Annotated in this window: 52 protein-coding genes (2 of these 52 cut by a window edge); 22 read left to right on the forward strand and 30 right to left on the reverse strand. The window is 45.0% G+C overall.

Annotated features, from left to right (window positions below; translation table 11 throughout):
• Nucleotides 1-475: the 5' portion of a phosphoribulokinase gene (locus ACYX4N_RS02275; RefSeq protein WP_474803640.1), read on the reverse strand. It extends 431 nt beyond the left edge of the window; the window shows 475 of its 906 coding nt (coding positions 1-475); it begins with the start codon at nt 473-475; the stop codon falls past the left edge of the window.
• A gap of 122 nt (nt 476-597) precedes the next feature.
• Nucleotides 598-1,545, reverse strand: coding sequence for an ion transporter (locus ACYX4N_RS02280; RefSeq protein ID WP_476055473.1), 948 nt, complete (start codon nt 1,543-1,545; stop codon nt 598-600).
• A 163-nt stretch (nt 1,546-1,708) separates the two neighbouring features.
• On the opposite strand from ACYX4N_RS02280, the gene ACYX4N_RS02285 reads away from it, so the two are divergent.
• Entirely contained in the window at nt 1,709-2,491 is a 783-nt protein-coding gene (locus ACYX4N_RS02285) for a sugar-binding protein (protein WP_476055474.1), read from the forward strand.
• Between the two features lie 36 nt (nt 2,492-2,527).
• On the opposite strand, the gene iolB is transcribed toward ACYX4N_RS02285, so the two are convergent.
• Both iolB and ACYX4N_RS02295 read right to left on the reverse strand, forming a co-directional pair.
• Complete coding sequence (gene iolB, locus ACYX4N_RS02290) at nt 2,528-3,328, reverse strand: 5-deoxy-glucuronate isomerase (protein WP_476055475.1); 801 nt, start codon at nt 3,326-3,328, stop codon at nt 2,528-2,530.
• A gap of 13 nt (nt 3,329-3,341) precedes the next feature.
• Nucleotides 3,342-4,157, reverse strand: a complete 816-nt coding sequence (locus ACYX4N_RS02295) for a MurR/RpiR family transcriptional regulator (protein ID WP_474803648.1) — start codon at nt 4,155-4,157, stop codon at nt 3,342-3,344.
• A 142-nt stretch (nt 4,158-4,299) separates the two neighbouring features.
• Here ACYX4N_RS02295 and ACYX4N_RS02300 point away from each other — a divergent pair, with 142 nt between their 5' ends.
• The 3 genes from ACYX4N_RS02300 to ACYX4N_RS02310 are packed head-to-tail and all read left to right on the forward strand — an operon-like array spanning nt 4,300 to nt 9,598.
• Nucleotides 4,300-6,222, forward strand: coding sequence for a bifunctional 5-dehydro-2-deoxygluconokinase/5-dehydro-2-deoxyphosphogluconate aldolase (locus tag ACYX4N_RS02300; RefSeq protein ID WP_476055476.1), 1,923 nt, complete (start codon nt 4,300-4,302; stop codon nt 6,220-6,222).
• Nucleotide 6,223: 1 nt separating this feature from the next.
• Nucleotides 6,224-8,065, forward strand: a complete 1,842-nt coding sequence (iolD, locus tag ACYX4N_RS02305) for a 3D-(3,5/4)-trihydroxycyclohexane-1,2-dione acylhydrolase (decyclizing) (protein ID WP_476055477.1) — start codon at nt 6,224-6,226, stop codon at nt 8,063-8,065.
• A 30-nt stretch (nt 8,066-8,095) separates the two neighbouring features.
• Complete coding sequence (locus ACYX4N_RS02310; RefSeq protein WP_474803656.1) at nt 8,096-9,598, forward strand: CoA-acylating methylmalonate-semialdehyde dehydrogenase; 1,503 nt, start codon at nt 8,096-8,098, stop codon at nt 9,596-9,598.
• A gap of 156 nt (nt 9,599-9,754) precedes the next feature.
• On the opposite strand, the gene ACYX4N_RS02315 is transcribed toward ACYX4N_RS02310, so the two are convergent.
• The 3 genes from ACYX4N_RS02315 to ACYX4N_RS02325 all read right to left on the reverse strand — a co-directional run bounded on the left by ACYX4N_RS02315 (nt 9,755) and on the right by ACYX4N_RS02325 (nt 13,547).
• On the reverse strand, nt 9,755-10,393 hold the full coding sequence (locus ACYX4N_RS02315; RefSeq protein WP_476055478.1) for an HAD-IA family hydrolase: 639 nt from the start codon (nt 10,391-10,393) through the stop codon (nt 9,755-9,757).
• Nucleotides 10,394-10,395: 2 nt separating this feature from the next.
• Nucleotides 10,396-12,738 carry a GH92 family glycosyl hydrolase gene (locus ACYX4N_RS02320; protein ID WP_476055479.1) on the reverse strand — a complete coding sequence of 781 codons (2,343 nt, stop codon included), beginning with the start codon at nt 12,736-12,738 and terminating at the stop codon, nt 10,396-10,398.
• An 80-nt stretch (nt 12,739-12,818) separates the two neighbouring features.
• Nucleotides 12,819-13,547, reverse strand: a complete 729-nt coding sequence (locus ACYX4N_RS02325) for a FadR/GntR family transcriptional regulator (RefSeq protein ID WP_474803665.1) — start codon at nt 13,545-13,547, stop codon at nt 12,819-12,821.
• Between the two features lie 122 nt (nt 13,548-13,669).
• Between ACYX4N_RS02325 and manD the strand changes: the two genes are divergently transcribed.
• The 4 genes from manD (at nt 13,670) to ACYX4N_RS02345 (ending at nt 18,334) form a co-directional block, all read left to right on the forward strand.
• On the forward strand, nt 13,670-14,878 hold the full coding sequence (gene manD, locus ACYX4N_RS02330) for a D-mannonate dehydratase ManD (protein WP_476055480.1): 1,209 nt from the start codon (nt 13,670-13,672) through the stop codon (nt 14,876-14,878).
• A gap of 10 nt (nt 14,879-14,888) precedes the next feature.
• Complete coding sequence (locus tag ACYX4N_RS02335) at nt 14,889-15,818, forward strand: sugar kinase (RefSeq protein WP_476055481.1); 930 nt, start codon at nt 14,889-14,891, stop codon at nt 15,816-15,818.
• Between the two features lie 79 nt (nt 15,819-15,897).
• A complete protein-coding gene (locus ACYX4N_RS02340; protein ID WP_476055482.1) occupies nt 15,898-17,085 on the forward strand; it encodes an AGE family epimerase/isomerase in 1,188 nt (395 codons plus the stop codon).
• A gap of 13 nt (nt 17,086-17,098) precedes the next feature.
• Complete coding sequence (locus ACYX4N_RS02345) at nt 17,099-18,334, forward strand: sugar MFS transporter (protein WP_476055483.1); 1,236 nt, start codon at nt 17,099-17,101, stop codon at nt 18,332-18,334.
• A gap of 103 nt (nt 18,335-18,437) precedes the next feature.
• Here ACYX4N_RS02345 and ACYX4N_RS02350 read toward each other — a convergent pair whose 3' ends face one another.
• Nucleotides 18,438-19,466, reverse strand: coding sequence for a LacI family DNA-binding transcriptional regulator (locus ACYX4N_RS02350; RefSeq protein WP_474803680.1), 1,029 nt, complete (start codon nt 19,464-19,466; stop codon nt 18,438-18,440).
• A gap of 315 nt (nt 19,467-19,781) precedes the next feature.
• On the opposite strand from ACYX4N_RS02350, the gene uxaC reads away from it, so the two are divergent.
• Genes uxaC through ACYX4N_RS02365 form a run of 3 tightly spaced genes read left to right on the forward strand, consistent with a single transcriptional unit; the run spans nt 19,782 to nt 23,515 of the window.
• The gene (gene uxaC / locus ACYX4N_RS02355; protein WP_476055484.1) at nt 19,782-21,197 is read left to right on the forward strand and encodes a glucuronate isomerase; all 1,416 of its coding nucleotides are present in this window, start codon (nt 19,782-19,784) and stop codon (nt 21,195-21,197) included.
• A 9-nt stretch (nt 21,198-21,206) separates the two neighbouring features.
• The gene (locus ACYX4N_RS02360) at nt 21,207-22,721 is read left to right on the forward strand and encodes a mannitol dehydrogenase family protein (protein ID WP_476055485.1); all 1,515 of its coding nucleotides are present in this window, start codon (nt 21,207-21,209) and stop codon (nt 22,719-22,721) included.
• A complete protein-coding gene (locus tag ACYX4N_RS02365; RefSeq protein ID WP_476055486.1) occupies nt 22,718-23,515 on the forward strand; it encodes a ThuA domain-containing protein in 798 nt (265 codons plus the stop codon). Before ACYX4N_RS02360 ends, ACYX4N_RS02365 begins: the two co-directional genes overlap by 4 nt.
• A 105-nt stretch (nt 23,516-23,620) precedes the next feature.
• Here the strand turns inward: ACYX4N_RS02365 and ACYX4N_RS02370 are convergent, their stop codons facing one another.
• Nucleotides 23,621-24,610, reverse strand: coding sequence for a Gfo/Idh/MocA family protein (locus ACYX4N_RS02370; protein WP_474803692.1), 990 nt, complete (start codon nt 24,608-24,610; stop codon nt 23,621-23,623).
• 194 nt (nt 24,611-24,804) lie between these two features.
• Here ACYX4N_RS02370 and ACYX4N_RS02375 point away from each other — a divergent pair, with 194 nt between their 5' ends.
• Nucleotides 24,805-26,334 carry an MFS transporter gene (locus ACYX4N_RS02375; RefSeq protein ID WP_476055487.1) on the forward strand — a complete coding sequence of 510 codons (1,530 nt, stop codon included), beginning with the start codon at nt 24,805-24,807 and terminating at the stop codon, nt 26,332-26,334.
• 53 nt (nt 26,335-26,387) lie between these two features.
• Here ACYX4N_RS02375 and ACYX4N_RS02380 read toward each other — a convergent pair whose 3' ends face one another.
• On the reverse strand, nt 26,388-27,452 hold the full coding sequence (locus tag ACYX4N_RS02380; protein WP_476055488.1) for an ion transporter: 1,065 nt from the start codon (nt 27,450-27,452) through the stop codon (nt 26,388-26,390).
• Between the two features lie 163 nt (nt 27,453-27,615).
• On the opposite strand from ACYX4N_RS02380, the gene ACYX4N_RS02385 reads away from it, so the two are divergent.
• Nucleotides 27,616-28,377 carry a sugar-binding protein gene (locus tag ACYX4N_RS02385; RefSeq protein WP_476055489.1) on the forward strand — a complete coding sequence of 254 codons (762 nt, stop codon included), beginning with the start codon at nt 27,616-27,618 and terminating at the stop codon, nt 28,375-28,377.
• A 149-nt stretch (nt 28,378-28,526) separates the two neighbouring features.
• Here ACYX4N_RS02385 and ACYX4N_RS02390 read toward each other — a convergent pair whose 3' ends face one another.
• The 8 genes from ACYX4N_RS02390 to prmA all read right to left on the reverse strand — a co-directional run bounded on the left by ACYX4N_RS02390 (nt 28,527) and on the right by prmA (nt 37,083).
• Nucleotides 28,527-28,943 carry a hypothetical protein gene (locus ACYX4N_RS02390; RefSeq protein ID WP_476055491.1) on the reverse strand — a complete coding sequence of 139 codons (417 nt, stop codon included), beginning with the start codon at nt 28,941-28,943 and terminating at the stop codon, nt 28,527-28,529.
• The gene (locus ACYX4N_RS02395) at nt 28,943-30,139 is read right to left on the reverse strand and encodes a hypothetical protein (RefSeq protein ID WP_476055492.1); all 1,197 of its coding nucleotides are present in this window, start codon (nt 30,137-30,139) and stop codon (nt 28,943-28,945) included. The genes ACYX4N_RS02390 and ACYX4N_RS02395 overlap by 1 nt, the downstream gene beginning before the upstream one ends.
• A 200-nt stretch (nt 30,140-30,339) precedes the next feature.
• Nucleotides 30,340-31,629, reverse strand: a complete 1,290-nt coding sequence (gene purD, locus ACYX4N_RS02400; RefSeq protein WP_476055494.1) for a phosphoribosylamine--glycine ligase — start codon at nt 31,627-31,629, stop codon at nt 30,340-30,342.
• Between the two features lie 27 nt (nt 31,630-31,656).
• Nucleotides 31,657-32,472, reverse strand: coding sequence for a class I SAM-dependent methyltransferase (locus tag ACYX4N_RS02405; RefSeq protein WP_476055495.1), 816 nt, complete (start codon nt 32,470-32,472; stop codon nt 31,657-31,659).
• 358 nt (nt 32,473-32,830) lie between these two features.
• Complete coding sequence (purH, locus tag ACYX4N_RS02410) at nt 32,831-34,429, reverse strand: bifunctional phosphoribosylaminoimidazolecarboxamide formyltransferase/IMP cyclohydrolase (protein ID WP_476055496.1); 1,599 nt, start codon at nt 34,427-34,429, stop codon at nt 32,831-32,833.
• Nucleotides 34,430-34,511: 82 nt separating this feature from the next.
• Nucleotides 34,512-34,805 carry a DNA-binding transcriptional regulator Fis gene (fis, locus tag ACYX4N_RS02415; protein ID WP_012520109.1) on the reverse strand — a complete coding sequence of 98 codons (294 nt, stop codon included), beginning with the start codon at nt 34,803-34,805 and terminating at the stop codon, nt 34,512-34,514.
• 30 nt (nt 34,806-34,835) lie between these two features.
• Nucleotides 34,836-35,834: a tRNA dihydrouridine synthase DusB gene (gene dusB / locus ACYX4N_RS02420; protein WP_474803715.1), complete on the reverse strand. Its 999-nt coding sequence runs from the start codon at nt 35,832-35,834 to the stop codon at nt 34,836-34,838.
• Between the two features lie 370 nt (nt 35,835-36,204).
• On the reverse strand, nt 36,205-37,083 hold the full coding sequence (prmA, locus tag ACYX4N_RS02425; protein WP_476055497.1) for a 50S ribosomal protein L11 methyltransferase: 879 nt from the start codon (nt 37,081-37,083) through the stop codon (nt 36,205-36,207).
• 207 nt (nt 37,084-37,290) lie between these two features.
• Here prmA and ACYX4N_RS02430 point away from each other — a divergent pair, with 207 nt between their 5' ends.
• Nucleotides 37,291-38,052, forward strand: a complete 762-nt coding sequence (locus tag ACYX4N_RS02430) for a substrate-binding periplasmic protein (RefSeq protein ID WP_476055498.1) — start codon at nt 37,291-37,293, stop codon at nt 38,050-38,052.
• Between the two features lie 168 nt (nt 38,053-38,220).
• The gene (locus tag ACYX4N_RS02435) at nt 38,221-39,843 is read left to right on the forward strand and encodes an amidase (protein WP_476055500.1); all 1,623 of its coding nucleotides are present in this window, start codon (nt 38,221-38,223) and stop codon (nt 39,841-39,843) included.
• 107 nt (nt 39,844-39,950) lie between these two features.
• Here ACYX4N_RS02435 and ACYX4N_RS02440 read toward each other — a convergent pair whose 3' ends face one another.
• The 3 genes from ACYX4N_RS02440 to ACYX4N_RS02450 all read right to left on the reverse strand — a co-directional run bounded on the left by ACYX4N_RS02440 (nt 39,951) and on the right by ACYX4N_RS02450 (nt 41,280).
• Entirely contained in the window at nt 39,951-40,244 is a 294-nt protein-coding gene (locus ACYX4N_RS02440; protein WP_118491294.1) for a high-potential iron-sulfur protein, read from the reverse strand.
• A 222-nt stretch (nt 40,245-40,466) separates the two neighbouring features.
• Nucleotides 40,467-41,096 (reverse strand): flavin reductase family protein, encoded by a 630-nt coding sequence (locus ACYX4N_RS02445; RefSeq protein ID WP_476055501.1) that lies wholly within the window; start codon nt 41,094-41,096, stop codon nt 40,467-40,469.
• Nucleotides 41,089-41,280, reverse strand: coding sequence for a zinc ribbon domain-containing protein (locus ACYX4N_RS02450; protein ID WP_105932532.1), 192 nt, complete (start codon nt 41,278-41,280; stop codon nt 41,089-41,091). Before ACYX4N_RS02450 ends, ACYX4N_RS02445 begins: the two co-directional genes overlap by 8 nt.
• Before the next feature lie 190 nt (nt 41,281-41,470).
• Here ACYX4N_RS02450 and ACYX4N_RS02455 point away from each other — a divergent pair, with 190 nt between their 5' ends.
• The 3 genes from ACYX4N_RS02455 (at nt 41,471) to ACYX4N_RS02465 (ending at nt 44,384) form a co-directional block, all read left to right on the forward strand.
• Nucleotides 41,471-41,758, forward strand: a complete 288-nt coding sequence (locus ACYX4N_RS02455; RefSeq protein ID WP_476055502.1) for a hypothetical protein — start codon at nt 41,471-41,473, stop codon at nt 41,756-41,758.
• 118 nt (nt 41,759-41,876) lie between these two features.
• Complete coding sequence (locus ACYX4N_RS02460) at nt 41,877-44,021, forward strand: exonuclease domain-containing protein (protein WP_476055504.1); 2,145 nt, start codon at nt 41,877-41,879, stop codon at nt 44,019-44,021.
• A gap of 99 nt (nt 44,022-44,120) precedes the next feature.
• Nucleotides 44,121-44,384, forward strand: a complete 264-nt coding sequence (locus ACYX4N_RS02465) for a TIGR03643 family protein (protein WP_476055505.1) — start codon at nt 44,121-44,123, stop codon at nt 44,382-44,384.
• 54 nt (nt 44,385-44,438) lie between these two features.
• Here the strand turns inward: ACYX4N_RS02465 and ACYX4N_RS02470 are convergent, their stop codons facing one another.
• From ACYX4N_RS02470 to cutA, 7 genes are all read right to left on the reverse strand, one after another.
• Nucleotides 44,439-44,879, reverse strand: a complete 441-nt coding sequence (locus ACYX4N_RS02470) for a hypothetical protein (protein ID WP_474803736.1) — start codon at nt 44,877-44,879, stop codon at nt 44,439-44,441.
• A 299-nt stretch (nt 44,880-45,178) separates the two neighbouring features.
• Complete coding sequence (locus tag ACYX4N_RS02475; RefSeq protein ID WP_476055507.1) at nt 45,179-46,123, reverse strand: hypothetical protein; 945 nt, start codon at nt 46,121-46,123, stop codon at nt 45,179-45,181.
• 424 nt (nt 46,124-46,547) lie between these two features.
• Nucleotides 46,548-47,891 (reverse strand): acetyl-CoA carboxylase biotin carboxylase subunit, encoded by a 1,344-nt coding sequence (accC, locus tag ACYX4N_RS02480; RefSeq protein WP_118491308.1) that lies wholly within the window; start codon nt 47,889-47,891, stop codon nt 46,548-46,550.
• A gap of 14 nt (nt 47,892-47,905) precedes the next feature.
• Nucleotides 47,906-48,373, reverse strand: a complete 468-nt coding sequence (gene accB, locus ACYX4N_RS02485; protein WP_015068439.1) for an acetyl-CoA carboxylase biotin carboxyl carrier protein — start codon at nt 48,371-48,373, stop codon at nt 47,906-47,908.
• 14 nt (nt 48,374-48,387) lie between these two features.
• Nucleotides 48,388-48,828: a type II 3-dehydroquinate dehydratase gene (gene aroQ / locus ACYX4N_RS02490; protein WP_474803741.1), complete on the reverse strand. Its 441-nt coding sequence runs from the start codon at nt 48,826-48,828 to the stop codon at nt 48,388-48,390.
• 408 nt (nt 48,829-49,236) lie between these two features.
• Nucleotides 49,237-51,120, reverse strand: coding sequence for a protein-disulfide reductase DsbD (locus ACYX4N_RS02495; protein WP_476055508.1), 1,884 nt, complete (start codon nt 51,118-51,120; stop codon nt 49,237-49,239).
• A gap of 63 nt (nt 51,121-51,183) precedes the next feature.
• On the reverse strand, nt 51,184-51,498 hold the full coding sequence (cutA, locus tag ACYX4N_RS02500) for a divalent-cation tolerance protein CutA (protein ID WP_476055509.1): 315 nt from the start codon (nt 51,496-51,498) through the stop codon (nt 51,184-51,186).
• Between the two features lie 213 nt (nt 51,499-51,711).
• On the opposite strand from cutA, the gene ACYX4N_RS02505 reads away from it, so the two are divergent.
• From ACYX4N_RS02505 to groL, 3 genes are all read left to right on the forward strand, one after another.
• Nucleotides 51,712-52,236 (forward strand): FxsA family protein, encoded by a 525-nt coding sequence (locus tag ACYX4N_RS02505; RefSeq protein WP_476055510.1) that lies wholly within the window; start codon nt 51,712-51,714, stop codon nt 52,234-52,236.
• 276 nt (nt 52,237-52,512) lie between these two features.
• Entirely contained in the window at nt 52,513-52,803 is a 291-nt protein-coding gene (locus ACYX4N_RS02510) for a co-chaperone GroES (protein WP_012520088.1), read from the forward strand.
• A gap of 40 nt (nt 52,804-52,843) precedes the next feature.
• Entirely contained in the window at nt 52,844-54,484 is a 1,641-nt protein-coding gene (groL, locus tag ACYX4N_RS02515; protein WP_476055511.1) for a chaperonin GroEL, read from the forward strand.
• A 215-nt stretch (nt 54,485-54,699) separates the two neighbouring features.
• Here the strand turns inward: groL and ACYX4N_RS02520 are convergent, their stop codons facing one another.
• On the reverse strand, nt 54,700-55,218 hold the full coding sequence (locus tag ACYX4N_RS02520; RefSeq protein ID WP_101566352.1) for a YgjV family protein: 519 nt from the start codon (nt 55,216-55,218) through the stop codon (nt 54,700-54,702).
• 64 nt (nt 55,219-55,282) lie between these two features.
• Complete coding sequence (locus ACYX4N_RS02525; protein ID WP_476055512.1) at nt 55,283-57,475, reverse strand: sulfatase; 2,193 nt, start codon at nt 57,473-57,475, stop codon at nt 55,283-55,285.
• Nucleotides 57,476-57,568: 93 nt separating this feature from the next.
• Between ACYX4N_RS02525 and ppiC the strand changes: the two genes are divergently transcribed.
• Nucleotides 57,569-57,671: the start of a peptidylprolyl isomerase PpiC gene (gene ppiC, locus ACYX4N_RS02530; protein WP_476055513.1), read on the forward strand. 179 nt of this gene lie beyond the right edge of the window; only the first 103 of its 282 coding nucleotides appear in the window; its start codon is at nt 57,569-57,571; the stop codon falls past the right edge of the window.

The raw sequence follows: 57,671 nt of genomic DNA on the forward strand, positions 1-57,671 counted from the left end.
AGTTTACAATCGGCACCATGCCGACCAGCAAGTCTACGTGCTTTGCGACGTCATTTTCTTCAGTTTTAACGCCGCCATGTAAACCTTCATAAAACAGCAAATCAGTGTTTTGAGGTAAATCTTGCCACGGTGTAAAGGTCCCCGGCATCTGGTTAAAAGGAACGGCTTCATCAAAGGTGTGAAGGTATTGCCTAAACTGTCCCGTCCCCGAACTGCCATATTCTCTAAAAAGCGTCTCCAGCAGTTCAAAGTCGTTGGCTTTAGGGCCAAAATAGCTGATATGCCTGCCTTGTTCTTGGGCTTTACGAATTTCTACTTCCATTTCTGGGCGAGTGAAACGATGGAAACTATCACCGCCAACTACTGCAGCATTAACATTTAAGTTCCTGAAAATATGGCGAATAGCATTGGTCGTGGTAGTAGTACCCGCGCCGGAAGAACCTGTTATAGCAATAATAGGGTGTTTGACAGACATAGGAATTCTTTTTGGAAATGACGGGTACTAGTTATAAGCTGATGCGCGACAAGAATCAAGGGGACGACTACCTGCATATTATCGAATTTCGGGCGTGAATTTGCGTGTGAGCCTACATGTAATCACCTTTTACGTCCTTCGTGATGATGCTGCAACAAACGGACAATTAATTTTGCTTCTTCTTCATCTAAATCAAGTAACGCTCGTACGTGTTCTAAATGATGGATGTCATGCTCACTCAACTTTCCATCGTCTAATGCACTTTGTACCGTATCTTTAAACCGATCACGTTTTAACTGCATTTGGGTGGTATAGCTTGACGATAAAATGCCCGCTGGTAAGGCGTAAAAGCATATGCCCATGATAGTGATAAGCCCACCAAATACTTTGCCTAATGCTGTAACGGGAACGGCATCGCCATAACCCACGGTCGTTAGCGTGACCAGAGCCCACCATAAAGACGCTGGAATACTGCTGAAAACGTTGGGCTGCGCAGTGTGTTCAATATAGTAAATGCACGTGGCGGCGATAACAGTGAAAAGCAGAAGTACGCTAATAGCGGCGATGAGGCTATGCGACTCGTTGCGCAATACGGTGATAAGGGTTTGCATTGAACGGGAATAGCGACCAATTTTCAAAATTCGAAGTACTCTGAAAACCCGTAATATACGTAAATCAAACGCCACGAAAACGCTTAAGTAAAAAGGTAGGATCGCCATTAAATCCACCAGTGCCATAGGACTTTTTATATAAGCCCAACGTTTTTGCCATGCCGTCGTTTTTTCTTGGGAAGTGCCGTTAGCTTTGAAAGTACGGGGAGGCGCCGATGCACTGCTGTAAACGCGAAGTATGTATTCAACAGTGAAAATAAGTACCGAAACGACCTCAATGATATGCAGCTCTCGCTGCCAAAGGGCGGGAATACCCGGTACGGTTTCTAGCATCATGGCCGCTACATTTACGATAATCAGCGCAATAAGCAATATATCAAACAACTTGCTACGTTTTTTGTATTCGTGAGCTTCGCTAGCGGGAGCAAGAATGTGATAGCACGCGTTTCGAAATGACATAGCTAAATTTATGATTTAAGAATTAACCTTGTTATATCAATAACGGCGATGAATTGGTAATCCTTCTGACAAAGAGAGGCGTTACTGTGCAGCTTTTCAAACGCAGTAGGGTTTAAAACATGTTAGTTTAAACGTCAGGAAGGCAAACTAAGAGCGTATTCAATTGAAAAGTACTAAACCCCTAGTATCAGCATTCACCTCTACATTACTTGTCGCCATGCTTGCCCCGGCAGCACAGGCGAAGCCGGACAGTGTTATGTTTACCGCGAATGCCCCCGTTATAGATGGCGTAGCAAATGATGCTGCATGGAAAGAAGGTGATTGGCACGACATGACCTCGCTGATGTGGGGCACCAAACCCGAGCCCAGTGACTTTTCTGGTAGATATAAACTACGATGGGATAAAAAGGCGCTGTACCTTTTAGCAGAAATAGAAGACGACCACCTCTCAGATACCTATGCCAACCCGCTTGAGCGATATTGGGATGATGATTGCCTAGAAATCTTTATTGATGCGGATGCCTCTGGTGGCGATCACTTTAATAACTACAACGCGTTCGCTTATCACTTAGCGCTAGACAACCAAGTTGTTGATATTGGTCCGAATGAAGCGGGTGAAGCCGTGCCGCAGCTGTATAACAATCACGTTGAAAACAAATGGCAGCGAGATATATCGGCGCCTCATAAGATTTATTGGGAAGCGGCTGTGCGTGTATTTGACGATAGTTATCAGCATGGAAAAGACAACTCACCATTAACCTTAAAAGAAGATATGGCGCTGGGCTTTATGTTGGCCTACTGTGACGCCGATGGCGGTGACAGAGAACACTTTTTAGGCTCTCATGACATTACTCCGGTAAACGGTGATAAAAACCTGGGGTTTAAGGATGCGTCTGTATTTGGGGAAATTGTGCTACAGCACAAAGGCGCTACAAACAAAAAGTAGCGCGCTTTATTGGTATGCGGGCTCTGCCACTGTTGCTTATTTTAGCATCCATTCATGATCAGGGTCGTTGTGGAATACCCACTCACGCTTAGGACCTGCCATTATGTTTAGATAATAAAGATCGTAACCGTGGGGAGCGCCAACGGGATGATAGCCCTTGGGAACCATTACAACACTGTTATGCTCAACGCTGATTGTCTCATCAATGCTTCTATCGTCGGTATACACTCGCTGAAAGGCAAAGCCTTGCTGAGGGTTTAGCTTATGATAATACGTTTCTTCCAGCGCGCTCTCGCAAGGCAGTGAGTCGGTATCGTGCTTGTGTGGGGGGTAGCTGGACCAGTGACCATTTGGGGTTATCACTTCGGTAATCAAAAGTTTTTCCGCCATAACATTGTTCATCATGATGTTGCGAATATGGCGGGTATTGGTGCCTGACCCTCTCACTGAAACTTCACAATCTTCTGGTTTTATTAGCCTTGAAGATAATTCACCCTTAGCTGGAGCACTGCAGAGTGCGACCTCAGCATCATTCAATGCGGTTACCGTAATGGTATCTTTAGGGGGAACGTAAACGGCAAAAGGGGCTTTATCTTCGAAAACGGATTCCCTATCCCCTATATTCAAAAATGTCTCATCACGGGTTTTGATGTCAACACGGCCGCTGACTACCACTGCGCATACTTCATTGCCGGCGGTATCAAAGTTTTGTGTGTCGCCTGCTTTTAGCAAAACGACGTCAAAGCCCACGTAGCGCCAATTCGCCGAGGCTGGCGTGATATGTTGAATACGTCCTTGAACATCTGGAGCGGAAGGTCGACTGTGTAAATGTGACATAAGTAAGTGGCCGTTAGTTAGATTGGTGAATAAGACCAAGCATAAGCGCTTGAATAATATTGGTGCTTACATTGAGCGAGCGAAATGAGTGTATTTCTGCTTCTTTCACTTTAATGTAAATGTCGGCGTGTTCAGCTAAAGGGCTAACGCTACTATCGGTCATAGCGATAACTGCGATTCCTTTACTTTTAGCATAATTTACCGCATCTAAGGTTTCTTGCGCGTAGGGTGCAAAACTAATAGCGAATAGCACGTCATCAGGACCCAGAAGGTTGAGCTGGGCAATATCCATATGACCGGCGCCATCGAGCAGGTGGGCCCGACGCCCTATGTTGTTAAGAAGATAGCTGAAATAGCTGGCTGTCGGAAATGACCTTCTCGCCCCTTGGATATGAATGATATTCGCCTTGTGAAGCGCAGAGATAGCGTCATTTAGCACCTGCTCATCTACTGAATTACATAAATTTTCGAGGGCGTGTGTGTTGGCAATAACAATTTGCTTCAACCAACTAAGTCCGCACTTCTTATCGTGAGTCGCAGGTTCCTCTTGTACCGACTTTATACGGCTCTCATAGTCTGGTGAGCTGACCATGAGCTTGTCTTTGAAGAGCTGCTGCATATCGCTAAACCCTTCAAACCCAAAGGCGTGAGCAAAACGAACCAAAGTGGAGGCATGCACGCCCGCGGCTTTTGCAATACTGGCTACGGTACCAAATGCAATCGCATTCGGGTTGTCCAAAACGTAGCGGGCAACTTCCTGCAATCGCTTACTGAGCGATGAATACTGGCTTTCAATATGTTGTTCGAGTTCGGTTTGTGTTTCAGTCATTGCTTCACATTCGCTTTTAGGTACGCCTGTTCTATGCCAAATAATAGAACAAATAAAATAAATATTCCAATAATTGATTAAATGGAAAATATGTTCTATTTTAATTTGGCGTTTATTTTGAACAGATGAGAAGAGAGCCACCGTGTCACAAACAATATCTAAAACGTTGGATGTCATATGTCTTGGTAGAGCATCCGTCGACTTATACGGACAACAAATTGGCAATAGGCTGCAGGATATATCCTCTTTTGCCAAATCATTAGGAGGTTCGTCTTGTAACATTTGCTTTGGAGCGGCGCGTTTGGGGTTGCGTGCCTCAATGCTTACCAGGGTCGGCGATGAGCAATTTGGAGAGTTTATTCGAGAAGAACTCGAAAGCGCCGGCGTAGACACGAGTCACGTAGTCACAGATCCAGAAAGACTGACGGCACTCGCTATTCTCTCAATCAAAACGAAAGAAGCGTTTCCACTGCTCTTTTACAGAACAGATTGTGCTGATATGGCTATAGATGAAAGCGATTTCGACGAAGCTTATATTGCCTCATCCAAAGCGTTACTGATTACAGGTACGCATTTTTCGACACCGCATGTGGATAGTGTGGCCCGAAAGGCGATTGAGTATGCTCGTCGTAATAACACCAAGGTTATTTTAGATATTGATTATCGTCCGGTGCTTTGGGGGCTTACGCGTCCCGGTGAAGGCGATAACCGATTTGTGTCTAATACTGATGTGACTAAGCACCTTCAGTCAATTATTCCATTATGTGACCTAATTGTTGGCACGGAAGAAGAGGTACATATTGCGGGCGGCTCAACCGACACCATAGACGCGTTAAAGACTGTACGCGCGAAAAGTGATGCTGAAATTGTCCTTAAACGAGGAGCTCAAGGATGCTCGATTTTCGATAGGGAGATCCCTAATCATATTGACGATGCGTTTTTTGCTGGAGGTGTTAGAGTCGATGTGCTCAATGTTTTGGGTGCCGGTGATGCATTTATGGCTGGCTTTCTTCGTGGCTGGATTAAAGAAGAGGGGTATGAAAAGGCCTGTTCATACGCCAATGCATCTGGCGCGTTAGTTGTATCCCGTCATGGTTGTGCACCTGCCATTCCTACGCCAGAAGAGCTTGACTACTATATCGCTAATCAGCATGACATTGAACGGCCAGATTTAGATCCTGAGCTTAACTACCTGCATCGCGTTACCACACGTAAGCCCGCGACGTGGGATGAACTATGTATTTTAGCGTTCGACCACCGCCAGCAATTTGTAGATATGGCAAATGATGTGGGGGCAGACGCCACCCTTATTCCCACACTAAAACAACATATTCTTGCCTCGCTAAACGGCGTGGCAAATAGCGGCACTGTGCTCAACCAGGTGGGTGTGCTCATTGACGACACGTTTGGTCAAGACGCACTTAACGATGTTACAGGCCAGCGCTGGTGGATAGGTAGACCGGTGGAAGTGCCTACGTCTCGTCCCATTGAGTTAGAGGGAGGGCGATCTATAGGCTCAAGGTTGGTGTCGTGGCCTAAAGAACATATTGTAAAATGCTTAATTTTTATGCATCCCGATGATGAGCAAACAATGTGGGACGCGCAAAGTCGACAAATTAAAGAGCTTTATGATGCGGTCTGTGTAAGTGGCCATGAGTTGCTTTTAGAGATTATTCCTCCGAAAAACATGCCTTGCGACGACGACACAGTCGTGCGGTGTATGGAAAATGTGTACGACTTAGGTGTGCGTCCTGATTGGTGGAAGCTGCCGACGCCAACCCGTGGCGCATGGCAAGCTATCTCTTCACTGATCGAGACCCGGGCTCCGCACTGTAGAGGTGTGATTTTACTGGGCTTGGACGCACCAATTGAACAACTTGCCAAAGGTTTTGAAGACAGTGCTCATTTCCCCCTATGTCGAGGCTTTGCCGTGGGACGTTCTATCTTTGCTAAAGCAAGTCGAGCGTGGTTAGCAGGGGAGATTGATGACGACAGTCTAAAAGCTGAAATAGCGAGCAATTACTTAACTTTGGTTAAAGCCTGGAATAAGCGTAAGGATACTTAACATGCAGTATGTTCGATTAACCGCCGCGCAGGCGCTGGTAAAGTTTTTTAGCCAGCAATACATCGTTCACAACAACGAAGAGGTGCCGATTTTTGGCGGCGCGTTTGCGATTTTTGGTCATGGTAACGTAGCCGGCTTAGGCGAGGCTCTTTACCACGCGCAAGACAGCATACCTACGTTTCGTGCTCACAACGAGCAGGGCATGGCCCATACTGCAATTGCGTATGCTAAAGCAAATTTCCGCAAGCGCATGATGATGTGTACGTCTTCAATTGGGCCTGGAGCCACGAATATGGTAACCGCAGCTGCGCTTGCCCATGCCAATCGCCTTCCTGTGTTATTAGTTCCCGGCGACACGTTTGCAAACCGAAAGCCAGACCCTGTACTTCAACAAATAGAACACTTTACTGATCCTGGAGTGACGGCGAATGATTGCTTCAAACCAGTAAGCCGGTATTTCGACCGCATTCATCGCCCTGAACAACTGATCCATTCAATGCCCGTAGCAATGCAGACACTCTTGGACCCGGTGAACTCTGGCCCTGTTACTCTCGCTTTTCCGCAAGATGTACAGACCGAAGCATTCGACTATCCAGAAAGTCTGTTTGTAAAGAAAGTGCATAGTTTACGGCGAGTAAGCGCGCATCAGAATGAATTAGCACATGCACTTAGCGCACTTCAATGCGCTGAAAAGCCTCTCATCATCGCCGGTGGCGGAGTGCTTTACTCTGAGGCCACAGAAGTGCTGTCTGACTTTGCGCATGCCCATCAAATCCCGGTCGCAGAAACCCAGGCTGGAAAAGGGGCGTTGCCGTGGGAGCATCCATGTGCAGTAGGCGGTATCGGTGTAACGGGGTCAGCTGCTGCAAATCAGCTAGCCCAAGAGGCTGATGTGGTGCTGGCAATAGGGACCCGTTTACAGGATTTCACGACGGAGTCGCGAACATTGTTGGAGAGTCACCAAAAAATGTTAATTCAGCTGAACGTAGGTGTGTTCGACGCTGAAAAGCACAACGCTCAACCGTTAGTTGGCGACGCGCGAACCGTGATAATGCAACTATCTGAGGGTCTTACGCCCGTTCCACTGTTTAAAGACTGGCTCAATCGAGCAAAAGTGTTAAACGCCCAATGGCAAAGCATGTATGACAACGTCACAGCAGATACGGGCACAGAACTGCCCTCTGATGCACAAGTGCTAGGTGCTATCAAACGGCAATGTAACACAAGCGATGTCATTGTTTGTGCTGCCGGCGGTCTACCTGGAGAGCTTCACAAGCTATGGCGAGCTGAGGGACCGGGCTCGTACCATGTGGAATATGGCTTTTCTTGCATGGGCTATGAGATAGCGGGTGGCTTGGGCGTAAAAATGGCCACGCCAAAGCGCGAGGTGTTTGTGGTGGTAGGTGATGGTTCTTACATGATGATGAACTCTGAACTGGCGACGTCAATCATGCTTGAACAAAAAATCACCGTCATTCTGCTCGACAACCGAGGTTTCGGCTGCATTAACCGCCTTCAACAAGGTACCGGGAACGCACCTTTCAACAACCTTTTAGAAAACTGTGCGGGTAATCCCGACGCAATGCACATCGACTTTGCTGCACACGCCAGTGCAATGGGGGCGCACGGCATTAGTGTGTCCAGTGTTGGCGAGCTAGAGTCTGCGCTAGAAAAAGCGCGCAGTAATACAAAAAGTACCCTGATTTCACTTAATACCGACCCGCATATAAGTACTGATAATGGCAGCTGGTGGGACGTTGCTATACCTGAGATCTCACAGTGTGAGTCGGTAAATCAAGCACATAAAGAATACAAAGGTGCTCAGTCTAAGCAACCTTATTAATTTTGAAGACTTACGTCTTAGAGGGACATCATGCAAACACTTGGTAATTTTATAAACGGTAATAACGTAGAAAGCCAGAGCGGACGAGTGGGGGCAGTTTACGACCCCGCCACGGGAGAGCAGACTAAGCAAGTATGCCTTTCCAGTGCACAAGAGACAACACAAGCGATTACTGCCGCACATGATGCGCTGGCAGAATGGAGTGCGGTAACGCCGTTGAACCGTTCTCGCGTGATGTTTAAGTTCAAAGCGCTGCTGGAAGAAAATAAAGATGAACTGGCGCTGCTTATCACGTCAGAGCATGGAAAAGTTTTTTCGGATGCGCAGGGAGAGCTAACCCGAGGCATAGAGGTGGTGGAATTCGCGTGTGGTATTCCACATTTGCTCAAGGGCGAGCAGTCAATGAACGTTGGCCGTGGTGTGGACAGTTTCTCATTAATGCAGCCGGTGGGTGTCTGCGCGGGAATTGCGCCCTTCAATTTCCCCGCGATGGTACCACTTTGGATGTTCCCAGTAGCGCTAGCGTGCGGTAATACGTTTGTGATGAAGCCTTCCGAAAAAGATCCTAGCGTACCGTTAAAGCTGGCCGAGCTTTTAAAAGAGGCGGGCTTGCCAGACGGTGTATTCAATGTTGTAAATGGCGATAAAGAATCAGTTGACGTGTTGCTCAGCGATCCTAGAGTGCAAGCGGTTAGCTTTGTAGGTTCTACGCCTATCGCTGAATATGTATACAAGACGGGGAGTGAGAACGGAAAACGCGTGCAGGCACTCGGTGGTGCTAAAAATCATATGGTAGTGATGCCAGATGCTGACCTTGATTTAGTCAGTGGTTCTTTAATGGGCGCTGCTTATGGCTCTGCGGGTGAACGCTGCATGGCGATTTCTGTGGCCGTATGTGTGGGCGACGAAGCAGCGGATGCACTGATAGAAAAGCTAGAAACGGAAATAGCGAATATGCGCGTTGGTGCAGGGCATGGCGAAGGTGAGGAACCACATATGGGGCCTCTAATCAGCCGTCAGCATGCTGATAAGGTGCTGTCTTATATTGAGACAGGAATCAAGGAGGGGGCGCGTTTGGTCAGCGATGGGCGCGACTTTACCGTAACTGGAAACGAGCAAGGCTATTTTGTGGGCCCCACCCTATTTGATAATGTGACGCCAGGCATGCGTGTGTATCAGGAGGAAATATTTGGTCCTGTACTTAGTATAGTGCGCGTAAATACCTTCGAAGAAGCGCTTAAACTTGTTAATGAACACGAATACGGAAACGGTACCTCGATATTTACGGGAAATGGTGAGGCTGCCCATATGTATACGCATCAGGTGCAAGTGGGTATGGTTGGCGTGAATGTACCCATTCCTGTGCCTATGGCGTTTCACAGTTTTGGCGGATGGAAACGCTCAATATTTGGTCCTCTAAATATGCACGGCCCAGATGGCGTTCGGTTCTACACTAAGATGAAAACGGTGACTGCTCGCTGGCCTAAGGGCCAACAAAATATCAATCATTACACTATGCCAACAATGAAATAGCGCTAGCGTTAAAGACCCTAATACGAAATTTTAAAAAATAAAGGCATTCACTATGGTGAATGCCTTTTGTTTTTATATTTTTTTATCGACTGAGTGGGAATGTTGCAAAAAAATAATCTGGCACGTTACCATCAATTGGAAAAAGTAAGTTACCGCTTACTTAAGCGAGGCAATAAGACCCGGTAGCGCTCTCATATCGCTGAACGAAGACACATTGGGTAAAGAAACGGGTTCGTTGAATGTGTTGTAGAAGAAGGTTTTCATTTTTGCTGCACTACCCGCCTTTATACCCGCCATGCTGTCTTCTATCACTACACATTCAGACGGCGTTACCCCTAGCCTTTTCGCTACGCTTAAATAAATATCTGGGCTTGGCTTGTACGCGCCGATGTCGTATGCGCTGTAAATATGTGGGCCAAAATAGTGGTGCAAGTGACAAAGCCCTAATGCATGGTCTATTTTTTCTTTAGGGCCATTCGATACCACCGCTTTTTCGTAGTCTAGCTGTTCAAGAGCATCAACAACCCCATCGATAGGTTTAAGGTTCGCTTCGAATAAATTGGCGACGCGAGCCCGGTAGTCTTTTAAAAAGTGTGCAGGAATAGTGATGTCATGCGATGTGGCAATATCGTTGAGTACCTCCAACATCTTGCCGCCTCGATATCGCTTCATCAACTGATGCGCATCAAGCTTGAGCCCCATAGTGGCAAACTGCTGAGCTAAGCCAAGGTTGCACAGGTATTCGCTATCTACCAGTGTGCCGTCACTATCAAAAAGCAAACACTTTATGGTCATGCTTATCGCCAAGACGGGTTAGGCGTAGACGACATTTGCAGAACGAGTTCTCCACCATTTGTGATTTCACTGTGTAGCAAATAGGCGCGGTTTAAAGGTTCGCCATTGAGCGTAGCAGACTCCACAAAAACATTATCTGGTCCATTATCTAGGGTTTTGATCGTAAACTGTTTACCCGTGAAGTAGTCATTGTCTAAAGAAAGTGTGATTTCATCGAAAATAGGTGAGCCAATATAATAAACAGGGTCCTGTTCTACGCCCCCGGTTAGCTGAAACAAGCCTATTTTCATGAGTACCGCCAGCGCGCCCATTAAACCCTGATCTTCATCACCGTTGTAACCACGTTCAGGAGATAAATGGGAGTAAACAGCGTCAACCACCCGTCTTGACCATTTTTGTGTTTTCCAGGGTGCGCCTGCTGCGCTAAAAATAAATGCGGTTTGCATGCTTGGTTGATTACCATAATTGATCGGAGCCCGACGTAACGACTCAATGGTTTCATCTGCATGAGCAGTGCCTGACGTGAAGCCTTGTTTTTCGGCAACAAGAAAGTCGCGGTCTAGACGCTCAATTAATACCGCTTCCCCGCCCATCAATTCGGCTAACCCTTTAATATCGTGAGGAACAAACCAGGTGCCTTGAGCGGGGTTCGATTCGACAAAGCCATTTTCGTATTGATAGGGGTCGAATGGTGTTTGCCACGTACCGTCTACATTTCTAGGGCGCATAAAACCCGATTCAGGATCAAAAACATTGCGGTAGTTTTGACTGCGTTTTAAAAAATAGCGATAGTCCTTCTCTTTTCCTAGCGCGTTGGCAAACTGAGCAAGGGTAAAATCTTGATACGCATTTTCTAAGGTTTGGCCCGGCCCCCTTCTATGATTGCCATAACTGCTTTCCTCCGGCGGAAGAGGAAATGGAATGTAGCCTTTTTCGAGATAATGTCGCATACCACCACCCATTTTGGTGTAGTGCTCATAACCCGCTTTTGCCATAATGCCTTTATCACTATGATTGTACGTTAATCCGCTGTAAGCCGTGTCAACATCGAAGTCTCGTATGCCTTTCATATAGTTAGAAACGATAAACGGCGTTGATGAAGCGCCTGTCATGACATAGGTGTAATTTCCACCTGATGGGCCTCGTGGAATCATCGAGCCATCTTTATAGTAGGTAAGCAGACTGTTGGTGAAATCCGAGGCAACGCTTGGGTATACCAGCGGCCACAGCGTTGCAATGGTCCATTGTGCTCCCCAAAAAGAATCAGAGTTGTGATGGTTAAATAGCGGGACCCCCTTTTCATTGAGGGGAAGCTGTTTAATAACAGGATCTATGCCAGTTTGATCAACATATTGACCGTTGGCGTCAGAGATGATGCGTCTACCTTGTAGTGCATGCCAAAGATCGGTGTAAAATCGGCGCTGTTGTTGTTCAGTTCCGCCTTTAACGGTGATTTTTTTAAGCCATGTGTTCCACTCTGTGAGTGCGGCATCTTTTGTTTTATCAAAGTGCCAGGTAGATAACTCTGCATCAATATTGGCTTTCGCATTCTCCACAGACACGTAGGAAATCCCCACTTTCATCAAAAGCGGTTTTGCGTCATGACTAAGTTCAATGAGTAGCCCTGCATTAAGTCCGTTAATGCCGCTAACGGCCGGGAATACATGTTCCCCTCTGTAGCTGTCTAGTCGAGCTATGTCTTTATCGAATTCGGCATAGTAGTAAACTTTTGTAGGGCGAGTTCTGCGGTACGTCGGCAAGTTTGTTATGTAGCCAGCTACCGCATTAGACGCGACTTGGTTTGCTTCTGCGTGACCTAATTCTGATGGACCTAATTTGCCGCCTAAGTTAAATAATACTTGTTGTGGGGTATTAGGCGCATAATGGTAACGATGAAAACCAACCCGGGTTGTAGCGGTAAGCTCAACATCAATTTTGTAACGATCTAATGAAAATTTATGGTAGCCCGGCTTTACAATTTCACTGTCATGAGAAAACGGAGAGTAATAGTCATTTTTAATCTCGGCCACAGGGCGAGTAGACGAGAGAGGCATAACGGATAGCCCGGATAGCTGCCACGCATGCACGTGGCTTATGCCTTTAATGTCGTTAGAATGGTAACGATAACCACTTCCCCATGCTCCGCCTATCTCGGTATCGGGGTTGAGGTTGACCATACCAAAAGGAAGTGATGCTGAGTCAAAAAAGAACCAGCGGCTGTTAGCTGAATCGAGATAAGGGTAAACAAGGTCAACGGGTTGCTTACTGGACGCATAACTTAACGAAAGCGGCGTCAAAACACACGACATTGCTAGAAAACACGTCAACCAAAGATTCTTTTTCATCCTCAACTACCCCAAACTAAATCGTTATTTACGCCTTTATAACAAGATGCTATACCAATTTCAAATTGGTTTGTCCAATTTTAGTCGGAGATGAATAAAATATACGCTTCGGAAACGTCGGCGAGATGTGACTGCATGGCTTTCTTTGCCGCATCGCTGTCGTAGCGAGAGAGGCTTTCAAGAATTTGCTTGTGCGCTTCGATATTAGGGTTGGAGCCTTTCTGGCGAATCTTGTCGTTAAATACACGGCTTATTTCCGACGATTCACGCAAAGACCATAACCATTCAACGGTGGTAATAATGGCGCTGTTTCGTGTTGCCTGTGCAATAGTGCGGTGGAACTTTCCGTCAAACTCCTCTGCCTCCTTTATCTTTCCAAGGGCGACCATGTCTTCCATTTGCTTAAGATAAGCTTTCAGTTTGAGTAGTTCCTCATTACTAATCCTTTGTGCTGCCAGTGCTGCTGCTTCACCTTCAAATAAAGTTCGAGCCTCCATGATCTCGAGGGGGCCTGGTGCATCTTCCATGACCAAACTCGTCTTTAAATTCTCTCGCTTTAATACGTAAACGCCTGAACCTGGGCGAATTTCTACTAAACCGGATACCTCAAGGGCAATCAATGCTTCCCGTACTGTTTGGCGACTGACTTCGTATTCTTGTGCAAGTTCTCTCTCAGGGGAAAGGCGATCTCCAGGGCTCAAATTGTCACTGATGATGAGCTGTGCAAGTGAGTCTGCAACTTGAAGATACAGGCGTTGACCGGTGCTCGAAGAACCAGAGTGTAGATTTTTTGGACTTACATGTTGCATATTGGATGGGCCAAATGTTAACTTAATGAAAAAGGTTTGGCCAATTTAAGGCTTTGTGGTGGTAAATTCAAGGTTACATCTGTGTTTTTACTCGACAGAGCATCGTTTATATAGGAATGAATATGAAGATTACCGACGCTAAAGTCATCGTCACCAGTCCCGGTAGAAATTTTGTTACGCTGAAAATTGTTACCGAAGACGGGACCTACGGTATTGGCGACGCTACACTAAATGGTCGAGAGCTTGCGGTGGCAAGTTATTTAGAAGATCACCTTGTTCCATGCCTTATTGGAAAAGACGCGAGACGCATTGAAGACATATGGCAGTTCTTTTACAGAGGTGCATACTGGCGTCGTGGTCCAGTAGGGATGACGGCGATTGCCGCTGTTGATGTGGCGTTATGGGATATAAAAGCAAAAGCTGCCAATATGCCTCTGTATCAGTTATTAGGTGGCAGAAGTCGTGATGGCGTTATGGTTTACGGTCACGCAAACGGCAAAACGATAGAAGATACGGTTGCCGAAGTCGGTAAGTACATCGATATGGGATATAAAGCCATTCGCGCTCAAACGGGGGTGCCCGGACTAGACAGTACATACGGCGTTTCAAAAGACAAAATGTACTATGAACCCGCAGATGCTGAACTGCCTACAGAAAACGTATGGTCCACGTCAAAATATTTAAATAGCGTACCTGAGCTTTTCAAAACGCTTCGTGAAACTTATGGCTACGACTACCATTTACTGCATGATGCCCACCACAGATGCACACCAATAGAAGCTGCGCAACTTGGTAAATCTCTAGAGCCTTACAAACTATTTTGGTTAGAAGATGCGGTTCCAGCAGAACTGCAAGAAGGTTTCAGACTGTTCCGTAAGCATACAACTACACCTATCGCAGTAGGAGAGGTGTTTGCTTCTATTCACGACTGCCAACAGCTGATTAGTGAACAGCTTATCGATTATATCCGCACGACCATTGTGCATGGCGGAGGGATCACGCATTTACGCAGAATTGCGCATTTAGCGGAGCTCTATCATGTCAGAACGGGCTTCCACGGTGCAACTGATCTAAGCCCTATCACAATGGGCGCTGCACTTCACTTCGACACTTGGGTACCAAACTTTGGCATCCAGGAATATATGCGTCATACACCTGAGACCGACGAAGTATTTCCTCACGATTATCGTTTTGAAAATGGCTATTTGATAGCCGGTGAAACGCCTGGGCATGGTGTGGATATTGATGAGGAAAAAGCAGCGAAATACCCTTATAAACGCGCTTACTTGCCCGTAAACCGATTAGAAGATGGCTCAATGTATAACTGGTGAGGAGCAGAGCATGATTGGCGTATTTGGAGAGGTAATGATAGAGCTACAGCCCTATGGAGAGGAAATGTTCAAGCGTGGCGTAGCGGGAGATACATTTAATACGGCCGTAATGTTATCAAGGTTAGGTACAAACGTGCGTTATTTTTCTGCACTTGGCGATGACGGATTTAGTGAAAGTATTCGTGTCGCATGCCGTCATCATGGCCTGCCTCTGTATTCAATGATAAGTATTCCCGGCGAATCACCAGGAATGTATGCCATCGAGAACGACAATCATGGTGAGCGAACTTTCACCTACTGGCGCAGTAATTCTGCGGCAAAGCAATGCTTTACCAGTATTTCACTCTTCACGTCACTGGTGGAGAAAGCGGAAAACTGTACAGCCTTTTATTGGTCAGGGATAACCCTGTCTTTGATGAGCGAAGAAGTGTTGCACTGTTGGTTAGCTTTTCTTGCACGACAGCGCGCTAAAGGCAAATTAGTGTTCTTTGATACGAACTACAGAGCGAACCTTTGGCGGCGTCGAGATGATGTAGTGAATGCCTATCAGCAAGCCATCGCAAAAGCAGATTACTTCCTTCCCAGCGACGAAGACTTAAAAACAATTTTCAAGTTTTCAAACACCGCGATGTTAGAGCAATTCTGCGCTGCGTTGCCTTGCATCACATTAATGTCTGCCAAGCGTAAAGCGTGCTATTGGGTGAAGGGGGAATTGAATACACTTCCTTTGGATTTCAGTGACACCATGGTAGACGCTACGGGAGCGGGAGACGCCTTCAGCGGCGGATTTATCTCGGGTATTTCTCAGAACATGAGTATAGATCAAGCCATTAAAAAGGCACATGCTTGTGCGAGTAAAGTGGTTCAATTTAAAGGTGCCATTCTGCCAGAAAGTCAGTGGGGTAAATTATCAATACCGTCGGCGGCGAACGATGCCTAGTTCGTCGGCACACACTTAATGCAAAAACACCAGAATAATGCCAATCCCTACAACGACAAATTAAATAGGACATTGCACTATGCCCATTCCTTCACTTGAAAATCCCTACAGCAAAGCGTTTTTAGAGCAACATTGCAAAGACATTTATCGGTTTTATGACCCACGTGTTGTTGATCAAGAAGGCGGGTATTTTCAGAATTATTTAGACAATGGTGAGGTGTTTAATCCTCAGTTCAAACAACTAGTGAGTAGTGCGCGAATTATCGTTAACTATGCCCGTGGCTACAGCTTACTTGGCGAAAAGCAATATGCAGAATTGGCTATTCACGGCCTTACCTTCCTTGAAAACGTGCATTGGCGAGAAGACAAGCAAGGCTATGCATGGACCCTTCAAGGAAATGACCCCCTTGATATGACCCAACAAAACTACGGTTATGCGTTCGTTTTATTGGCCTATGCCGCAATTCACAAGGCAAAAATCAAAGATGCGAAAGAAGACATAAAGCGAGTGTTCGATTTAATGGAAACTCGGTTCTGGCAACCTGATTTTGAACTGTATGCTGATGAAATTAGCGCGGATGGAGTACTGTCGCCTTATCGAGGTCAAAACGCCAATATGCATGCATGTGAGGCGATGATTTCTGCGTTTGAAGCAACCGGTGACAGCGTTTATTTTTCTAAAGCAAAGTGCATAGCCGAAAATATAACCTCACGACAGGCTAATCAAACGGGCGGTCTCGTATGGGAGCATTACACGCCAACATTTCAAACCGATTGGGATTACAACCGTGATGACCCCAAAAATTTATATCGACCTTGGGGGTTCCAGCCTGGCCATCAAACCGAGTGGGCGAAATTGTTAGTGTCGCTATATCGAATTGAACCTAATACTGCGTGGTTAACGCGTGCACAGTTTCTCTTTGACTCTGCTTATAAGGTGGCTTGGGACAACGAATACGGCGGACTGATCTACGGTTTCGATGACGAAGGAAACTGGTGTGACGACGACAAGTATTTTTGGGTTCAGGCTGAAAGTTTCGCCGCGGCTGCTCTGCTTTATCAAGAAACGAAGGAAGCGAAGTATTTAGACGCTTATAAAAAGTTATGGGCTTACAGTTGGGAACACTTTGTCGACCATCAATACGGTGCGTGGTTTAGGTTGCTGGGTCGCGACAATGCCAAAGTATCTGATGAGAAGAGTAGTGCGGGTGCAAAGTGTGACTACCACACGCTTGGTGCCTGTTTTGATGTATTAGTGAAACTGTAAAAAAGGATAATTTATGAACCCTACACCTGAAGTGGTGGCGCTCAACACTGAGCATCAGCCTAATACAATGAAGTTTGCCTTTTTTGCCATGACTGCCCTGTTTTTTATTTGGGGGTTCATTACGGCCTTAAACGATATTTTGCTGCCTTATTTAAAAGACGCTTTTGCACTAAGCTTTTTACAAGCGGCGCTTGTTCAGTTCTGCTTTTTTGGAGCTTATTTTGTTGTTTCGCCCATAGCTGGTCGACTTATTGACAAAACGGGGTATCAAAGAGGCATTATTTACGGCTTGGGTATTATTGCCGTTGGATGTTGTCTTTTTTTTCCCGCAGCATCCTTATCTAGGTATGGTATTTTCCTTTTCGCCCTGTTCGTTCTAGCCGCAGGTATCACTGTTTTACAAGTATCAGCTAATCCTTACGTCGCTGCATTAGGGCCTGAAAAAACCGCCGCTAGCCGTCTGAATTTTGCGCAAGCAATTAATTCACTGGGCCACACCGCAGCCCCCGCATTTGGTGCGATCCTTATTTTGGCGTCAGCCTCAAATGATAATTCAGCAGAAGCAGTGCAGCAGCCCTATTTAATAATTGCGGGGGTGTTGGTTGTTGTCGCTTTCATTTTTTCCAAATTGCGCCTGCCAATACTGCATGAACGCAGTGTTGATAGCGAAACGACAAAGCGATTTTCTATGCATGCCTTTCCCCACCTAAAATATGGTGTACTCGCCATATTTTTGTACGTTGGAGCAGAAGTTGCTGTAGGTAGCTATTTGGTCAACTTTTTCCTACAGCTTGGCATTGAGGGAATGAACAACGTAAGTGCAGGCGCCATGGTGTCTTATTACTGGGGAGCTGCAATGGTAGGCCGCTTTTTTGGGGCTTTTATTATGCGATTTGTTGCACCCTCAATCATTCTTGCTTTAAACGCGTTACTTGCAGTAGCAATGATATCTGTGTCGGTGTCTAGTAGTGGCGATATGGCAATGTGGACAATTCTCTCTGTAGGCCTTTTTAATTCTATTATGTTTCCCACTATTTTTGCGCTGGCCATTTGTGGGCTAGGAGAACATACCGGTAAAGCGTCTGGCTACTTATGCCAAGGTATAGTGGGAGGAGCAATACTGCCGCTTATTCAAGGTGTTGCCGCTGATGCCCTTTCGTTACAGTTGAGCTTTTTGGTACCAGCACTGTGCTACGTGTATATCGCATGGTATGCGCTCGTGGGGTCACAGAAAGTAAGTCAGTTGTAGCCTAGAGGTGTTACGTAGAGAGAGCGAAAGCGAAAAGATAGGCCTGAATACTAAGTGCTTGTCAGTGCGCAGCGCGCCTATCTTTTCTTATAATCATATTCTTTTAGCCAACATAAGTTTTGGTTGACTGGCGAATGACAAGCTCACAGTCAAAAAGATGGTTAACAAAAGCTTCTTCGCTTTGTTCTATAGTTTTTTTCTGTAATCGTCGAATAAGCGTAGAGGCTGCCGTATAACCAATGGAGTTCAACGGTTGACGCATGGTTGTGATATTTGGCCAAACCTTTGTGGTTATCGATATGTCATCAATCCCCGCTATGGAAAGCTCTTCAGGCACTTTGATTCCCCGACTTTGTGCTTCACACAATGCGCCAACGGCCATTTCATCATTGCTCGCAAAAATGACCGTTGGTCTAGGTGTTTTATTTAGCAACGTCATCGCCGCATCAACACCCGATTGATGGGTATAATACCCTTGGGCAATTAACGATTCATCGACAGGAATGCCTGCTTTTGCATGCGCTTCTCTGAATCCTTGTTCAGTTCGTTTACTCGATGCTTGATCGGGATGACCTAAGATAAAACCAATATGTCGGTGCTTAAGCTTAATAAGATACTCAGTCATATCAAACGCGGCTTTAGTCGTATTAGAGCCAACGAAATCACCGCGCTTTGTATCTTTGGTTCCTATGCGAACATAACTGACGCCTTTGCGGTCAAGCATATCAAGAAGCTCGATTTTATCGCTAAGTGGAGGTACGAGAATAAGACCATCAGCCAGCGTGTTTTCAATGAAAGTTTGTATTTCTTCTACTAATGATGGCGAACGGTATTGGCAATCATAAAGGAATAGCCCCATGTGTTCTTCGGTACACGCTTGAAGGATACCCTTCTGTAAATTCATGAGATAACCAGGACTTGGGTTATCAGCGAGAAGTGCGATAAACAATGACCGGTTTTTAGCAAGAGCCATTCCAAGAGGATTGCGCTTAAAACCAAGCTCATCAATTGCAGATTGGACTTTTTCTTTTGTCTGCGGTCTCACGTTAGCTTCATTATTAATAACACGTGAAACCGTCTTCTTAGAGACACCAGCTTTTCGTGCTACATCCATAATGGTGACTGAAGCCATAAAATTCCATAACCCTTTCTAAACTTTGACGAGATAATATAAATCATCACCATAGTGCAACCAACAGTATTTGTAATACAAGCCGAAATCGGCTATTGAGTTGATGTTTATTTGTTAATAATGATAAATTTATATTAAATATTATCGCCCTTATTGTTTTATAAACATATTTGACACCGGTGTCAATTGAGTTTATAACTTCTATTTTGAAAAGGCCATCAGACAGGTAAGGTAGTCACTTACTATTATCCATGTCATTTCTTCAACAATGATGCGCTTTTTGACCATTAACGACAAGCAATGGAGAAAATATTGATGGCGTCTAAGTTGCACCTTCATCCAGATAGACTCTTTTCCTCTAATTCAGTGGAACGAGACATCGCAAGGACTCTTTATAATGAGGTGAAAGACTTACCTATCGTTAGTCCTCACGGTCACACTGACCCCGCTTGGTTTGCATCGAATGAGCCATTTGCCAATCCTACTGATTTACTCATCAAGCCAGATCATTACGTTTATAGAATGCTCTATAGTCAGGGCATTAGCTTAGACGAGCTAGGAATATGGCGAAAAGACGGAAGTTGCGCTGACGTTGATCCGCGTGAAATATGGCGAATATTTGCAAAACACTTTTATCTATTCAAGGGAACACCGTCTAGCTTCTGGCTAAACTATGTGTTTGTGCACACGTTTGGTATTGAAGTGAAATTAGAGGAATCAACGGCTGACCACTATTATGACATCATAGACAGTGCGCTAAAGCGCCCTGAGTTCCTTCCTAGAGCATTATTTGAGCAGTACAATATCGAAGTGATTGCGACGACGGAATGTGCAACCGATGAACTGACATACCATCAACAAATTCTGGACTCAGGTTGGAGAGGTAAAGTTATCAGTGCGTTTAGGCCTGATGCTGTCATTGACCCCGAACATGAAAAATTTGCAACAAAATTAGCGAAACTCGGTGCGTTAACCGATTTAGATTGTACAGATTACGACAATTATCTGGCAGCGTTGCGCCATCGACGTGCGTTCTTCAAAACGATGGGCGTTACCTCTACCGACCACGGCCATCCCACAGCAGCCACAGCAGACCTTTCTCACAGCGAGGCCAAGAAGTTATTTGCCAAAGTACAAAGTAGTCACTTTACTACCGATGATGCCGAGCTTTTTAGGGCTCACATGCTTACGGTGATGGCTGAAATGTCTATTGAAGACGGTTTGGTCATGCAAATTCATCCCGGTGCTTACAGGAATCACAACAAGTCTGTGTTTGAAGTATATGGCAGAGATAAAGGCGCGGATGTTCCTTCTCCCACTGAATATATTCAAGCCCTCAAACCTTTATTAGATAAGTTTGGCAACAATCCAAATTTAAACATTATTTTGTTTACCTTAGATGAAACTGTATACAGCAGAGAATTAGCGCCGCTCGCAGGACATTATCCTTGCCTGAAGCTGGGGCCCTCATGGTGGTTTCACGATAGCCCTGAAGGGATGATTCGTTTTAGAAGACAAACCACAGAAACCGCTGGGTTTTACAATACGGTAGGGTTTAATGACGATACCCGTGCGTTTTTATCTATTCCAGCTCGTCATGATCTTGCTCGTAGAATGGACTGTGTATATCTCGCGGAGTTGGTAGCGCGTCACTATATCGATATGGATGAGGCTCATGGGCTTGCCAAGGACTTGGCATATAACCTAGCTAAACGTGCTTACAACTTATAGGTAGTGGTTATGACAGTAAAGAGGTTGGATCGCGAAATAGTGAGTAAAAGCGACGAATTATATCGTCCACAGACGCCAAATATTGGGATTGTCCATTTGGGAATAGGTGCATTTCATCGAGCGCATCAAGCGGTGTATACCGATGCATATATGCGCAAGAGTGGCGATCATGACTGGTTTATCGCCGGCGTGTCGCTCAGAAGCGGGACCGTTGCTGAGCAACTTAATCCGCAAGATGGCTTCTATACGGTTAAGGTGAGTTCTGCGCAAGGGCAAGAGCAGCAACTAGTTCAATCGGTTGCAAAAGTGTTGGTTGCACCTGACGACCCGCAAGCGGTGCTTTCGTTAATGGCTTCGCCATCGTGTCACATCATCTCTTTAACGGTGACTGAAAAAGGTTACTGCCTCGACCCATCAACGGGTAATTTAAATGTGCAGCATCCTGATATTATTCACGATGTATCTAATTTAGATAAGCCGAAAACGGCAATCGGCTACTTGGTTAGTGCACTTAAAACAAGGTTTGAGGCGCAAGTCGACGCCCCTACCATTTTGTGCTGTGACAATTTACCGGAGAACGGCAGTACGACAGCAAGAATTGTGACGCAGTTAGCAACACGTGTGAGCGACGAATTTGTGGCTTGGATCAACGAGAATGTAGCGTTTCCCAACACCATGGTTGACAGAATTGTGCCAGCAACTACGCCTAGCGATATTGATGAGTTAGCGGGTGATGCTGGCTACAGAGACAGTGCAATGGTGAAAACCGAAGCATTTACGCAATGGATAATTGAGGACAAATTTGCTGGTAAGCGCCCTTGTTGGGAAGAGGTTGGGGCTACTATTGTAAGCAATGTAGATGTGTTTGAAAAAGCGAAGCTTCGTCTATTAAACGGTGCTCATTCATCGTTGGCGTATGCAGGGTTCTTATCAGGCTATGAATTCGTTAGCGAAGTAATGGAAGATAAAGCCTTTGAACGATACTTAAATATTTTGATGTGTGATGAAATTGCACCCACGTTGATACCACCTCCTGGGCTGGAACTTACAAGCTACACAGCAGATTTGTTAGAGCGATTCAAGAACCCAGCGCTGTTTCACAGAACTTATCAAATTGCGATGGATGGCTCCCAGAAGCTGCCCCAACGCCTTTTTCATACTATTGAAGGTAGACTACAAAATGGCGAGAGCGCTGAGTGTCTGTGTTTCGCTGTCGCTTCATGGCTTCGCTATACTATGGCTTTTGACGCCAAGGGCGATGCGATAGAGGTACAGGACCCGCTTGCTGATGTGCTTTACGACGTTCAAAAACGTGACTTTTACGAGATTGATAAATTAGTTAAAGGGTACTTAGGTCTATCACAAATCTTTCCCCAAACACTCTCGACGAATGAAGTTTTTGAAGAGCGAGTTAAATACTGGTTGAGTTACATTTTAGCCAATGGTGTTTCTACCGCGTTAGATAGCTTGCTTCTAGAAGTACAGGACTATTCCCCACAATTAAAGCAGCAGGCAGTACTATGATAAATGTTACCGTATGGAATGAATGTCGGCACGAAAAAGAAGACGCTGACGTACAAGAGTGCTATCCCGAAACCATTGGCGGTTGCATTGTTGAGAGGCTTAAACCGTTCGGTTTTAACTTAACATCAGCAACGTTAGACGACCCTGAGCAAGGGTGGCCAAAAGAGAGAATCGACAATACGGATGTCGCCATTTGGTGGGGCCACCGATACCATGATGAGCTTGATGACAAGCTTATCGATAAGCTTCAACAGCGTGTATTAGAAGGGATGGGGCTCATTGTTTTACACTCCGGACATCACGCTAAATTGTTTAAGCGCTTAATGGGAACAAGCTGTAACCTGAGCTGGCGAGAGGCCGAAGGAGGGGAACGTGAACGCGTATGGTGTCTGAAACCATCTCACCCAATTGCCTATAATTTGCCGCCCCAAATTGAGTTGCCTCAGTCGGAGATGTATGGCGAACCTTTTGATATTCCAGACCCTGATGAACTGGTATTTACATCTTGGTATCAAGGTGGGGAAATCCTAAGAAGTGGGTGCACGTTTACGCGGGGAAGGGGGAAAATATTTTTCTTTTCTCCGGGCCATGAAACCTTTCCAATATATAGAAACCCTCACATCATTCAGGTGCTGGCCAATGCCATACAATGGTCAAACCAAGCCCATACCTCTGGATGGAGCATGAAAAACTGGGGTAGACCGGTGCCGTTAGAAAAAGGCGCACCCAAACAGACGTATTTCAAAAAGCCGCGAAAACTGATGCTCGCGGAAAAAGCCGCACAGAATAAATGATACCAGTCTGCATGATTAATCACCCACTCCGCGAGAGTTAAAAAAGGGCGAAACGCCCTTTTTTAATGAATGCAATACGCTAATGTTGCGCGATCGTAAAGGAGCTCAACAAGCTACCGGCGCCCCATTTTTGCCGGCAGAGAGTTTGATAGCGTCCCACAATTTTGCCATGTGCAATCCTTGTTCAATATCTGAAGGGTTTTGCATATTGCCGTCCTTCGTTTGTAAGAAAACATTCATCAAATTGTTCGCTGATTCCTGCTCTTTGCGCTCAATGTTGCCGTCTCTGTCTTCAATCTCAATCCAGCGTCCCCACGCGCAGACTCTCACGACATAGTTAGTGAAAAAGCACTCTATTCGAGATGTACATCGAATGCTTTTGCCGCACGCGTGCATAGAAAAAAGCATCCCGTCCGCCAGTTCTCCTATTACCGTTGTGACAATATCCACAGGAAAGTTATGGTTGTTCATTTTTGCACTAACACTGGCAAAGGGCTGAGAGCAAAGCATTGATGTGGTGTTCATCATGTGTGCACCCGTATCAAACATAAAACCACCACCTGAGATTTCAGGCACTTGCTTCCAATGGCCAGTGTAAGTGTCTGCCCAATCTTCCCATATTGCAGCATTGATACTCATCAAATCGCCATAGCGCTTTGTGGCAATATCTTCTTTCAATTGGTGAACAAGGGGAGACAATCCACCTTGATAGGCAACCACAAGCTGCTTACCGCTGGCCTGTTGGGCCAATTGGAGTGCTTTCGCTTCATCAACGGTCGTTACCATGGGCTTTTCAAGTAGTACGTCTAAGTTCAACTCTAGGGCAGCTAACGCTTGATCTGCGTGAACAGCATGTGGAGTACAAATATAAACGGCATCTAGCGTACTACCTTGTTCACTTAAAAGGGTTTGCCAGTCTTGATAAGCGTGTACCTGCTTGTGATCGTGATCGCTAAGAATTGCTTTAACGTGCTGCAACGCTCCCTCGCTTGGATCGCAAACACAAACAATGTCGATATCAGTGCGCTGAGACCATGTGTTGATATATTGAGATGATTTTTTGCCGCAACCAATAACGCCAAGTTTTAACTTCATGGTATCCCCACATTTAACCAAATGTTATTTAAAAAGAGTGTGAAACAATCAAAGGAATTAACAATGACTGTGATTTATTCACCTAGTGTTTACTATATTTACATTAAATTCTATATTGACACCGGTGTCAAGGACGTAATAGTCTGTGTTAAATCAGTGTTAAAATATTAGCTGAAAAGGTTGGGAGTTCATCAATGAATGACGTAGAAAAAAGAAAGCAGCCAGGTTGGAAAAACATCATTGCTTGGGGTTCAGGAGACATTTTTGGAAGCGGCTCTGGCACTATAATTGGGTTGTGGATGCTTTACTTTTTCACCCAAGTTGCAGGTTTGTCGCCTGTTGAAGCAGGGTTGATTTTTGCTATTGGTAAGTTATGGGACGCCATTACTGACCCTATCGTTGCGTATATTACTGATAATATCCGAACTCGATTTGGACGCAGAAAAGTGTTTTTTCTTTTTGGCGCACCGTTGCTAATTGTGTTTGGTCTCATGTTCATCTCTGGATTTGGGTTTACTTATTACCTTGTCACTTATCTTTTATTCAACACCATGTTTACCGTGGTGATGACGCCTTATTGCACACTTCCAAACGAGATGACAGACGACTATGAAATTCGAACTAAGATGGGAAGTTGCCGCCTGACGTTTGGTCAAATAACGGCATTTGTTGTTACCCTAATCCCTGGGCTAATCATGTCCAATGTTGAAGATGAAGCCCAAGCCTTTATCTACATTGGTTTTTTGTTTGGATTTATTTTTACTTTGCCGTGGTACTTTATTTACAAATACACGTGGGAAATCGAACCTTCGAGGCTCCCTCCTCAGAAAGAGGTCTCTTCTATAAAAGAAACCCTTGTTGATTTATATAAGGAAATGGCAAGTACACTGCAAATAAAGACATTCCGAATTCATCTGATGATGTATATCGGTGGTTCAGTAGCATTAGACATTTTTGGCGCACTCTTTCTACACTATATTACATTTAACCTCAATCTATCTGCGGGTGAAGGTGGACAAATCTTAAGTGTGATGACCTTTATGCAGTTTTTTGGTGTGCTTACCTTTACGTGGTTCGCGCTAAAAATAGGGAATGCTAACGCCTATAAAATAGCATTAGGTCTTATGTTTGTTAGCCTTGCTTTTTTCGCTATTCTCCCCAATATTGCGCTCGATGTGAGCAAAGCGGTTTTCTTGGGCGCCGTTCTTATTGGCCTCGCGCGAGGCGGCATATATCTTATTCCTTGGGTGATCTTTAACTCTATTCCCGATGTGGATGAAATTCTGACGGGGCGACGTAGAGCGGGAATATTCTCTGGAGTCATGACCCTTGGGAGGAAAGTATGTCAGGCCTCTGCAATGTTGATTGCAAGCATTGGTTTGCAATGGGTCGGCTTTGAATCTGGCGCTAAAGTGCAGACAAGTGAGACTATTTCAGGCGTCTACTGGCTATTTTTGATAGGACCAACATGTCTAGCGATTATTGCGCTATTTGGCGCAACGCTCTTTCAGTTAACCAAGCAAAAGCACAAAATACTTATTGATGAAGTCAGTCGCTTGCGTAAAGGTGGGGCAAAGCAGGATGCGTTACCTCACGTTGTTAGCGTGGTTGAGGAGTTAACTGGTTGGGAGTATAAATATATGTGGGGCAATAAAAAAAAGAAAAAAGCATCCTTCTTCTTACACCGCGGCAATACAGACGAAACCGTCGTTGAGCGTCTGTAGAGCGTGAAATAGCCAAGTGACGTTAAGCACTTGGCTATTTCACAAAGGTTACGTTAGGCTTCAGACTCTCTTGAAATCGCACGGTGTGCAATGACAGTGCGATAGTATACATCTTTAAATTGAATGGTTTTTAGCAGCTCGTAGGCTTTTTGCTGCGCTTCAGTTACGTTATTACCTAACGCAGTTGCACAAAGTACGGGGCCGCCTGCGGTTTCATCTAAATCAAGTAAAGCTCGTACGTGGTCTAAATGATGGATGTCATGCTTACTCAATTTTCCATCGTCTAACACACTTTGCACTGTATCTTTGAACCGATCACGCTTTAACTGCATTTGGGTGGTATAGCTTGATGATAAAATGCCCGCTGGTAAGGCGTAAAAGCATATACCCATGATGGTTATAAGCCCACCGAACACCTTGCCTAATGCTGTAACGGGAACGGCATCGCCATAACCTACGGTAGTTAGCGTGACCAGTGCCCACCATAAAGATGCTGGAATACTGCTGAAAACGTTGGGTTGCGCAGCATGTTCGATATAGTAAATGCAGGTGGCGGCGATAACAGTGAAAAGCAGAAGTACGCTAATAGCTGCGATGAGGCTATGCGACTCGTTGCGCAATACGGTGATAAGGGTTTGCATTGAACGGGAATAGCGACCAATTTTCAAAATTCGAAGTACTCTGAAAACCCGTAATATACGTAAATCAAATGCCACGAAAACGCTTAAGTAAAAAGGTAGTATTGCCATTAAATCCACCAGCGCCATAGGACTTTTTATATAAGCCCAACGTTTTTGCCATGCCGTCGTTTTTTCTTGGGAAGTGCCGTTAGCTTTGAAAGTGCCGCTAGCTTTGGAAACACTGGGAGGCGCCGATGCACTGCTGTAAACGCGAAGTATGTATTCAACAGTGAAAATAAGTACCGAAACGACCTCAATGATATGCAGCTCTCGCTGCCAAAGGGCGGGAATACCCGGTACGGTTTCTAGCATCATGGCCGCTACATTTACGATAATCAGCGCAATAAGCAATATATCAAACAACTTGCTACGTTTTTTGTATTCGTGAGCTTCGCTAGCGGGAGCAAGAATGTGATAGCACGCGTTTCGAAATGACATAGCTAAATTTATGATTTAAGAATTAACCTTGTTATATCAATAACGGAGATGAATTGGTAATCCTTCTGACAAAGAGAGGCGTTACTGTGCAGCTTTTCAAACGCAGTAGGGCTCAAAACATGTTAGTTTAAACGTCAGGAAGGCAAACTAAGAGCGTATTCAATTGAAAAGTACTAAACCCCTAGTATCAGCATTCACCTCTACATTACTTGTCGCTATGCTTGCCCCGGCAGCACAAGCGAAGCCGGACAATGTTATGTTTACCGCGAATGCACCTGTTATAGATGGCGTAGCAAATGATGCTGCATGGAAAGAAGGTGATTGGCACGATATGACCTCGCTGATGTGGGGCACCAGGCCCGAGCCCAGTGACTTTTCTGGTAGATATAAACTACGATGGGATAAAAAGGCGCTGTACCTTTTAGCAGAAATAGAAGACGACCACCTCTCAGATACCTATGCCAACCCGCTTGAGCGATATTGGGATGATGATTGCCTAGAAATCTTTATTGATGCGGATGCCTCTGGTGGCGATCACTTTAATAACTACAACGCGTTCGCTTATCACTTAGCGCTAGACAACCAAGTTGTTGATATTGGTCCGAATGAAGCGGGTGAAGCCGTGCCGCAGCTGTATAACAATCACGTTGAAAACAAATGGCAGCGAGATATATCGGCGCCTCATAAGATTTATTGGGAAGCGGCTGTGCGTGTATTTGACGATAGTTATCAGCATGGAAAAGACAACTCACCATTAACCTTAAAAGAAGATATGGCGCTGGGCTTTATGTTGGCCTACTGTGACGCCGATGGCGGTGACAGAGAACACTTTTTAGGCTCTCATGACATTACTCCCGTAAATGGCGATAAAAACCTGGGGTTTAAGGATGCGTCTGTGTTTGGGAAAGTGACTTTAGCGAAGTAGTGAAGACCTAAATTAAGCCGTTTGAGCCTTAAAAAGGCGTTCGCGCGCCCCCTTCAGCCAGTGTATTGCTATAAGATAAACTTTATCCACTGGCTGTGGATGCTCACATATTCAATTATCGAATTACCGTTAGACAAAGCCTTAGCTGGTTACTTTTCTTTAAACAAAACAACAAGGCCTTGGGGCACTTCGGTGGTTGATAAAACATACGTCATTGAGTTTTTATTATTTAGTACATATGCCAACGCTTCTTCTTGAGAGCGAAACTCTTTTGGTGGAGTTTTTCTTCCACTAAAACGCATTTGTGCCCAATACCCTTGAATGCGGGACTCTGTAAGCGCAATAAACTTAGTGTTGAATATTGTCCTAGCGGTATTGGGTGGTCGCAATCCTACAGGCTCTATATCCCAGTCAGAAGAATTTCCCATAAAGATGTCTCGAATTTGCCATTTTTCAGTTGGAGTGTCTTGCGCTTCCAAGTTAGCAACAATGATGACTTCTTCGCACCTTGCGAATGAAGCAAACATGGCAAAAAAAATGGCAAGCAATAGCGTGTGAGTTTTCATTAGAACACCCACTCTAGTGCAAATTGGGTGAGTACCGCATTTCTATCGAAGCTCGGATCCTTAATTTCTGAATAAAATGAGTTCTGCCCCTCCTCACCGCTTAACCAAGTTACCTCAGCTTTGGCTGACATATTGTGTCTAAAGTCCCAGCGAAGCCCTACTGAAAGTGAATCAAGGTCATAGCGCGGAAGACTATCGACTATTGCGTCATAGGCAAAAGACAATGAAGTGAGTTGTGGTGATTGTCCCTTCGGAATTTGATTTGTTGGAACATCATTGCTGCTATTTGCAGAAGCAATAGTCGTAAATATTTGAAACTCATCAAAGTGATACCCAAGAGTCAGGTAGTATGCATTAACTTCGGGGACACTGATTAAATCTGATTCAATTTTAATAACTTCAGAGTAAACAAAATAATCAAGAGAGTCATATTGTAGGCTTGCTTGATACGCCACTGCGTCTGAATCAAATCGAAAAACGTTGGCGTTTTCTGTGTACCCGGCACGCTCTAAGAGTGTCGCAAAGTCTTGAAAGCCGGGGATGTCTGCAAAGAAGTCAGATGACACTATGGCTGAAGCCCGCGCGCGAAAGCCGCCTTTAGATATGCCTAATATAAGCCCCCGAATATCGTTTACTTCAATGGCTGTTTCTTCACCTGCACGGTCAAAAGTACCGTCATAAGTGCCGTAATAAGCTTCAACTTCTACATTCAATTTATCGAAGTGAATGCGATACGTTGCGCTTAAGCCCTCATAGTTTGAAAATAAAAAGCCGCCGTAAACTTGTTCGGGAGGCGTAATCCAAGGATAAGCGAAGCCCACGTCAAGTACGTCGCTGTAGCGAAAAAATGGAGTTCTTAATTTGCCTAACTTAAAGCTCCAATTAGAGTTCGCGTCATAAGTTAGATAAAGCCATTCAAGACCTGAATCTCTATCGTCATTTGAATGCCCGAGTAATTGCCCAGACAATTTAAGTTTTTCACTAATACTTAGGTCCGCTTGTAACGCGAATAAGGACTGTTCAGAAAAACTAAAATCATTTGAATAGCCTTGGAATTCAGCTTCGCTCGTGTCTAGTTGTCCCCCGACAACCCTAGCAAAGCCACTGATACCTATCGAGTCAGAGAGGGTATCGCTGCTCTTCGCCGCACTGGTAAAGCATGCTAGGCATATTGTCAGTATGTAAAGGGTTTTCATTCACCATGAATTCTTTTGTACTTTGATTTCGTTCAAGTATAGACGGTCAAAGTAAAAAGTTTCGTCTTTTTAACTCGTTAAGTGAGAGTTTTGTAAGCGTTAGTGAGAGTTTGGTAAGAGTTTAGTGTGAGAGAAAAAGGTACAATAAAAAAACGCGGCTTACGCCGCGTCTTTGATGGTTGTGTTATATGCGTCGCTTATCAAGCCTCAGCTTCACGGGCAATTGCACGGTGGGCAATGTCAGTACGGTAATACACATCTTTAAACTGAATGGTTTTTAGTAGCTCGTAGGCTTTTTGCTGGGCTTCGGTTACGTTATTACCTAACGCGGTTGCGCAAAGCACGCGGCCGCCTGCGGTAACAACATCACCGTCTTGAAGCGCGGTACCTGCGTGGAAAACCTTTCCTTCTAGCTTCGCAGCGTCTTCAAAACCAGTTATCACGTCGCCTTTATCATAGCTGCCTGGGTAGCCGCCAGCTGCAAGTACAACACCTACCGATGCGCGCTCGTCAAACTCAATGGTTTTGCCTGCAAGTTCGCCTTTACACGCTGCTTGGCAAAGTGGAACCAAATCAGATTTTAAGCGCAGCATAATAGGCTGGGTTTCTGGGTCGCCAAAGCGGCAGTTGTACTCAATGACCTTTGGTGTGCCATCGGCCATGATCATAAGGCCCGCATATAAAAAGCCAACGTAGTCGTTACCTTCAGCGGCCATGCCATCAACCGTTGGCATGATCACTTCCTGCATAATGCGGTCGTGAATGTCTTGCGTAACAACCGGAGCAGGAGAATAAGCACCCATACCACCTGTATTAGGCCCTTTATCGCCGTCAGCCGCACGTTTGTGGTCTTGGCTGGTGGCAAAAGGCAGTACGTTCTTACCGTCTACCATTACAATGAACGACGCTTCTTCGCCGTCTAGGAATTCTTCAATAACTACGCGGCTGCCCGCTTCACCAAAGGCATTGCCTGCTAGCATGTCGCGGATAGCATCTTCAGCTTCTTTAAGGGTCATCGCAACGATAACGCCTTTACCCGCCGCTAAGCCGTCAGCTTTTACTACAATCGGCGCGCCTTTCTCGCGAACATAGGCAATGGCTGGGTCAATTTCGGTGAAGTTTTGATACTCAGCCGTTGGAATATTGTGGCGAGCCAAAAAATCTTTGGTAAAGGCTTTTGAACCCTCAAGCTGCGCCGCAGCTTGAGTAGGACCAAATATCATTAAACCCGCGTTAGTGAACGCATCTACTACACCTGCAACTAGCGGCGCTTCTGGGCCTACAATAGTAAGCGCAACATCGTTACCTTGAGCAAAAGAAACTAAGCCAGCAATATCGTTAACATCAATAGCTACGTTCTCAAGCTTAGGCTCTGTAGCGGTACCCGCATTACCAGGTGCTACAAATACTGTTGAAACATCAGAAGACTGCGCTGCTTTAAACGCTAGCGCGTGTTCGCGGCCACCGCCGCCAATTACAAGTACGTTCATTAACTGTTCCGTTTTGAGTGTTTAATATTATGATTTTGGTTTGGTGAATTTTAGCGTCATGCGATTGCTCTCGCCAATCGCCATGTACTTTTCACGATCTTGGTCGTCTAGCGCCAAGCGAGGAGGTAGCGTCCACACACCTTTCGGGTGATCTGCGCTATCCATTGGGTTTGCGTTTACATCGCTACTTGCTTCAAGTACAAAACCTGCTTTTTCGGCGGCAGCAACAACGTAAGAACGCTTCATGTAGCCACTTTTCTTCATCGCTTCATCATCTGCACTTTCAGGTAGTTCATGTTCCACTACGCCCAGTACGCCGCCTGGTTTAAGTGCTTTGAAGAAAGCCCCAAACGCATTGTCGATACCTTCGTCACCGTGACGCATGTACCAGTTGTGTACGTTGCGAAAGGTTAGCACCATATCAGCGCTGCCAGCTTCGCTAATATCTAGCGCTTTTATAGGGTCGAATGCGGTAAGTTCTGCACCTTCGTACTTCATGCCTGGCTTCATTTTTTCTTTAAAGCCTTCTACCGACTTTTTGTAGTAGCCGCTGGTTTCATCGTCTACATAAAAGTGGGCTGCAACGTATTTTCCGTTTTCTTTTACAACAGAATAAAGAATGTCGGCATACCAGCCACCGCCTGGCGAGATTTCTACCACAGTCATGTCTGGCTGTAGACCAAAAAAGCGTAATGTTTGCTGAGGGTTGCGGTATTCGTCGCGCACTTTGGCTTTATCGGTGCGGATATCGCTCATAGCGGCGTCAGAAATTGAATCTGCGCTTGCATAGGTTGCTGTCACACCTAGTGTTGCGGCTAACACAAGTTGGGCTAACTTTTTCATTCTTATTTCCTTTTTCTGTCGAGGGTAGGTAATTGTCTATGCGGACTAGTAAAACATAACATTTATTAGTAACACTATTACTACAAATTACCACGGGTCAGATCAAGCCTATCAGCTAACCCCCATTTGCACTTACGCCTTAGCAGAATAATTCGCAACTTTGTCGCTTCGATGAGAAGTCACTACAACCAAGCAAATGACCTTGAGTTTGCGTATTAAAAAGGGTTAAGGAAAAATAACAAACACACAGTAAAGCCACTAAATGCCACTTTACTGCGTGTTTAACTTAGGTGTCGGTTTCCCTCACTAAGCCTGTACTATAAGTTTTTGCGTAACTATTTATTAGTGACAGAAGTTATTAGTGACGGAAGTGACGCATACCTGTGAACACCATAGCAATGCCGTGTTCGTCAGCGGCGTCAATTACTTCTTGGTCGCGCATAGAGCCGCCAGGCTGAATTACTGCCTTAATGCCAGCTTCAGCTGCAGCGTCAATGCCGTCGCGGAATGGGAAGAAAGCGTCAGACGCCATAACAGAGCCAGCCACTTCAAGGTTCTCGTCAGCTGCTTTAATACCTGCAATTTTTGCAGAGTAAACACGGCTCATTTGGCCTGCGCCCACGCCCACTGTCATGCCGTCTTTGCAGTAAACAATTGCGTTAGACTTCACGTATTTTGCTACCTTCCAGCAGAACATAAGGTCGCGTAGTTCTTCTTCGCTCGGCTTACGTTTAGTCACAACTTCTAGGTCTTCCATTTCAACCATACCGAAGTCGCGCTCTTGTACTAACAGGCCGCCATTTACGCGCTTAAAGTCATAGCCTTCGGTAAGTTGACCCATCCAATCGCCGCATTCAAGAAGGCGTACGTTTTTCTTCGCGCTCACAGCTTCTTTCGCTTCATCGCTGACGGTTGGCGCAATGATCACTTCGACAAACTGACGGTCGACAATGGCTTGGGCTGTTTTTGCATCAAGCTCACGGTTAAATGCAATAATGCCACCAAACGCAGAAGTCGGGTCGGTTTTAAACGCACGATCGTATGCGCTTAGAATATCGTCGCCAATAGCAACACCGCACGGGTTAGCGTGCTTAACGATTACACATGCTGGCTCTTCGAATTCTTTCACGCACTCCAGCGCAGCATCGGTATCAGCAATGTTGTTAAACGATAGCTCTTTACCTTGAAGCTGAGTAGCGGTAGCCACAGACGCTTCTTGAATATCGTTTTCTACATAGAAGGCCGCTTCTTGATGGCTATTTTCGCCATAGCGAAGGTCTTGCTTCTTAGTAAGCTGCATGTTGTAAGTACGCGGGAATTCGCTGCTATCTTCACAACAACCTGTTTCGCATGCAGCACTATCTAAACGGGCACCGAAATAGTTCGCAATCATGCCGTCGTATTCAGCTGTGTGTTCAAATGCTTTGATGGCTAAATCGAAGCGTGTGCTGTAAGACAAAGAGCCATTATTGTCGTTCATTTCTGCAAGTACGCGAGAGTAGTCTGACGCGTTAACCACAATAGTCACGTCTTTGTGGTTTTTGGCTGCTGCGCGAACCATGGTAGGGCCACCGATATCGATATTTTCAATGGCATCTTCTAGCGTGCAGTCTTCGTTTGCCACGGTTGCAGCGAACGGGTAAAGGTTAACCACCACAAGATCGATTGGCGCAATGCTGTGCTCTTCCATTACCGCTTCATCGGTACCGCGACGACCAAGGATACCGCCATGAATTTTAGGGTGAAGCGTTTTAACACGACCTGCCATGATTTCTGGGTGACCTGTGTGATCAGAGACTTCTTTCACAGGTAAGCCAGCATCAGCAAGTAGTTTCGCGGTACCGCCCGTCGACAGAAGTTCTACGCCAGCGTTATGCAGCGCTGTCGCGAAATCGAGGATACCGGTTTTATCAGAGACACTAAGGAGAGCACGTTTAATAGGTTTTGGTGTTTGCATAAATTTTAAGTTTCTAATGTTGTAGTGTTGAAACAAAAAGAGCACCGTTTGGTGCTCTTTGGTGGGCAAAGCCCTTGGAATCTTAGTTCATGCCGTATTGCTTAAGCTTCTTGCGAAGTGTGCCACGGTTGATGCCCATCATGATGGCAGCGCGGGTTTGATTGCCGCGTGTGTAAGTCATGACTTCTTCTAGCAGCGGCGCTTCAACTTCAGCCAGTACCATTTCGTACAGGTTATCGATGTTTGCGTTATCCAATTGCTTAAGGTACTTGTTAACCGCTTGCTTTACAGAGTCACGCAGTGGCTTTTGAGCTTGCGTTTGTGAAGGCGTAGTTACTGTAGTAGTAAAAGGTGAAGTCACGTTTTGATCGAACATAATACTGTGTTGCTCTTAAGTTAGTCATCACTATGCTGCGGGAGAGATCTGTCGGGTCTCTCGTGTCTGCAGCGCTTGAAAATATGCATTTAGTGCATCGAGTTGCTCATTCGCATCATCGATAGCGTTAAACGTTTTACGAAACTGACGATCCGTATCGTGCTCCGCGAGATACCAGCCCACGTGCTTACGGGCAATTCTTACACCGGCTATGTCGCCATAAAAGTCCTGCACATTAGCTACATGCTCGTGCAAGAGTTCATATAACTCTGACAGTGGCGGTGCTGGTAGGTTCTCGCCCGTTTCAAGATAATGTTGGATCTGTTTAAAAATCCAAGGCTTACCTTGCGCGCCGCGACCTATCATTACGCCATCTGCACCAGTGTAATTCAGCACCTCTTGTGCTTTCTCTGGAGAAGTAATGTCACCATTTGCAATAACCGGAATTGAAATTGCCGCCTTTATTTGACGTATGGTGTCGTACTCAGCTTCTCCCTTATACATACAAGCTCGCGTTCTGCCATGAACAGCAAGCGACTGTATGCCGTTTTGCTCTGCAATGCGGGCAATGTCTACCCCATTGCGATTTTCTGGGTTCCAGCCGGTGCGAATTTTCAGCGTCACGGGTACGTCAACAGCATTAACTACTGCTTTAATAATCGCTTCCACTGTGTCTGGGTATTGAAGCAAGGCAGAACCTGCTAGCTTCTTATTGACCTTCTTGGCAGGACAACCCATGTTGATGTCGATGATTTGCGCACCGTTATCTACATTAAATTGTGCTGCTTGAGCCATAAGCTCAGGGTCAGCCCCAGCTATCTGTACAGAGCGAATGCCTTCTTCACCCTCATGATTCATACGCGCTTGCGATTTTGCTGTGTTCCACACCTTCGGATTACTCGAAAGCATTTCTGAAACAACAAGCCCTGCACCTAAGCGCTTACAAAGTTGGCGAAACGGTCTGTCTGTTACGCCAGCCATGGGGGCCAACATCAAATTGTTTTCTAACTCGTAAGGTCCAATTCGCATTGTAAAATGTATAGCTCGCCATCTAAAACTGCACAGAAAATATACACCCGGCTAAAACGGGGCGCTAAGTGTACGTGTTTTCGCAAGGCTTGAAAAGGCTAAAAATCACACAAAATTTCACTTCGTGGTCTTGACAGTGAAAAAAATCTGTCACATTAGTAAGCTAACGCCGATTTTTAGACTAAATATTGTACGAAAGTCTTACAGCCCCCGATTTGAAAGGGCTGTAATGTGAAAAAAATTAACAAATTATTAGATGCTAACGATTATTGTTGTATGAATTTTCGTCGCAATATTGCGGTGGTTTACCGTAAAGGCTCTGATTCGACTCGACGTAAAACTAACCGTCTAGTCAATTTTATAATCGCGCTTAGTGTTTTTTGCCCGACACTCGCGCCCATTCTCCGTCAATGGCGCTGGGCTCAAGCTTGATATCGCTAGCATAGGCGTCTTCAATTCGAGTAACTTGTTCTGCCAGTATGCCGGAAAGCACTAATAAACCGTCTTTTTTGCAATAGTTAGTAATAACGTTTTGCAGTTCTAGTAATGGGCCTGACAGTATATTTGCCATAACTACATCGGCTTCTAGCTCGGGTTGGTCTTCCGGTAGATACACATCTAGTCGGTCTTCAACGCCATTGCGGCGTGCGTTTTCTTTTGTGGCTTGCAGGGCTTGCGGGTCAATATCAATACCAATAACGCGCTTGGCACCTAGCTTCAATGCTGCCAGCGCTAAAATGCCTGAGCCACAGCCAAAATCGACCACAGTTTTATCTGTCATATCTATGCCGTCTAACCAGCGTAGGCAAAGTGCAGTAGTAGGGTGCGTACCTGTGCCAAAAGCAAGGCCTGGGTCCAACATCACGTTAACGGCGTCAGGGTCTGGAACATCACGCCAGCTTGGGCAAATCCACAAGCGCTCACCAAACTGCATAGGGTGGAAGTTATCCATCCACTCCCGTTCCCAATCTTTGTCTTCAAGCGGTTCAAGCTTGTATTTAAAGTCTGGGCCTAAGATCTTGGCTTTACCCAAGCGCTGAAGGATACCTTTCATATCGGCATCTGCTTCGAACAAGCCGACTACTTGTGTGTCTGGCCACAATAACACTTCACCCGGCTTGGGTTCGTACATTGGGGTGTCTTTCGCGTCGACATAGGTAACCGCCTGTGAGCCATTTGCAGTTAGCATGTCACCTATTGATTCCGCATATTCAGAAGAAGTATTAATTCGAAGTTGTAGCCAAGCCATATTTATCGTTCGTTGGGACCTTTGCGGGTTATTGTACCTTTGCTTGGCGTTAAACAAAATGAAAGCAAGCGAAAAGCGGTAACAATAGGCACCATTTTCTGTTTCAGTAAGATTTTAGTGCCTTAGCCTTTTGTCCACTAGTATGAATCAATAATGCGCTTATAGTAGTTATCAATGCGGTTCGATTGTAAAGTTAACCGGAGTTTTATGCGTATTCTTATCCCTTTTTTGTGTGCTGTTGCCATTGCTTTGCCTACTAAAGCCCGTGAATTAGACGTGGTGGTTGGCTGGAATAAGCCTCCCTATGTTATTTCACAAGAACACAGCGGTTTTGAAATTGACCTGGTAAGAGCCATATTAGCGGAGATGGGACATACGCTTTCGCCCATCTACGTTCCATTTGGGCGGACTGCGCGGCTTTTAAAAGATAGCACTGTGGATATAGGCCTTACACAAAGCGCAGCGCACAATGTGGACGATTCTGTTCTTTCCGACCCCTACATTATTTATCAAAATGTTGTTGTGACAAAAACGCAAAATAACTTTGTCATCAATGATGTTAATGGACTTAAAGGTAAGCGTGTCATTGGGTTTCAAACTGCACAATCGGTATTAGGTGAAGAGTTCAAGCAAGCATTAGCGCTAGAGCCAATGTATATGGAAATGGCAAGGCAAGACCGGCAGGTCGATATGCTCATGCTCGATCATGTGGACGCGATTGTTTTAGATAGAAACATTTTCAACTACTTCAAGTCTCAAAACAGCGCCTATGTTGAAGAGGAGACAGAATTCCATGAATTATTTCCTATCTCAATATATCGCGCGGCTATACCCAATCCAAAGCTGAGAGCAGAGTTTAATTCAGCCCTTCATCGCTTTATTGCAGGTGGTCGGTATCAATTACTGCTCAATGAATATCAGCTTGATAATCTGCTTCACAAGCTGCCAAAGGCGCCCACCAAACTGTAATTGCGTATTTTATCGTGTAGACAGTGAACCATTTTTGATTCAACGTATATCAAACGTAGCAATACGTTTATGTCCGTCACTTTTTACCTAACCGTAGATAAGGCACGATGGTAAAAAAGTCATCGCATAAGAACGTTTTCATAAAAACAATGCGTTAAGGAAAGCTCTATGTTGAAACAGTGGTATGTACTGGCTGTCACTTTGCTGTGCACCGCCTGTGTGTCGCAATCGCACCGTGAAAATAGTGATAATAAAAAGTGGCTAGATGAGCCAGCATATCTGCAGGTGCAGGCTATCGTTAATGGCGATACTACATCGACAGAGTTGGTCAGTGGTTATCTAGCGCGAATTGAGCAGTTAGATAAAAAGCCCAACAGCGTTTTAGCGCTAAATCCTAATGCATTAGCAGAAGCTAAATCAATCGATAAACAAATAGCCAGTGGAGCGGCATTAGGCCCGTTAGCCGGTATTCCCGTATTGCTTAAGGACAATATTGAAAGCGCAGAAATGCCCACAACAGCAGGTTCTATGGCGCTAATTAATAACGACACCGCACGAGATGCCCCCATTGTGGCGAAGCTAAAAGCAGCGGGCGCGATCATTCTAGGTAAAACAAATTTGTCTGAGTGGGTAAATTTTCGTTCTGAATCATCGATAAGCGGTTGGAGCGCAGTGGGTGGCTTAACTCGAAACCCTCACATATTATCAAGAAGTGCATGCGGTTCGTCGTCTGGCTCCGGCGCAGCGATGTCGCTTCGATTAGCGTCACTTGCCGTAGGTACTGAAACCAATGGTTCTATAATCTGTCCAGCATCTATTAACGGTGTAGTGGGCTTCAAGCCAACCGTTGGTTTACTTTCAAGAACGCACATTGTACCCATTTCATTCAGCCAAGATACGGCCGGACCCATGACAACCAACGTTCAAGACGCATGGCTGATGACAGCGGTAATGGCTGGCGAAGATGCAAGCGATAGTGCTACTGAAAATACAGCTTCCCATCGACCTGACATGCCTTCATCGGAAATGTTGGCAACAGATTTAAAAGGCAAACGCATTGGCGTTGTCAGGTATCGTCAAGGTGATAACCCTCATGTACTGGAAGTTTACGAAAGCGCGCTAAATCAGTTAAAAGCATCGGGTGCTACGCTGGTGGATATAAGTGATTTTTCACAGCCTGATTCCTTTTGGGCCGACTCTTACAATGTTTTGCTCAGCGAATTCCATCACAGCATCAACGAATATTTGTCGGGCTCGCCAGCAGAGATCCCTGTAAGAAATCTATCTGAGCTTATTGCTTTTAACAACCAAACCGAGCGAGAGCTAGCGTTATTCAATCAAGATATTTTTGAAAAGTCGCTAGACGCTGCGCCTATTGATAGCGAAGCATATCAAAGCGCCCTTCGCCTTATTCAAGATACAGCGGGCAAAAACGGTATTGACGCATTGTTAGCAAAACACAACGTAGATGTATTAGTTGCGCCTTCAAACAGCCCTTCATTTTTAATCGACGGTGTGTATGGCGATCATTCGCCAGCTGGTTTCATTGGTATAGGCTATCTAGCTGCTGTTGCGGGCTATCCACATCTCACGGTGCCGGCGGGTGAAGTGAAAGGTCTTCCAGTAGGCATTAGCTTTATCGGTGCTAAGTGGAAAGATGAAGATGTGTTAAAGATAGGCAAAGTTTTTGAAGCTAAACACGGTTTTTTCATTAAACCAGGTCTTTTACCCACACGTTTTGATGACCCCAGCTTAAAAGGCATAAAGAATGGACTAAATGAGGGCCGCTAGCTAAAAGCACGTGGTTTGAATGTGAAGTCTGTTAAGCAGTGTTGAAACTAAAAAGCCCCCGACAATTATCGGGGGCTTTTGCTATTTATGTAGCTGCGAATGATGATTTAGCCTGGCTTTTTAACCCAAGCGCTACACCAGCCATCAGCGTTAACCAGCTTGTTAGGGAAAATGTTACAAGGGCGATATTGTTCGCCATCGGCACCCTGCACGTACATGCAGTTTGCACATTTTGCACCTTCAACGGTTGAAGACGGTGTGTAGTTTAATGCTTTCGCAGTTGGGTCATCTGCGCTCAATTGTTCTTGAGCTTGCGCACGTAACGCTACACCACCTAATGTAAGACCGATAACTGTAGAGCCAGACAGTTTTAAAAAGTCACGGCGGTTTACAGATTTCATAACATTCTCCTTAAGAGATAGAAACGATAATGATTCTTTTTTATTCAGTGTCTTAAACGCAAAAACCTGCCCAAAGAGGCAGGTTTTGTGTAATGTTTAAATACTATCTCTTTTTGAAAAAAGATCGAATGAAATGTCTTATTTTCACTTGATCTAGATTAAATAAACTTCAGAGTAATAATACCCGATAGTAATTATCAGACCCTTCTATCTGCTACAAGTTCATTTTTTAGCTAGGGGGACTCCGGGTTTGGCGTAGGCAAACTGTGCAACACGCGTAGTGCTATGATAGCTATCTAATCCAGAAATACAGGCAGTGTTTGCTTTTTCTATATCGGCGTATCCGTCTTCATCAATAATGCTCTCTGGCATATGAAGCTCTTGAATTTCTCCAATAACCATTTCGGTTTCGTTAAGCAGTTTTAAATGTTGCGCCACTTTTAAGCCCATCTTGATTTCGCTTTCTTTAACAAACGGTGCACTAAATGACTCGCTAAACTGCGGCGTTAAACCCACTGCTTCAAATTCGCTCTCATCTGGAGCATAGCGAGCAGACGTTTGGTGCGCTTTGTCTACCCAATCAGTCGACACGTGATTTAGCGTGTAAAAGCCTTGTTGCTTAATATTGCTAAGGGTATCTCGTACCACAGTATGTGGGCGCATTATCATGCCTATAAGTGGCGGGTTAGCACCCACATGAACGATAGAGCTTACAATGGCTAAATTGTTGGTGTTTCCGTTTGTGGTACCCACTAACGTAGCCGACTTAAAGCCAGACAAGCTATTGACTAGATTAGCTCGGTATCGCTGTGCAAGCGCATCTATATCGCTGCGTGTAAACTGCTTAATCATTTTCTCGTTCTGCCTCAATTTGAATGTCGTCACCATGCTGATAAGTGGTCAACTCTATGGGTTGGCAGCACACCTGACAGTCGAGTACTTGGACTTGACCCACATCGTTAACCTCATCTATCTCAACGTCATTAGGCGCCATACAGTAAGGGCACGAGAAGCCCATGGAACGGGTTAAGCTCATATTTTATTGCCTTATTAATCATGAATAGTGTTTATTACGTAATGCTAAGACGAGTGGATTTTCTTTGGCAAAATACCCCATTGTTTATGAAAAAACCGGGCTGAGGCAATCGCAATAGCCATTATTAAATGAAAGGCTTAATAATTAGCCCGAATAAACAGCAGCAAGGTGAATGAATAGAGGTGATGGTGTGGCAAATAAAGTAGGAAACTGCCCGTGTTGTAATAGAGAAACGCGACTTACTTATCATCATCTTATCCCGAAAAAAATGCACCGACGCACCTATTTCAAAAAGCACTTTAGCAAAGCCGAACTGCAGGACGGTATTTATATTTGTAGGCAGTGCCATAGCGGCATACATCGCTTTTATGATGAGATGACATTGGCCAAGCACTATTTTAATTTACAACGCTTACTAGATGACGAGCAGCTTTCAACGTTCTTTCAGTGGGTGTCTAAACAGCGAGTGCGTATTTAATAAATGGCTTGGTCTAATACCGGCCAGTAGACTTTAAATACATTCGATATGGATTTAATTTGATTAACTTGGCTGTATAAATATACACTACTGGTGTTTTCATAGCCAAAGATACCTCATGCGAAAAGATTTACCGCCACGTTATTACCTCACACATTTTCACGAGTTCCTTAAGTTCTTTGAAGGTGCGAACAGCATGCTTTTGAATGATGAGGCAGCTGATTTTGTCGAGCGCTTTAACGCATTAGACGATGACAAAAAATGTATTGTGGTACGCGCTGCAAATCGCAAGTATGCGGTTATTGACAGAACCCAGTTTAGCTACGGCGAAATAAACGAACCGCAAACACAAATAGATTGGCTCATTGACAGCGAATGGTTTGGCGACCTTTCGAACGCATCGCTTAATGATATCGCCGGCGTTCTAACCAAAGACGCGTTGTTGGCGCTTCTTGCTGAATACGGCAGTACGCAGGGGCTAGCGTCTCTCACTAAGTCTAAACTCGTGACGTTACTTAATGAACATATCGGTGCTAGAGGCTGGCCAGAGAGCTTTTCGCTAAACAACTATTTAGTGTGTTTATTTGATAATGCGCTTCGCTATTTACTGTTTATCTATTTCGGTAATACCAAAAGCCGTCTGAATCAGTTTTCTATGCGCGATCTCGGTGTAATGAGAACCCGCTCCGATTCGGTAACCGATACTGCACGCTTTGAAAGTAAAAGCGATGCGCAAGCAGCTTGGTTTTACGCCAACCACTATAGCCAGCTAGCCTTTTATAACAATGATATGTTACTTGCCTTAGCGGATAGTGATTTCCCTGCTACAGAAGGTGTGTCAGCCAGTTTCTATCGCGATCAGCTGCTTTACGCACTTGGGCTTAAAGTGTTGGCTTTCGATAGGGCCAAAGGGTTAGACATTTTAAAACTAGCGCAAAGCGATAAAGCGAAAGAAAAGTGGCTAAGAGAGAGCTATAAAGACGGACAAGAAGATGACGTCAAACAAGCTCTTGAGGGCATTATTGATAATCCTCAATCTGATACGCTATTAGCGTTTGCCGAAGATTTTTATGCCCGTAAATACCATAAAAAGCGTACCAGTACCGTTACCGATATGCTACGAAATGCAAGCAGGTCGTTAGATATTGATGTAAGCCAAAATCAGCAGGTAGAACGGGGCGTATTGGCCCATTATGCAAGGCAAGGCGTAGAAGGCTGGCGCACAGAAAACCGTTTGTGGCGAAGTTTATTCGGTCTTACTTTTTGGAAGCAACTTTACGAAGAAGATACGCTGGTTACTGAGTTCGATCGCAGGCCATTATCGCTTAAGCAAAATAACTTTTACGCCAAGTTTGAGCAAAGTATTGAAGCACTGCTGCTTGCCCTTGATAGCAAAGAGAAACTGCGCTTTCACATTCATAAAATGGCCGCAATGCACTATGGCAAAGTGAACAGCCTGTTTATGTGGTCAAGCCATTTGCTTACGCCTTTAGAGGCTCTGATAGAACACGGTTCTCTCGACAGTATCTATGCTTTACTTCGCATGATGTGTAAAGATTTTGAAAGCCTGCGCGATGGTTTCCCCGACATTATGGTGTTTGACGGCGCGCTTCGCTTTGAAGAAATTAAAGCGCCGGGCGATCAGCTTCGCCGTAACCAATTGGTTTCCATTCAGCGTTTGCAGCAAGCTGGTTTTGATGTTGCGGTAACAACCGTAAAATGGATACGCGACCCTGCACAGCCTTATGTTGTGGTAGATATAGAGACCACAGGGGGCAACAACAACTATAACCGCATTACCGAGATAGGTATGGTGAAACTTGTTGGCGGTAAAGAGGTAGACAGGTTTCAAACCTTATTGAACCCGCAGCGTAGAATTCCTAGTAATATAACCCGTCTTACCGGGATTTCGGATGACATGGTGGCAGACGCGCCGCTTTTTGCTGAAGTTGCAGAACAGGTGGCGCGCTTTACTGAAGATGCCGTATTTGTCGCGCATAACGTGAACTTTGACTATGGGTTCATTAAACAAGAGTTTGCGCGACTAGAGCAGCATTTTAGGCGACCAAAAATGTGCACAGTTCGCGAAATGCGCCGCACTTATCCTGGGTTGCCCTCGTACTCTTTGGCTAACCTAACCAAGCACTTCCATATCGAAATGGAACAGCACCACCGCGCGTTAAGTGATGCCAAGGCTGCTGCCGAGTTGTTAAAGCTGGCGTTTGAGAAAGATGATGAATTGACGGGTCTGTCGGCGAATTAATAACGTTGTTATTAAACTTTTTAGCATATGGGCACTGAACAAAATGCGCGTAAACTCAGTATTGAGTTGAGTTATAACGTGCATATTGAGATGTAAAACATGGCATTAACTGAAGAACAAGAATCACGAGTTATTGAAATGGCGTGGGAAGATCGTACGCCGTTTGAAGCAATTGAACGTTTATACGGGCTGCCGGAAAAAGACGTGATAAAGCTTATGCGTAAGAACCTTAAACAAAAAACCTTTAAAAACTGGCGTGAGCGCGTGTCGGGCAGAAAAACTAAACACACGAGCTTGCGCCCAGAAGGCGTGGATAGGGGTTATTGTCTTTCGCAGTACAAATATAAAAGTGCCAATAAGTAATTTTGATAAGTATTTGTTTAGCGTTACCAGTCTGACAACATGAATTAGCCCAAGTTACTTCTTTGGCGGAGTAATAGTGGTTATAGGTAAAAGAAACGCGGTTAGTTCTTGGCGCAAAGGCGTTGGGAAGACAACCGTGTTTTCTGATTGCAGAATGCTCTTCGCATGGTGAACCTGACGTAAAAGATTTTGGTAGGTTTCATCATTTTGCTGCAATGCTTCAACCTTACTCATCATGAGTTCTATAAACTCGGCAGTGGATAAATCGTCGTGCTGCCTAATTTCAAAAGCAAGCGCTTTGAGAACATAGGCCTCCCACTCTTTTCTGTAGCTCTCTTTTAAGCGTTCAGGGTATATCGCCAAATCTGCAATATCTTGCGCTAAATCTACAATATCAAGTGGAGCATCGAATAAAACCCGAAATGCAAGAAGCACTTCATCAGAAAGGCGAGAAATGGGAAGTTTTTCTTTGAACTGAGCGTAGCGGCTTGGCACAAGAACACCTTTTTGTTGCGGGTAAAACTTATAGCTTTTTAGCCATGGACCTAATAATCCTGACTAACTAACTTCGCCTGATTTTAGTAAAACCAATAGCTGGATGAAAGTGGGCTTGGTTAAAAATACGTAATCTAAAATAACTGAACGTATTAGCAGACCAGCCCGTAACCCATTATGCACTGTTAAAGTGTGTACGCGTTCTTGCTGTTTGGCCCATCGTTTGATGGGCCTTTTTTATTTAGCTTAGCCGTTCTTATGCTATCGGTTGTTTTAACGAACTGACGAACGTCAGTCACTTAACTTTCGAAAGAAAGCTTTATGCCGGCCAGTAACCGGCTGACGCTATCTACAACATCCGCTCTGACAAACCATTCCACATCATGCTTTTCAGATAATACGCCGCTAAATTCCAGCGAGCCACCGTGACCTGTTCCCAAGAAATCTTCAATTAGTTCAGCGCGTTCGCCAAAGTCGCTGTCTATGTAGGAGTAGTATGCGAAGTATTCTATAGGGTATGACGTGTTAAACGCACTGGCTGCAAATTCGCCGCTGGTGCCCACCACAACTTTTGCGGCACTTTCATCCATACGCTGCACTAATTCAACAAACGCCGTATCTTCGTCGTTTACTCGAAACCGATACTCAGCACGAGCGAATGTACCGCCGAGCATTTTTTCAAAACTGGCCTCATAACTGTGGCGTTGGCCCATTTTTGCTGAGTACTCTACTTCGAAATATTCATCTTCTCCCCCAATATTAAAGGCTTCAGACGCTTCTGCGTTAGCTAGTTGGCCAACTACTACTTCAATGGCGGTGTCGTTTTGTAATTGCCTCACGTGACGTACTCCGGTTATCCACCCATCTTTCGACAAGCCGGTGGAAGAAACACGCCCTTTGTAAGTCGGTATAATGCCTAACTCGGTTTTGCCGTAATCGTTCTCGTGCCTTAAATAAAGTCGTCTCGCATAGAGGTAATCAGTGTTATCGCTGCCGAATGTATTGTGGCTTGATGAAAAGTCATCGCCAGTTACCACAAAGCTGTTTACTGACCACGCTGAAGTGATGGCAAGAGACGGATAGTAGCGCAGTCGATATTGTTCGCGGCTAGAGCGGTTAGAGCGATCATCGTATCGAACCTGTATGTCTAGCTTCTGTGAGAAAGAAGGCGATATTGGCTCTGCAAGAGCGTCAGTTCCAGTAACAATGATGAGTGGTAAAACAAGAAAAACCGGTTTTCGCACTTATTAAACCCTACGCGGCATGACTAATTAGTTTATACATTAAATCTAATTAATTGGCGCAAATAAATTGCAATGTAATGGGTAAAAGGCAAAAAAAAGCCGGCAGGGATGCCAGCAATAAGTGGAGTGGGACTCCAATAAGGGTAAACACACAAAAAGTTTCAAACTCAGGGAGATGTCTTAAAACTTGTATGCAGTATAGAGCCAATTTTTAAATAGGAAAATCGTTAAAAATTGATTGTGGTAATCGGAAAATTAGAATGTACTGAATAGCGAATAGCGAATAGCGAATAGCGAATAGCGAATAGCGAATAGCGAATAGCGAATAGCGAATAGCGAATAGCGAATAGCGAATAGCGAATAGCGAATAGCGAAGGTAGAAAATTGGGCTACACAAAAGACACTGTGCAGCCCAAAGGGGGGATTAGGCTAAACCTAGCTTCTTCTCTAGGTAATGGATGTTGGTTCCACCTGCGAAGAAGTTTTCATCGGCCATAATGGCGCGTTGAAGAGGGATATTTGTTTTTATGCCCTCAACCACAATCTCTTCAAGAGCATGGCGCATACGAGCAATCGCTTCGTCGCGGCTTTCACCATAGGTGATAAGCTTGCCAATCATTGAATCGTAGTAAGGTGGCACGTGGTAGCCTGCGTAGATATGCGACTCCCAACGAATACCCAAACCACCTGGCGCATGGAACATATCGATAGGACCAGGGCTAGGAATAAAGGTTTGTGGATCTTCTGCGTTAATTCGGCATTCAATAGCGTGGCCACGAATTTGAATTTGCGACTGATCAATTGACAATGGCTGACCTGCGGCAATGCGAAGTTGCTCTTTAATAAGGTCAACGCCCGTGATCATTTCAGATACTGGGTGCTCTACCTGAATACGGGTATTCATTTCAATAAAATAGAACTCGCCGTTTTCATATAGGAACTCGAACGTACCTGCGCCGCGATAACCAATTTCGATACAGGCTCTACGACAACGATCGCCAATTTTTGCACGCATTTGCTCAGAAATACCCGGTGCAGGCGCTTCTTCAACCACTTTCTGGTGACGACGCTGCATTGAACAGTCACGCTCACCTAGGTGAATGGCGTTGCCCTGTCCATCGGCTAATACCTGAATTTCTACGTGACGCGGGTTTTCAAGGAATTTTTCCATGTAGACCGTTGCGTTACCAAAGGCTGCGCCAGCTTCCGCTTGCGTGGTCTCAATGGCTTTTACCAGTTCACTTTCGCTGCGAACTACGCGCATACCACGACCACCGCCGCCGCCAGCGGCTTTAACAATGATTGGGTAACCAATGCGCTTTGCAATCGCTTTGTTGCGTTCAGCGTCGTCGGTTAGCGGGCCGTCTGAACCAGGTACACAAGGAACGCCAGCTTTTTTCATAGCGTTAATAGCAGAAACCTTGTCACCCATCAGGTTAATAGTTTCAGCTTTAGGGCCAATGAAAATAAAGCCGCTCTTTTCTACCGCTTCAGCAAAGTCTGCGTTTTCCGCTAGGAAACCGTAACCTGGGTGAATGGCGATTGAATTTGTGACCTCGGCCGCAGCAATAATGCGCGGTATATTAAGGTAGCTCTCGGTTGCCGATGCTTTACCAATACAAATTGATTCATCAGCTAGCAACACGTGCTTCAAGTTTTTATCCGCAGTCGAGTGCACAGCTACGGTTTTGATGCCCAGTTCTTTACAGGCTCTCAAAATACGTAGGGCAATCTCGCCTCGGTTAGCAATAAGTACTTTATCTAGCATAGTTAAGCACTCGCTTATTCAATGATGAACATTGGCTGGTCGAATTCTACAGGGTCTTGGTTTTCAACCAATATTGCCTTAACCACACCTGCCTTGTCTGCTTCGATTTGGTTCATCATCTTCATCGCTTCAACGATACAAAGCGTGTCGCCAACTTTTACTTGCTGACCCACTTCTGCAAATGGTTTTGCCGTTGGTGAAGATGCACGGTAGAACGTACCTACCATTGGAGACTTAACAACGTGACCGTCTGGCTGAGCTGGCTCTGCAGCAGGCGCTTCTGACGCTGTTGTTGCAGCGGCAGCTGGGGCAGGGGCCATTTGCGGTGCAGCTGGTGCTGCAAAGCTGTAGTTCATTGGCGCTTGAACACCTGTTGGACCACGGTGGATGCGTACAGACTCTTCTCCTTCAGTGATCTCTAGCTCGGCAATGCCAGATTCTTCCACTAGTTCGATGAGTTTTTTAATCTTTCTAATATCCATGTTCTGTCTCTGCTCTATTTTGGCGATTTCGGTAAATTGATTGCCGCAGTCAGCGCGAGCGAATAGCCCATGGCACCAAGGCCAACAATGACGCCAGCTGCAACATCAGAAAAATAAGAATGATGACGAAAAGGTTCACGGGCGTGAACGTTCGACAAATGCACTTCAATAAACGGAATATTGACACTTAACAATGCATCGCGAAGGGCGACACTGGTGTGCGTGAAGGCAGCAGGATTAATTATAATGGCATCAACAGTTCCCATAGCTGCGTGTACGCGGTCGATCAGTTCAAACTCAGCGTTAGACTGAAAATGCGTTAGGTTCACGTTGCTCGACGCAGCCTGCGCTTGCAAATCATCAACGATGTCTTGCAAGGTTTGCGTGCCGTATTTGTCGGGTTCTCTTTGGCCTAACATATTCAGGTTAGGGCCGTTTAATAACAAAATATTCATCTAGTTTGCTGCTATCTTCGGGAAAATGTCACTGTTATTGCCATTTCAACAAAATTTTGTGACAGTTGCACGAAAAAAAGCCAATTTATTTGCTCGTTTATTGTGTTAACTGATGATTATAGTGATAGATAAAGATTTCGCAGCAAAATACTGGTCTAATCAGGTGTTTTCGGCGCAAAGTTTTTTGTTTTATTTGCTCGGAATGCTGGTGTTAGATCCCAGCATGCTGCGTTTTTGAGAGGCAGGCGATAGAAAGCATAAGAGCATTAGTTCACGGTTTAATTAGGGGGGGACCAACAGGGGCTGCAAAATTAAGTGAATGCTTCGATGCCTTGAATTACTGAAGTCGCCGTTAACGCCGTGAACAATGCGCTATGGGCAACTCCACTTTTCTTAGTACTAATTACTTCAATTGGCGCGCTCATTCTGACTGCGGTTGGTTTTAGCGCTGTTAAGCCACTCGTTCACATGACTAGCAAAGGCCTCTGCTTTCATAAACCCAGTCACACGCGCTTTAGTTAGCTCGTCGCCGTTTTCGTCAAAAAACAAAATAGTAGGCAAGCCTAGTACAGTGAAGGTGTCAAAAATCTCCTGGCGCTCTGGCGTGTTATCGGTAAGGTCCATTTGCATCCATACTGTATTACTAAGCGCAGATACCACTTGCTCGTCTGGGAATGTGTATTTTTCAAATTCCTTACAGGCAACGCACCAGTCGGCGTACAAGTCGACCATCACGGTTTTTCCCTGTGCGTTAGCCGCCGCTATTTTATTGCGTAAGTCTGCTAAGTCTCTTGCAACAACAAAGTCTGGGTGCCCGGCGTGAACACCTTCAGCGTGTTCGCCCCAAAGCCCGGTATTGAGCCCTGCTTGATAAGTAAGCCCAGCACTTCCCATAATTCCCATTGCAACGATAACAGCGCGTACAAGCTTCATCAGTGAGTTCTTACTTGCGCGGTTAAGTGCCCAGTAATAACCGAATAGACCAAAACCTAACAACCCCCATAAGAAGCCAGTGGCAGGGCTATTATATAAACGCTCAATAAACACAATGGCCACGGCAAGCATCATGAAGCCAAAGGTAACCTTAACCACATTCATCCAGTTACCCGCCTTAGGTAGCAGCTTACCGCCCGTCATGCCGAACAGAATGAGCGGTACACCCATACCTATGCTTAACAAGTAAAGCGAAACAAAACCTAGCGTCATATCGCCAGTTTGAGCGATGAATAGCAATATGCCGGTTAGCGGCGCAGTAGTGCAGGGTGAAGCGATAAGACCAGACAATACACCCATAATAAACACACCTGCAAAACTACCAGGAGTTTGGTTGTTACTCATGTGAGTGAGCTTTTCTTGATACTTTGCTGGCAGCTGAATTTCGAAACCACCAAACAGGGCGATGGCAAGCGCCACAAATAGCACAATGAATACGCCCAGCACCACAGGATGTTGCAGCGCGGCTTGAAACTGTGCGCCGGCTACTGCAACCACCAATCCAAGTAGTGAGTAAGTGATCGCCATACCTTGTACATAAACGAAGGTTAGCCAGAATGAATGCGATACGGTTTTAGGCTTGCCTTGACCAATTACAATGCCCGACACGATGGGATACATCGGAAATACGCAAGGTGTAAAGGCTAAGCCTACGCCTAGTGCAAAAAATAGAGCTAAAGTAAGAGCAAGGTTATCTTTATCGATTAGCCTTTGCGCCAAATCGAACTGCTCGCTTTGTGAAGAAGTTGCTGCGTTATTTAATTCTGAGGCCGTATCTGTTTCAGCAACTGCACTGCTTCCCACTTCATTTAAATACACGACTTTCACAGTGGGCGGGTAGCAAAGCCCTGCGTCAGCACAGCCTTGATAGCGAATTTTTACTACGCCGTCACTGAGTGCTGATTCTACAGGCAAAGTAATAGATACGCCGTTGTAAAACACTTCAGACTCGCCAAAAAACTCATCCTGAATCATTACCCCATTTGGGTACTCAGGCTCGCCAATTTCGGCTTGTTTCGCCACAAACTTAAACTGCTTTAGGTACAAGTAGTAGCCGTCGGCAATATCGAAGCTTACCGTAAGCACATCGTCTTCTTGGTTAAAATCGAACGCAAACGCTTGGTCTACATCTAAAAACTGTGGTTCATCCACGAACGGATCGTCAAAGGCATTGGGCACCTGAGCCAATGCGAACGTGCTTAATAACGTTATTAAACAAAACGCTGAGAGAACATAAGCGGTAAAGCGATGTAACAGCGAAGCTGATGTAGTGCCGGATGAAAAAGAAGGTAAAGTCATAAAGTTACGATTCATTATATCTATTTTGCGTTGTCGTTATTTTTATCTGGAATTACGTTTTAGCTAGCGCTGTAGCGTGGTTTGTAACCACTGACCGTAAGCGCTGCTAGCCTCAGCATTAAGTTCTAGCCATTCAGGAACATCGTACGGATGCAACTCGCTTACTCTATCAAAGGCCTGTAATACATTTTGTGTATTCGTTTTAATGAGTAACTGGCATTCCGTATCGATCTCTACCTTACCCTGCCATTCATAAACAGACTCAATACCGTTAACAATATTCACGCAAGCTGCAAGCCTTTCTTTAACCAAGGTGCTGGCAATCAACTGCGCTGACTTTTCATCTGGAGTGGTACACAGTACAAGCTTTATTGTCATAAACGTATTCTACCTTGTTTGCGCCTGTTACTTTGCTAATGAGCCGATGTGTAATAGACCTGAAACTCCACACTATTCTTTCACAGCCAAAGTATATAACGGTCGTTATCGGTCGCTTTAAGTGGCTATTTAAGCGAAAGGATGGGCACCTTTTCTTGTTATTACGTACAAAGACCTTATAACAGGTTATGAATACATGAAAGAGGAAGCATTTTGCGGGTTTTATTTATACTGTTTGCCCTATTACCTATTTTAGAAATTGCGTTGCTTATTAATGTAGGCAGCGTGATTGGTGGCTGGAATACCGTTGGCTTGGTCATTCTTTCTGCCTTTATTGGTGCTTATTTTGTTAAGCGCGAAGGCGTGAGTACGCTGCAGACGGCACAAGAGAAAATGCAGCGAAATGAAGTGCCTGGAAAAGAGCTGGTTGAAGGATTAATGCTAGTAGTTGCGGGCATTTTACTTGTTACGCCAGGCTTTATTACTGATATCTTCGGCATCCTTTTAGCAATGCCAGGCTCTCGTCATTTCTTTGCTGCACAGGTCAGTAAGCATATGAAAATGCGCGTTGTTGCTCCGGGGATGGGGCCTGGAGCTGCAGGTTTCGGGCAAGGTCAGTCACCGTTTGGACAAAGCCCTTTCGATGAGCGTTCACGCTCACACAACGATAATGGTGATGTGTTTGAAGGTGAGTACTCGGATCGCACCACCAACGACCCAGATAAGCGCTTAAAATAGCGAGCCCAAACATCCTTTCCGTCAGGTTATGTGCGCCGTTTACTAAGATAAACGGCGTTTACTTGCCTAGTAAAAATAAGTATTTAGCGAAAAAACCAAATTTTTTACATTTTTTTGCTTAAAAACCCTTGAAGTTATCTGGGTACTACCCCATCTATCCGTGCAGAAACGATTTTAACTGCTCAGCAATGAGCAACCCAGGCACACAACATTCGGACAGTCTGAATGTTGGTAATCACATAAACTTGAATAGTGGAATTTTCAGGAGACTTGAAAATGGCAATTCGTCCTTTACACGACCGCGTAATCCTTAAGCGCGCAGAGCAAGAAAGCAAATCTGCAGGCGGTATCGTTCTGACTGGTTCTGCAGCAGAAAAATCTACACGCGGCGAAGTAATCGCAGTAGGTAACGGTCGCATTCTTGAGAACGGCGAAGTTAAAGCGCTAGACGTTAAAGTAGGCGACACCGTTATTTTCAACGACGGTTACGGCGTTAAAACAGAAAAGCTGGATGGTGAAGAAGTACTAATCCTAAGCGAAAGCGACATTCTAGCGATTGTTGAGTAATTACAACTAACGTTAAAACGAATTTTAGAGGAATTTAATCATGGCAGCTAAAGAAGTACGTTTTGGTGATGACGCTCGCAGCAAAATGCTAAAAGGCGTAAACACACTAGCTAACGCAGTTAAAGTAACACTAGGTCCAAAAGGCCGTAACGTTGTTCTAGACAAGTCTTTCGGTGCACCAACTATCACTAAAGATGGTGTGTCTGTAGCGAAAGAAATCGAGCTTGAAGACAAGTTCGAGAACATGGGCGCTCAGATGGTAAAAGAAGTAGCGTCTAAAGCAAACGACGAAGCGGGTGACGGTACTACTACTGCAACCGTTCTAGCGCAAGCTATCGTAACTGAAGGTCTTAAGAGCGTTGCAGCGGGTATGAACCCAATGGACCTTAAGCGCGGTATCGACAAAGCGGTTGTTGCAGCAGTTGAAGAGCTTAAAGCCCTTTCTACTGACTGTGCAGACAGCAAGTCTATCGCACAAGTAGGTACTATCTCTGCAAACTCTGATGCAGAAGTCGGTGACATCATTGCTCAAGCAATGGAAAAAGTAGGTAAAGAAGGTGTAATCACTGTAGAAGAAGGTCAAGCACTTCAAAACGAACTAGACGTTGTTGAAGGTATGCAGTTTGATCGCGGTTACCTATCTCCATACTTCATCAACAACCAAGAAAACGGTACTGTTGAACTAGACAACCCGTTCATCCTATTGGTTGATAAGAAGATTTCTAATATCCGCGAACTACTTCCTACCCTTGAAGGCGTAGCGAAAGCTGGTAAGCCGCTTATGATCATCGCTGAAGATGTTGAAGGCGAAGCGCTTGCTACTCTAGTAGTAAACAACATGCGCGGTATTGTTAAAGTTGCAGCGGTTAAAGCACCTGGTTTTGGTGACCGTCGTAAAGCAATGCTTCAAGACATCGCTATTCTAACTGGCGGTACTGTAATCTCTGAAGAGATTGGTCTAGACCTTGAAAAAGTACAGCTAGAAGACCTAGGTACTGCTAAGCGCGTAGTTATTAACAAAGACAACACAACTGTTGTTGACGGTAACGGCGACGAAGAAGCGATTGAAGGCCGTTGTGCTCAAATTAAAGGTCAAATTGAAGAGTCATCTTCAGACTATGACAAAGAGAAGCTTCAAGAGCGTCTAGCTAAGCTTTCTGGCGGTGTTGCAGTAATTAAAGTTGGTGCAGCGACTGAAGTTGAAATGAAAGAGAAGAAAGACCGCGTAGAAGATGCACTACACGCAACGCGTGCAGCGGTTGAAGAAGGCGTGGTACCTGGTGGTGGTGTAGCACTAGTTCGTGCAGCAGCTAAACTTGCTGACCTAACTGGCGACAACGAAGACCAAACTGTAGGTGTTAAGCTTGCACTACGTGCAATGGAAGCGCCTCTACGTCAAATCTCTATCAACTCAGGTGCAGAAGCATCAGTAGTTGTTAACGAAGTGAAGAACGGCGACGGTAACTACGGTTACAACGCAGGTAACGACACTTACGGCGACATGCTAGAGATGGGTATCCTTGACCCAACTAAAGTAACGCGCTCTGCCCTACAGTTCGCATCTTCAATTGCTTCACTAATGATCACTACCGAAGCAATGGTAGCTGAACTACCTAAAGAAGAAGCAGCGCCTGCAATGCCTGATATGGGCGGCATGGGCGGTATGGGCGGCATGATGTAATCCCCCCCCCAAGCTTAACGCTTAAAAGAAAAGCGCAGCTCTAAGAGCTGCGCTTTTTTTGTTTGCGGCCTAAATATGCCTCTAATTACCTTTCCATTTATCGCAGCTAAATGAGAGGTTCCCGTATTTTTTGCAGAATGAAAGCCTCTTTGATAACAATGCTTTGGGCAATCAAGACGTGTAGATTGGGCGCATAGTCTGGCATAAATTAGCAATCAGGCCTGACCGAGTGCTTTTTGCCCTCTGTACAAGCGAATAATGGTGAAGCTATTAACTGCCAGTAACGTAGCTTCAAGCAAGGTGCCGCCAATAGAACCGACAATGATATTGTTGGTTAGCCAACATATAGCGCCGCACAGAAACGCTAAACGCATGCGTATTCCCGACAAACAAAACAAGGCATAAGTGCCTATGCACGTGCCCAAAATAGGGAATAAGTCGTACCAAACTTCGGCCAAATACAGCCCGGCTGCTAGCGATATTAATATAAATAGATAGGCGACACTGCGGGAGCGGGTTTTAATTGAAATGCCTGTTCTTACCACTGAAAGTAAGGCGCTTAAGCATGCGGTAACAGCACCAAGTAACGCGAAATGCAGGGCGTGATTTAAATTCATCACAACCATCATAATACGCAGGTGCTGATCATCACGCTGATAAAAGCACAAAATGCCAAGCGCAAAACTCAGCATTCCTATCGCTTGGGCTAAGTCGAATTCTGGTATTATCAACATTTTATTCGCGCTAGTGGCTTATTTAACATTCCTACAATTAAAATCTATCTCAAATTGAGCTACTTCAGCTTTTGAGTAGCGAATAAGACAAACTTCTGAGTCCTAAAGCAATTAACAGGATTGGAATCAGCATAATAATACTCCCTCCTCCTGTTCTACTCTCTTGTATTCCACCATTATTTGTAGAGCCTCCGCCCTGAGCTTCGGAAAGAGTAATCCGTAATGCACTAGAGTTTGAAGTGAGTCCATCGGAAACAGTAAAATTTATGCCTGCTTGGTTTTGAGTAAATGAGGCAGGAATATCGAGGTAATAAACAGGTCGTGCAATACTGATATTCTCGTCGATAGATAAATCATCGCTTTGAACCCTCAAGTAGAGCTTATCTTTATTAACATCATTCACAGTGTAGTTAATAGTTAATCTGCTGCCTTTTGAAGCTGTGATAGTTGTATGTAACAAACTGATCGTAGGTGCAACATTCACGGGCAAAACTTTAACGCTCAGTTGCTTTCTAACTGTCTTTTCGTGGTCTTTAGCAATGAACGCAAAGCTGATATATTGAGCAGTATCCACTTCTGGTACAGTGAAACTAAAACCATTATTCTGTGCCTCGGTTGTTACGTCTGGGCCCATGAATTGGCGATAACTGACGCTTGAGGAAGCACTTCCATTCAATAGATCCCATGATGCAAAAAGCTTGTCTCCGGCATTTGCGAGGGGGCTTGAAATCGATAAATCTAGGGATAGGTTATTCGATTTCTGTTCTTCAGGGAGTAGATATTGGTCTGCAGGTTTTCCGATGCTGTAAAAGCTAAATGTTCCTTGTTGATAGTCGGGGTTTTCGAGAGGCAGAGAGGCATTTGTGGATACTAAGTATTCAGATAAAATACTGTCTAATTCTATTAATTTATCTGGCCTCTCATTCGCTAGATTACGGGCTTCTTCTACATCACTTGCAACATTATAAAGGGCGTACCTATGTTCTTCCTTGTCACCGTAAAAAAATGTCTTTATTAGTTTCCAACCGTCGTATAAGACTGTAGCGGAAGGAGGTAACCAATCGGGAACGCGAGGCATTGTGGGATAATATGTGAATATAGGTCTGGGCGATAAGGTGTCACCACGCAATATTGGGCGAATATCTTCACCATCTACAATATGTCCTTTCGGCATTTCTGCGTTTAACCCACTCAATAAAGTAGGATAAAAGTCAGCAGATTGGATAGGTTGATTGGATAAGGTGTTTGACTGAGTGAGGCCTGGCCATATTATGAATGTAGGTACGCGACTGCCACCATCATATTGCGTCGCCTTACCGCTGCGAAGAGGAAAGTTACTTGTTGGATGAATCTCGCCCAGTACATCATACATATTCCCCCCATTATCCGATGTAAACACGATGATAGTATCATCTATAATTCCAACCTCTTCTAACGCGTCATATAAAATAGCGATAGCATCGTCAAAGTGTTTTACCATTCCTGCGTAAGTTGCACTTCGTTGGCTGTTAAAAGGGGAGCGCTTGTTAATGAAGTGGTCCACAACATCCTGTTTGGCGTTAAAGGGAGCATGTACCGAAAATGACCAGAAATTTACATAAAAAGGACCTCGACTGTGATTGTTTAAAATCCACTTTTTTGCCTCTTTAGCTAAACGGATGTCTATATGTTCCTCTTCTGTTTCGGGCGTTAAATTCAGAGCGAAAGACCAAGGTGCAAGATAACCTCCGTAAGGGCCAGAGCCGCTGAAGTGCGGAATGTCTATATCGAAACCATGTTCGAGAGGGCTATATGGCGAAGAGCCTAAATGCCATTTTCCAAAATGCGCCGTGTGATAACCCTCGTTCTTTAAAACCTTGACCAGAGTAGGAAGTGATGTGTCAAGACGAGTGGCTGTTAGGGGAACGGTTGATAATTGATTTCGGGGACCACTGCTACGTTCAGATGAAGTAAGCCTAACTGTAGGCGTCTCGATATTCGGATTTAAAATACCATGTCGAGCAGGTGTCTGGCCCGTGAGAATAGAAGCTCTAGTCGGGGAACATAATGGACTATTACTAAATGCCTGAGTAAATGTCATTCCTTTTTGTGCTAGAGCATCTATATTCGGCGTTTCGTAGAACTTATTATGTTGATAGATTGACGTGTCGTTCCAGCCCAAGTCGTCAGCGAGGATAAAAATCACATTTTTTGGCTGGTCAGCCTCCGCCGCAAATGTGAGATGTAAAAAACAAAGTAACATTACAAGCTGGCGCATACCACTCCATTGATATAATAATGTTGAAACATCCAAGATGTGTCGCATTATACGGTATACTGCAATAATTAATACTTCAATATTGGAAGAGGCATGGCAACGGCATCTGCACTTCACATTTTGGTTAAAACAGAGAAAGAAGCGCTTTCTATTTTAGAGCAGCTTAAAAAGGGTAAGGATTTTGCGACGTTAGCAA

The organism is Alteromonas sp. ABH4_452, assembly GCF_056311825.1.

Bases quoted from the DNA above. Each gene is read 5' to 3' on its own strand.
- ACYX4N_RS02280 (WP_476055473.1), bottom strand. From the start codon at position 1,545: ATGTCATTTCGAAACGCGTGCTATCACATTCTTGCTCCCGCTAGCGAA.
- iolB (WP_476055475.1), bottom strand. From the start codon at position 3,328: ATGTCACATTTACACAGTCGACCTTCCGCTCCAGATGTTCAAGGACGT.
- ACYX4N_RS02295 (WP_474803648.1), bottom strand. From the start codon at position 4,157: ATGACTGAAACACAAACCGAACTCGAACAACATATTGAAAGCCAGTAT.
- iolD (WP_476055477.1), top strand. From the start codon at position 6,224: ATGCAGTATGTTCGATTAACCGCCGCGCAGGCGCTGGTAAAGTTTTTT.
- ACYX4N_RS02310 (WP_474803656.1), top strand. From the start codon at position 8,096: ATGCAAACACTTGGTAATTTTATAAACGGTAATAACGTAGAAAGCCAG.
- ACYX4N_RS02315 (WP_476055478.1), bottom strand. From the start codon at position 10,393: ATGACCATAAAGTGTTTGCTTTTTGATAGTGACGGCACACTGGTAGAT.
- ACYX4N_RS02320 (WP_476055479.1), bottom strand. From the start codon at position 12,738: ATGAAAAAGAATCTTTGGTTGACGTGTTTTCTAGCAATGTCGTGTGTT.
- ACYX4N_RS02325 (WP_474803665.1), bottom strand. From the start codon at position 13,547: ATGCAACATGTAAGTCCAAAAAATCTACACTCTGGTTCTTCGAGCACC.
- manD (WP_476055480.1), top strand. From the start codon at position 13,670: ATGAAGATTACCGACGCTAAAGTCATCGTCACCAGTCCCGGTAGAAAT.
- ACYX4N_RS02335 (WP_476055481.1), top strand. From the start codon at position 14,889: ATGATTGGCGTATTTGGAGAGGTAATGATAGAGCTACAGCCCTATGGA.
- ACYX4N_RS02340 (WP_476055482.1), top strand. From the start codon at position 15,898: ATGCCCATTCCTTCACTTGAAAATCCCTACAGCAAAGCGTTTTTAGAG.
- ACYX4N_RS02345 (WP_476055483.1), top strand. From the start codon at position 17,099: ATGAACCCTACACCTGAAGTGGTGGCGCTCAACACTGAGCATCAGCCT.
- ACYX4N_RS02350 (WP_474803680.1), bottom strand. From the start codon at position 19,466: ATGGCTTCAGTCACCATTATGGATGTAGCACGAAAAGCTGGTGTCTCT.
- uxaC (WP_476055484.1), top strand. From the start codon at position 19,782: ATGGCGTCTAAGTTGCACCTTCATCCAGATAGACTCTTTTCCTCTAAT.
- ACYX4N_RS02360 (WP_476055485.1), top strand. From the start codon at position 21,207: ATGACAGTAAAGAGGTTGGATCGCGAAATAGTGAGTAAAAGCGACGAA.
- ACYX4N_RS02365 (WP_476055486.1), top strand. From the start codon at position 22,718: ATGATAAATGTTACCGTATGGAATGAATGTCGGCACGAAAAAGAAGAC.
- ACYX4N_RS02370 (WP_474803692.1), bottom strand. From the start codon at position 24,610: ATGAAGTTAAAACTTGGCGTTATTGGTTGCGGCAAAAAATCATCTCAA.
- ACYX4N_RS02375 (WP_476055487.1), top strand. From the start codon at position 24,805: ATGAATGACGTAGAAAAAAGAAAGCAGCCAGGTTGGAAAAACATCATT.
- ACYX4N_RS02380 (WP_476055488.1), bottom strand. From the start codon at position 27,452: ATGTCATTTCGAAACGCGTGCTATCACATTCTTGCTCCCGCTAGCGAA.
- ACYX4N_RS02390 (WP_476055491.1), bottom strand. From the start codon at position 28,943: ATGAAAACTCACACGCTATTGCTTGCCATTTTTTTTGCCATGTTTGCT.
- ACYX4N_RS02395 (WP_476055492.1), bottom strand. From the start codon at position 30,139: ATGAAAACCCTTTACATACTGACAATATGCCTAGCATGCTTTACCAGT.
- purD (WP_476055494.1), bottom strand. From the start codon at position 31,629: ATGAACGTACTTGTAATTGGCGGCGGTGGCCGCGAACACGCGCTAGCG.
- ACYX4N_RS02405 (WP_476055495.1), bottom strand. From the start codon at position 32,472: ATGAAAAAGTTAGCCCAACTTGTGTTAGCCGCAACACTAGGTGTGACA.
- purH (WP_476055496.1), bottom strand. From the start codon at position 34,429: ATGCAAACACCAAAACCTATTAAACGTGCTCTCCTTAGTGTCTCTGAT.
- fis (WP_012520109.1), bottom strand. From the start codon at position 34,805: ATGTTCGATCAAAACGTGACTTCACCTTTTACTACTACAGTAACTACG.
- dusB (WP_474803715.1), bottom strand. From the start codon at position 35,834: ATGCGAATTGGACCTTACGAGTTAGAAAACAATTTGATGTTGGCCCCC.
- prmA (WP_476055497.1), bottom strand. From the start codon at position 37,083: ATGGCTTGGCTACAACTTCGAATTAATACTTCTTCTGAATATGCGGAA.
- ACYX4N_RS02430 (WP_476055498.1), top strand. From the start codon at position 37,291: ATGCGTATTCTTATCCCTTTTTTGTGTGCTGTTGCCATTGCTTTGCCT.
- ACYX4N_RS02435 (WP_476055500.1), top strand. From the start codon at position 38,221: ATGTTGAAACAGTGGTATGTACTGGCTGTCACTTTGCTGTGCACCGCC.
- ACYX4N_RS02440 (WP_118491294.1), bottom strand. From the start codon at position 40,244: ATGAAATCTGTAAACCGCCGTGACTTTTTAAAACTGTCTGGCTCTACA.
- ACYX4N_RS02445 (WP_476055501.1), bottom strand. From the start codon at position 41,096: ATGATTAAGCAGTTTACACGCAGCGATATAGATGCGCTTGCACAGCGA.
- ACYX4N_RS02450 (WP_105932532.1), bottom strand. From the start codon at position 41,280: ATGAGCTTAACCCGTTCCATGGGCTTCTCGTGCCCTTACTGTATGGCG.
- ACYX4N_RS02460 (WP_476055504.1), top strand. From the start codon at position 41,877: ATGCGAAAAGATTTACCGCCACGTTATTACCTCACACATTTTCACGAG.
- ACYX4N_RS02465 (WP_476055505.1), top strand. From the start codon at position 44,121: ATGGCATTAACTGAAGAACAAGAATCACGAGTTATTGAAATGGCGTGG.
- accC (WP_118491308.1), bottom strand. From the start codon at position 47,891: ATGCTAGATAAAGTACTTATTGCTAACCGAGGCGAGATTGCCCTACGT.
- accB (WP_015068439.1), bottom strand. From the start codon at position 48,373: ATGGATATTAGAAAGATTAAAAAACTCATCGAACTAGTGGAAGAATCT.
- aroQ (WP_474803741.1), bottom strand. From the start codon at position 48,828: ATGAATATTTTGTTATTAAACGGCCCTAACCTGAATATGTTAGGCCAA.
- ACYX4N_RS02495 (WP_476055508.1), bottom strand. From the start codon at position 51,120: ATGACTTTACCTTCTTTTTCATCCGGCACTACATCAGCTTCGCTGTTA.
- cutA (WP_476055509.1), bottom strand. From the start codon at position 51,498: ATGACAATAAAGCTTGTACTGTGTACCACTCCAGATGAAAAGTCAGCG.
- ACYX4N_RS02510 (WP_012520088.1), top strand. From the start codon at position 52,513: ATGGCAATTCGTCCTTTACACGACCGCGTAATCCTTAAGCGCGCAGAG.
- groL (WP_476055511.1), top strand. From the start codon at position 52,844: ATGGCAGCTAAAGAAGTACGTTTTGGTGATGACGCTCGCAGCAAAATG.
- ACYX4N_RS02520 (WP_101566352.1), bottom strand. From the start codon at position 55,218: ATGTTGATAATACCAGAATTCGACTTAGCCCAAGCGATAGGAATGCTG.
- ACYX4N_RS02525 (WP_476055512.1), bottom strand. From the start codon at position 57,475: ATGCGCCAGCTTGTAATGTTACTTTGTTTTTTACATCTCACATTTGCG.